This is a genomic window from Bradyrhizobium sp. B120 (assembly GCF_049075665.1).
Classification (GTDB): Bacteria; Pseudomonadota; Alphaproteobacteria; order Rhizobiales; family Xanthobacteraceae; genus Bradyrhizobium.
The window spans coordinates 4482844-4539422 of record NZ_CP185242.1; the positions used below are offsets into that span (position 1 = coordinate 4482844).

Sequence of the window (56579 nt, forward strand, 5' to 3'; positions counted from 1 at the left end):
GCTCGAGAGACAAACTGAAACTATCCATGCAAGGGGCGTCGCTTCAGCGGTGAGCAATATGATTCAGCGTCAGCTAGAAATCAAGTCTCGCTCTGACGATGCCCGTCAACAAAGCGGAATCGTCGAAAATGACTATGCGCGTCGAAAGCATCACCACCATCAAGGCCGCTGCGAAACGCAGCGAGTTTTTCGTCCGAAAACTGAAATGGCACGACGCGCTTAGCGATCGGTTTGCCCGAGACCGTATCGCCCTGGCTGTTGCGATGACGATCGGCAAGTACTTGAACAGCGGGACCGGCAAAGCGTTTCCGAGCCGGGAGACGATCGCTAATCGTTGCGATGTGTGCGTCCGCAGCGTCGAGCGGGCGGTCAATCGCCTTGAGCGGCGCGGTTTCCTCATCGTGCAACGAGCGCGTGGGCGCGGCCATTCCAATGTCTACAGCATGGCGTTTCCGAAGGAAGGTGGCGACATCGAGCTGACCGGCCGCGAGAGGACTAGGGCAGGGGCGGCGTCACTATCTCAGAAGGGCGACATCGAAACCGGCCCGATCGCGATAGAGCACAACATCCCGGTCGCCTATAATCGCCCAAAAGGCGACACCTCTGTCGCTCCAGAGCCGCAAAAAGGCGACACAGGTGTCGCTCTAACCTTAATAGATGAAGATTCTAACCTTGATGGATTCTCTCTCGCGCGCTCTGCGCTTGCGAGTGCGAGACCAACCGATCACGAGATAGATCAAGTTTTCGAGGAGCTATTCTGGCGAGCCTATCCCAAGCGGGTTGGCGCACACGGCAAACCGGAGGCTCTGAAGAAATTTCGGACCATCGTCCGGTCAGGTGAAGATGCCGGAAAAATCATCAAAGTTGCGGAACGACTGCGGGAGCATTGGCAGCGCAGGCTCAGGAGGAAGCCGGAGGATGGCAGATTTATTCCGATGGCGTCGACTTGGCTGACCAAACGCCGCTGGAACGATGAGCTGGGAGAAGCAGCAGAGGAACTGACGATGTTCGATCTCGCCCTAAGCCTGAGCCAACATGTGAGAGCGTGTGAACTGAGCGGAGGGTACGCGCTGTGAAACCGAAGGCCGAGCGGGGAGGGCAAGGTGCTGCACCAAAAACAGTTTGTCGGATCTCTTCTCCGCCCCATCCGAAACCCACGTGTATGACATCAATCGTGAATCTCTTCGGTCAGGCGAGTGTGCCCTAACGGCTGTCCTATCATCACCGCTCAGCCTCGGCCGCTACCCTCCACAAATCGAACCGACGGCGCACTGGTCTTTGTGGGCTCATGTCCGAGCTACTTGTCAGGCTGGCCCGCATCGTCAATCGGGAAGGCCAGAAAGTCATTCCGAAACGAGCCCAATTTTTCGAGCATCTCGCTTACGCTCGAAGTTCGCTTTGCTCTATCGATCAACGCTGGGATATCATTTGCAGATAGCTTCACCGTTGGATTCAATCGATCGTAGACCCGCATAACTTTGCCGGCCATCTCTTCGATTTCGGATTTGTCAAATCGCGCGCATTCGTGAAGGAAAAAGGCGGCCGCTCGGCACCACAAAATAGGGTTCTTCAGTTTCAGCGCGAGTTCGATCGCTTGCCCGTAAAGATGAGAACCTTCATGGACCGCGCCTGCTCTCATCTGAATGAGTCCACGCGTCGCTAGGTTTACGGCCTCTTCGGCGGCACCATGCCGAAACTTCACCGTTTCCAATTCGGCAGATGCTTCCGCCAGCTTTCCTTGTATCGCGAGCGAAACGGCAAGATTATTATGAAGCATGGCGTCGCCTTTGTTCGCGATCAGGCCTCTTTTCGCGAACTCTTCTCCAGCTTTTCCATCGCCGCGGTGCGCTACTGCGACGAAAGACCCCATAACCGCCGGCCTCACACTGAAAGGCTCGATATCGAGCCATTTCGTGACGGCATCCAACGTGCCCGACCAGTTGCCCGCGAGTTGTTGCTCGAAAGCAAGCGCCTCAAACGTGTTCGGCGTCACATCGGCATGAACGTCTATCGAGGAGTCGCGACGACTGGCCCAATGAGCTTGCGCTACGGCGTTCTCAGTTGGCTCTGCCATGCTGCTCCGAAACATCTAGCGAGCGAGCCTATGGCTCCCAGCTTCGAGATGCAGCGTACCAGCTGCGGCCCGCAGTTCCGCTAATTCAAAGTCAGAAAATCTTTCTTCCGCCAGCAGGCGTTTGGTCTGGCGCCAAGCTCTTGTGGTCCTCCCGGCTACGCCTTCTGCAGCGACGAAGGCAGCCAGCAACCAAGGATCAGCCTGCCATGCATCTGACTTGGATAAGAAATCAAGGGCCATTTCCGGCCTCTTTGCATGAACGAGAAACCGAGTCAGAGATCTCAATACGTATCGGTTGTTCGGCGCCACGCCGAACGCTGATCTCAGTAGCTGACTGGCTCGTCCAGTCATGCCGAGGTTTGTGTACAATAGAGCCGTTTCAGTGAGCAGCAGTGCGTCGCGTGGGTAAAGCTCCAACAAGCGCTTGCGCCGCGCGAGTTCAATCCGAATCCTGGCGGTCTCAGATGCCAGCGGCACCTCGCCATCGTTTTGAGGGCCGGCAGTCGTTATTAGGCTAGCAAGCTCCTTGGAGCCCGACAGAACCTCACGGTCCGCTAGAATAAGTTCAGCAGCAGTCGTGACATCAGGATGGGACGTCTGGCCCGATACGATTGCAATCGCTATGAGCTCTTCTGCAGCACTAACGTCCCGCGCTTCTCGCCATTCCTCAACACGCGAACCAAATTCCTCAGCTATGCGCACCGACACCGATCGATCCGCATCGCTTTCCAGTTGGAGGCGCGCGCTTCCGAACTCGCCGGCACCCTTCGTTGCCCTGATCGTCCGCCACCGGGGAATGACTTGACGTTTGATGTCATCTGACGGAATCACGCAGTGGCTCTCCGAGCGGATATCGCAGCCTTCGTCGACAGTAGATCGAACAAGGAGATGTAGCGAGATAGATCAAACTGGCTCGTTCTGCGGGTCAGCGGATGACCGCGAAGCGCGGGATCCGGCTCGCATAGTTCGCGCACGCTCTTAACCACGTCAGGCCTGAATTCACTGGGCACCAGTGCTGCTAGCTCGTCCAAAATATCAGCAAAAGCCCTTCGTACGATCGGGAGAACATCCATATATGTGCCCGACCAGCTACCGCCACGAGAACGCGGCAAATAGGCCAGCTCAATTTTGCTAATGAGGAGAGGGGTGACCCCTTGCCCCAGAAAGAAAAATACAATCAGGCTGCCGAACATAAAGAGGTCGCAGCCGTACCGCCGCGTGCGCCAGTCGGGATCGAGATGGCCGTAGAGCAGTTCGGGCGGCGCGTATGTTGGGTCGCCAGCGATCCCGAAGCGGTCGTGCGCGACCGCGACGCCCTCCTGTACGGCTCGGCCCACGTCACCAACCTTGAACGCCTTCTGCGCCTCGAATTGAAGGACGTTTGACGGCTTGAAGTCTTGGTGAGCCACCTTTGCCGCATGCAGCTGACGCAAGCCAACGGCAGAGTTCTGTATCGCCCTGAATACCCATTGGAGCCGCGCTTTCGAGTCGACGAGCCGAACTCGCCTGCGAACGTCCCCGTCGGCCAGCTCGAAGATGATGTAAGGCACCCGGTCTTGCAAGTTCGGGCCGGTGACGAAATCGCCGGAAGCTAGCGCAAGAACGACCCGGTCCATGCGCTTTTCGGTACGCATCCGGTCAGCACCCCGGGCAGGCGCGCCGGTCAGCCGTGGCGCTCAGGCGGCAGCCGCTCTGGACTGTTGGGTCGCCTTCCAATTCCACGGGAGCAGGTCGGCGACTTTGTTGACGGGGTGATCTGGAAGCCTGGCCAACACATCCGCGAGCCAGGCTTGCGGATCAACGTCGTTCATCTTGCAGGTTTCGATCAGGGTATAGACGGCGGCGGCGCGATGGCCGCCGGCATCTGAACCGGCGAAGGTCCAATTTCGTCTTCCGACAGCCACACCGCGTAACGCTCGTTCGGCAGCGTTGTTCGAGAGGCAGACGCGACCATCGTCCAGGAAGCGGGTGAACGCCGCCCAACGGTTGAGCAGGTAGTTGATCGCCTTTGCAGTATCGTTGCCTGATGAGAGCAAGGTCCGCTGCTGGCGCATCCAGATCTCGAGATCAGCAACGATTGGTGCTGACTTCTCTCGACGTACCGCAAGCCGCTGTTCTGGCGTTTTGCCGTTGATGGTGCGCTCGATCTCGAACAGGATATCGATGCGTCGCACGGCCTCGCTGGCAATCGGCGCCTCTCCAGATTTCGCCAGGTCGAAGAACTTTCTGCGGCCGTGGCTCCAACAGGCCGCTTCAAGGATCGGAGCCGGCTTCCTTTGGGCTTTGTAGAGCTGGTTATATCCATCGAAGGCATCGGCCTGCATCAGGCCCACATAGCCGGCGAGATGGCTTTGCGGATGCTCTCCAGCCCGGTTGCGTGAGTAGTAGAACAGGGCCGCCGGCGGATCCGTGCCGCCAAACGGCCGGTCATCGCGAACATAATGAGATGGACGGTCCCCGCCCTGATAAGCTGCGAAAGAGCACCCCAAGGAGGACAAGTTATGGCTATGACGACAATCGGGCTTGATATCTCGAAGAGCTGGTTTCAAATCCACTGGATTACGGCGGATGGAGAAATTATCCGCAAGAAGCTCGCCCGCGGCAAGGTTCTGGATTTCTTTTCACGGCTTCCAAGTTGTCTCGTTGGTCTTGAGGCTTGCGGCAGTGCTCATCATTGGGCTCGTGAACTAATAAAGCTTGGACACAAAGCGCGTCTTATGCCGGCCCGCTACGTACGAGCCTACGTGAAGACAAACAAGCATGATGCTGCTGATGCGGAGGCGTGCTGGGAAGCCGTCCAACGGCCTGGCATGCGCTTTGTCCCTGTAAAAACTGTCGAACAGCAGGGAATTCTAATGCTCCATCGCGCGCGCGATTTGCTCATCCGACAGCGCACAGGCGCGATAAATGCTCTGCGTGGTCATTTGGGCGAGTTGGGGATCGTGACCGGGAAGGGAAAAGCAAGCGCGAGAGAGCTCATGGCACTCGTGGACGTTGACGAGCGTATTCCACAGAGCGCGCGTAGCGCCCTTTCAATCCTTGTCGATCAGATCGAAGACCTTGAGCTACACATTGAAAGCTACGAGAAGATGATCCTTGCAACTGCCAAAGACAATGAAGTGTGTCGGCGTCTCATGAAGGTGGCGGGCGTCGGCCCATTTGCCGCCACCGCCCTGGCGGCGTCTGTCGACCATCCACAACAGTTCGCATCGGCAAGGCATTTCGCTGCCTGGCTTGGATTAGTACCGAAGCAGCATTCGACCGGGGGTAAGGAGCGTTTGGGTGGTATCAGTAAGCGCGGCGACGGCTACATTCGTAAGTTGCTGATACATGGCGCCCGAGCGGCCGTTCATCGCGTCCGTATCCATCAGGTCACCAACACCTGGATAACAGAGCTGCTCGGCAGGCGTCCCTTCAATGTCGTGACGGTGGCGCTTGCTCACAAAACCGCACGGATCGCTTGGGCGATCATGGCCACTGGTGAAGAGTACCGCGCGCAAGTATAGATCGAGCGTGGTTCCGTTTGCGAGGGCAAAAGCAGAGTGATGGCAACCGGTCGGACCGGGGTCGGCTAAGCCCGTTGGACCTATCGAGCTTCAGAGCTCGCCAACATAATTGGGCGCCGATCCGCGGATCTCATCAAGGCTCGTGGCATTGCCATAAAGCCGGATAGATAGCTGCAAACGATCGTTAGCCGGAACAAAGCGAATGGCCTTGCAAAGCGGGGACCGTCCATAGATAGGTCCAGATCCGGCCGGTAACCGTCTTGAGCTTGGCCAGCACCGGCACCGTCGTATCGTCGGCGTGGATGCGTTCCGCGCTCATGACGTGGATCCGGATTGCCTCAATGATGGGATCGAGTGCCACCACGCAGGCGCCGATCCGATCCGCCAGGGTCGAGACGTCGATCTCGATCCCTTCGCGGGCATAGGTCTTGCTCTGTCGGTTCAACGGCTGGTGCAGCAGGAACTTGTTGACCAGCACCATCGCCAGCAGGCTCGGCCCGGCATAGCCTCGCGGGATCGGATGGGAGGGCGCCGGCGCCTCGGTGATTGCCTCACAATCCCGGCAGGAGAACTTTTCGCGGACATGCTCGATAATCTTCCAGCGCCGCGGCTCACATTCCAGGGTCTTCGATACCACCTCGCCGAGCTTGTGCAGTCGCTCGCTGCCGCACTTGCCACATACGCAAGGAGCGGGTTCGACGATGCGTTCGATCGGCAGATTGTCCGGCAACGGACGTCGCGGCGGCCGTGGATTTTGCACGCGCTGCTGTTTGGCGGCTTCCGGCGCTGCGAGCTCGGCCTTGGTTTCCTGCTCAGCCTGGGTCTCTTCAAGATCCTCGATGGCGAGTTCGAGCTGCTCGACCAGCAGCTTGCCGCGCTCAGAAGATTGCCCGAACTGTTCTCGCCGTGCCTTGGCCAGCATCAGCTTCAGCCGCTCGATCTCCAGTCGGCCGACGGTCACCTCGCTCTTCGCCAGCGTCAGCTGCTCGCGCTGCGCAATGATCATCGCGTGTGCTGCGGCAAGGTCGGTGGGAAGCGGATCGGCGGGCGTCGTCACGAGGACGAATCAACCATATTCGTCGCAAAAAATCCCGCTCGATTTAACCGGAAGCCTGTGGACGCCAGGTTGCCTGCGGCATCCGCCAATCAATTCCGGAGAGGAGATAGGATAGCTGCGCAACGCTGATCGTCACAACGCCGTCCGCCATTGATGGCCACAAAAAGCGGCCTCGCTCCAGCCGCTTCGTGAACAGACACGCGCCTTGGCCATCATGCCAGATGATCTTGATCAGGTCGCCGCGGCGGCCTCTAAAAACATAGAGATCACCGGCATGCGGATCACGCTTCAAACTCTCCTGGACCAGACGCGCGAGGCTCGGGAAGCCGCGGCGCATATCGGTGTGGCCGGTCGCAAGCCACACCCGCACATTACCCGGTATGGCAATCATCGGCGCTCAAGTACCTCGAGGACCCGCGCCAGCGCTTCTGGATCGACGTGCGAATCCACTCGGATCCGTCGCCGGTTACCGAGGTCGATCTCGATCAATCCAATACGCGCGGCCACTACAGACCGCCCTCGGCTATCACCCGCAGGTAAGAGCTTCGGAGTTTCCTCCGCCTCCGTGGCGGCGATCTGCACCGGCGCAAAAGACGGTGCGACCTGCTCGGATGTCCGCGCTTGACGACGCCAGGTGAACACCAGGCTGGCCGCTACTCCGTTGCGACGTGCAACCGCTGTCACCTTTGCGCCCGGCGCCAACGTCTCCTCGACAATCCGTGCCTTGTCATCCTGCGACCAACGCCGCCGACGCTCCAGCCCGCCCAAAACCTCGACCCGCATCGCCTGATGACCTTAAAGCTAGCAGACCGTGTGAAAAGTCCATGGTATTTCCGACCCGTATTGGCTTGCGCTCGCTCCAGCAAATATTTGATGATCTGACCGACGAACGTTGTCCTTAGCCGTTCAGGAGGACTATGAAGTCGCATTTTTCGTGCTGTCGCCCGAATTTCACGCAGGCACGGCTGCCAGAAGTGCTTTCGTGCCAAGGATGTTGAGCGCTCTTCGGAGATTGTAGACGAGCGCCGTTAAGCTGAACTCGGCGCGCACGTTTTCGAGCCCGCGCATAAGGAAGGCGCCCTGGTTCATCCACTGCTTGATCGTGCCGAAAGGATGTTCGACGATTTCGCGGCGCCGGTTAAGGATTTCTGGGTTCTCCGACACACGCTCCGCCATGCGGTCGAGTACGCCTTCATTGTCAAGACGCGAGATGTGGCGAATATCTTTCGTACAGCGTGAGCGCAGGGGACACGCACGGCACGCCTTTGGATTTCCGTATTCGATCTTCTTCAGTTCGCGCAGTCGGCTTTCACGTATCCGTTTCAGCGACTGCCCGACCGGACAGACGTAGGCGTCGCTCACACTATCGTAGCGGAACTCGTCCTTGCGAAAGAAGCCATTCTTCACTGCCGCCCCTCGCTGCGGCCGTGGCATGTAGGGTATCAGAGCTGTCTGCTCGCACGCCTCAATGTCCTCTATCTTGTAATAGCCTTTGTCGGCAACGATGTTGATTTTTTCGACATCAAGTATAGCTCGCGCGGGCTCGGCGGTTCGTTGCAAAAGACCCATGTCCAGGACATCGTTTGATACCGCCTGTTCGACGATCATCTTGTTCTTTGCATCCACCGCGATCTGAACATTGTAACCGACGCCCACTTTGGTATGCCCGGCCATGGCGCGGCTGTCAGGATCGGTCATCGATACTTGATCATCGCCGCTCCTCTCCAGGATCTTCAAATAAGCTGCATATTCCGCGCGCTTTCTCTTGAGAGCCTCGATCTTCTCAGCAAGATTCCTAGTGCGCGCCCCCGGCATCGCGTGCTCGATCTCATCGCCCGTGTCGAGCCGTGCTAGATAGTCATCAAGCTTCTTGTCGGCGGCGGCGATGAATTTATCCAGTGATGCCTTCGTAAAGTTCCTATCCTTGTTGTTGACGGCCTTGATGCGCGTGCCATCAATCGCTAGGAGCTCTCGCCCGAAGAGATCGAGACGTCGGCATAAGACCGTGAACTCGCGAAAAACCGATTTGAACGCCGCACGGTTGTCGCTCCTGAAATCAGCTATGGTCTTAAAATCCGGCTTGAGAGTTCGTAGCAACCAAATTACTTCCATGTTCCGATGGCATTCGGCTTCCAGCCGTCGGCTCGAACGAACATGATTGAGATAGCCGTAAATATAAAGCTTTAGCAGGTCCCCCGGATCGTAACCCGGTCGCCCTATGACCTTCGCCTCCACCCGCGCGAAGCCTGAACTCTTGAGATCAAGCCCATCGACAAAGGCATCAATAAAGCGGACCGGATTCTCGACGTCGACGTAATCGTCGATCGCCTCGGGCAAAAGCAGCAGCTGCGAGCGATCCGAGCCAGAAATGTGTGCCATGCGCGATTCTAACGCAACGGCCCTGTCATTGGAATCCGCCTCGGGGACTTTTCACACGGTCTGCTAGACTTAAGGTCACACGCTTGGCGAATTACAGCGTGTCAGACAAGACGGCGCCCGCCGGATGCGTACGCTTTTCGCCGCACATCGCACAGAGCGACTTTTCGAATGTTGCCGTGTCGACGATTATCTTCAGGGCGGCGATCACGTCGCTTGCGCGCATAGCTGGGCTAAGATCGATCGCCTTTAGAAAGGCCTTCCGACCATCCTTCTGCACTCGATACCCGGCCGAGAAATTTCCCCCCGAGCCGGGGTCACCGGCTCGAACGGGGCGCCCTGTAGAATCGAGCTTCCATCCGACCGGCTCGATGATCTTCCAGCCATCATCTGTTTCTTTGCCAAGAAGGCTGAACACGGGAGGTGTCGACAAAATTCGGTCTCCAGTCATCAATTCGGCGACGGGCGCTAGCCGCTGGGGCCGGTGCTAGGGCATAGACTCGCCGGCATCAAAAAAGTTGTGTAGAATCAGTATTATAGGTCGGAGTCTTGGCGGAAGGGGTGTCCTGTCAACCGCGCTGAATTAGCTGAGTTTTCCGAGGGCATTGCGCAAATAGCTACGGTTCAAGCCACGGGCTATGTTTGATCTACTTCCCAATGCTAATCACGTCCGATGGACTGGGCTCCGAGCCTGATTAAGGCCAGCGGTAACGGTCGCATTTTGGCGACCGTCCGGTACATCCTCGGTGCCACTGGCATGCTGGTGCCGAGCATCTGTCCGCCGCCTCCCGCGAGCGGTCGAAATCCGTCGCGCAGTTGATCATCGCGGCCGAGATTGGACACTCACAGCCAGCATGTCGACGACAACGTGCTGCTTCAGATCGGTGCGCACACGTGCTCAATGCCGACGTTCCCGTATAGCTTCAGACGTAAGCCAACTTTCGATCTAAGCCCGGAATGCAGCCGACGAATGGATATTAATTCATAGAAATCAGAACAATGACGCACTGCCGGCAACCTTGGGTCTAGCCAAAATTCTTGTGCTCGTTTCAAGTGGAATATATGTTTCCCCATCCCATCCGACATATGACTATCGCGGCAAAAATCTTAAAATCTACTAATATCGACAAAGGGTTAGGGAATAATGATTGCCTGACGGAGGGAATCATCGGCCCGATTTGACTCTTGCTGTCGGCAAAAGCGCTAGGAAATCGCAAGAAAATGCTGCTGCTGCACATATCCGATATCCACTTTAAGGCCCCCCAATGTCTGAATCCGGACATGGACCCCGACCGCGGCGTCCGGACGCGCCTGGAGCGGCATTTGGCGACCCAAGTTGCGCGGCTAGGTAATGTGGACGCCATCCTCGTCGGTGGCGACGTGGCCTTCAAAGGCGATCCCTTGGAGTATGGTGTAGCGAAGACTTGGCTGCTCAAGCTCGCAAAGGACAGCGGGTGTCATGCTGAGCGGATATTGGTCATCCCCGGGAATCACGACATCGATCGCACTGCGATCTCGAAAGCGATGAGTACGCGTAACGCGCAGCGTGCTATTGCCGAGGAGAAAGACTGGCGCGAAAGCGCTTTGACATCTCAACTGGCCGACCTCCAAACCGGTGAGGCGCTCCTGCGCGGGCATGCGGCTTATAACGACTTCGCCGCGCCCATGCACTGCCAGATTTGGCCAAGCCGCATTTATTGGAAGCAGGACCTAGATCTGTCCCCGACCGTCAAGCTCCGAATACATGGCTTGACGTCGACGATATTGTCCGGTCGAGACGGCAAGGATGATGTCAGGCCCTCGCTCTACGTCAGTCCTCTGCAGACCGCGCTGGATCCCGTCCCCAACGTTGTGAACATGGTGATGTGTCACCACCCTTTCGATTGGCTGATCGATGGGGACGAGGTCGAAGACGCATTGAATCGACGGGCCACGTTTCAGATATTTGGTCACAAGCACCGCCAGCGCGTGCATCATGACACCGACTTCGTGCGATGGGGCGCCGGCGCGGTCAATCCGTCCAGGAATGAAAGGCAATATGAACCAGGGTATAATCTGGTCAAAATCGAAGTCTTTGGGGCAGGTAAGGACAGAAGGTTGTCGATCGAGACGCACCAGTTCACATATCAGTCGAACCCAGAAGCCTTTCGTCCCATCAAGACGTCGAGCGACGAAGACGTTTTTCGGCACACCATTGCATTTCCGGAAGACACCGTCCCAGCGTTCGGTGTTCCGATCGCTTCCAACGGAGACGTCGGCAATTCGCCGGCACCAGCGATTTCCAGCGCCACGGATGCGGAGGCTGCCATGGGAAGCGAAGCAAGTCGCAACATCGTGAGCCGCTTTTGGGATTTGGCGTCCAGCGACAGGCGGCGAATTGCATTGGACCTGGGGTTGATCAGCACGGAAGAGGTTTCGCTGCCGGAGCCTGAGAGATACGGAAAAGCGCTCATAAGAGCCAAGGAACGCGACCTGTTGGACAGATTGGCCGAACTGGTCGCGGAAAGGGAGGGTAGGTGATGGCCGAACGCAGGGTCGCTCTGATGCATCCAGATTTCGCGCGCTGGTATAGCGAGGTATCTCTTGAGGAAGGGCTGGAGCAGGCGCGATGGGGCGGTATCGATCAGATCGTGGCGACGCGAAATCGTGCGACGGTCGAAGTCCTCGTGAGATTGGCATTCGATACCAGGGCGCCGGCCGCGGGTCACAAGAATCCCGAACTAGCTGAAAAGCTGGAGCAATTCCACGCCGCCTTTGCGACCACAGGCAACTACGATCCTGCGGCTACGAGGGAAAACCAAATCCTCGCTGCATGCACTCTCGTACAGCTCTCCAAATCCTACTCGTTGGCGCCGCTCGCGATCACCGCTGCTGGGTTCGGCGGCGCGCGCAAACCGCAGCTTCCTATGGATTTGATTGGATTGGCGGAGCAGGCGATCAAGGAATTGGGCGCGGACCGCCGCAAACGGCCGGACCTGGCGAGCCTTAAGATCGGCCTCTCCGAAATCGGTTGGGAGCCGGATCTATCGCAAGCGCAACCGAACGCGCCGCAGACCTTCGAGACGGTGTTCACCGGGCTTCGGGATGCGGTCGACGTCGCTCTCAAAGAGTCCGTGACAAGGATCAATTCGTCTATCGATAAGATGGGCGCCTATATGCGCGTGGCCGACGAGGAGCTCCAGATGCTTTGGTGGCTTCTCGGCGAACGCAGCCTCGATTTGAATCTCCCGTTCGACAAGGTCGATCAAGCGATGCAGCCGCTCGTCTTTGCGCGAGAGCTCGTCGATCGCACGGCGTCGAGCCCTGGTCCTTTGGCGCTCTCCGCATTGCTGTCGCGGGCCGGTCTCAAGTCTCGCGGAAAATTGACCGTCGTCGCGGCGGTAAACGCTGTCTCGGAACAATGGGCTGCCAAAACGGTCGAAACCGTGTCCGCTTCGCCGATCACCACACCAATACATTTCGCCCTGGATAAGCGGGTGGAGACCGGCAATCCTGAGGCTTGGGCAAAGAGTTGGGCGGCAATGACCGGATTGGGCGAGGACGAAGCGGTATCGCCCCTCGAGCTCGGCGAATTGTTCTATCGCGAGCGCCTGTTTCTGACGTGCAGGTGAGGCGCGACGAACGATGAGCGCGGTGGAATTGACGTGTTCGAATCCTGACTGTCGCGTCGCGGTCGACCGGAAGTGCGTCGAAGGCTTACCGTTCGACAGTTGTCAGTTCTACGGCAAACCGCCGACGATTTCTGCGCCGATCAGCGCTGAGGCGCAAGAGGCCGAGCCGCCCAAAGCGGGTGTCGATCTCGAAACGGGGACGACGTTGAACGCGGTCAAAGCCGGCCCCCTGCTGCGCCTGACGCCATCAAGAGTCATCGCTATCATCGGCACCCATGATTGCGGCAAGACCAGCCTGCTGGCAGGAATGTACGATTCATTTCAAGAGGGGGTGGTCAAAGGTATCTCGTTCGCCGGCTCGTCGACATTGCATGGCTTCGAGGAGATCTGCCATGACTCGCGAGTTGCCTCGAAACGAGGCATCGCTCATTCGCAACGGACGAAGCGAGGCGAGGTCGCGTTCTATCACCTCGATCTGAATGTGCCTGGTGAAGAAGGTCCGGTCGCGCTACTGCTCGCGGACCGATCGGGCGAAGAGTACGAGGAGGTCGCGGATGAGATCTCCAACGCCGGGCCGATGTTCGAGTTACGGCGGGCGGACACCGTGACGCTTCTCGTTGACGGCGTTCGACTTTCCGACCCGATGACCAGGCACGACGTAATGGGCGCCATTTCGCCGATCGTGAGAGGGTTACAGGAGGCGCGTACGTTCGGGCGCCGGCCGCAGATGGCAATTGTCCTGACGAAAAACGATGCCGTGCATGGTTCCGGTAGGGCGGCCGGCACAGCGGCCGATTTCGAGCGTCTCGTCTCTTCACTAAAGCAGAAGTTTGAGGACGATTTCAGCGAAATTCGTCATTTCGTCACGACTGCCTCGCCGAAGAACATGACTGTCAAGCGAGGGGATGGCTTGGGTGAATTGCTCGACTTCTGGCTGCAGCCGTCCAGACCGGAACCTTTCTCGCAGCGTATCGTCTCCGACGATCGCGTATTCTCGAAGCTCGTGCCGAGGGAGGAATGATGAACACCGTGGCGTTTGGCTCCGGCGTCTCGATCGTCGGCTTGCCGGGATCAGGCAAGACGACGTTTCTTGCGGCTCTGTGGCATCTAGTACAGACAGGCGAGATCGAGACGAAGTTGCGGTACGGCTCGATGAGCAATCAGGACTACGCCTACCTCAACAAGATCGTGAAGCTCTGGCGCAAGGCCAAGGAGCAGGGGCGAACTCAGATCGCCGGAATGAAATCGGTGAGCATGAATCTCCTGGACGGTGAGGAACGGAGTGTCAGCGTTACCTTCCCCGACGTTCCAGGCGAGAAATATCGTAGGATGTGGGAGGAGCGGAAGCTCGACGAGGACTTGGTCAAAAATCTCAGTTCCAGCAACATCATGTTGTTATTGAACGGGGACAGGATACGCGCACCCGCTTGGATCACCGAGCGGGAAGCTCTTAAGGCAAGCGTCGAGGGCGGCAAGAAGGTGGAGGAAGAACCGGAAGAGTGGTTGCCCGCTCACGCGCCGACGCAGGTCCAACTGATCGATTTGCTCCAACATTTCAGGCGGGCACCTCTCGACCGCGGCCCACGTCGTGTAGCGGTCATGATCGGGGCATGGGACAAGGCGGAGGGCGAGGGAAAAACCCCAGCCGAATTCCAGTCCGCAAAGCTACCGATGCTCGATCAGTATCTTAAGAGCGGACGTGACGGCTGGACATTCCGAACCTACGGTTTGAGTGCTCAAGGCGGAGAGTACGACGAGAACGACGAGAATAATCCGAAGGCGAAGACTCGCAAGGAAGCCGAACATTTGCGGGATTTCGATCTGGCGTCGAAGCGGATAAGGTTGCTTCGCGACGGGTCCGAAACACACGATCTGACAGAGCCGCTCGAATGGCTGATGAACTAGCGTCCGCCTTCAGGTGTCAGCAGACGTTGCACGGCTACGGCGAGGGACATCGGCTTCTTGTGGGGTCAGCGTCGCTGTCGGCCCGCGACGCCAGGACTATGTTGGTCCTCAGCGACGCCGCCGGTGGCGGGATGTTGCCGGCCGACGGATATTTGACGGGATATCCATTAATCGAAGCGGCCAAATACGTGGTCGCGAGGACGTGGTCCGCGCCGGAGATGCCTCGTCCCGGTTGCGTGTGGACGCATTCCATCCTCGTCGATTTCTCGGACCTCGCAGCGATGCGTTCGGCGTCGCCCATTTTGACACTGCTCAGACGACCGATATCGAATGCTCGAGACTCCTACAGTCGGGATCTGCTGGTCGCGAGTTCGACATCGTCAGATCCGAGCATTTCGAACGCGCAAGCCGCAGGCGAATTGGCGGGCGCCGTGTATGGGCATCCGACGAGTAAGGTCGTCGCGGGCCTCGATGCGGGATATGACGAGGATCTAGTTGTTCAGTTCTGGATGCAGCAGTGGCCAAAACTTCGCAGAAGTTTCAGATTTTGCACGTTCGCCTCGAACGATCGCTCCACCTCCTCGGAAGCCTTCGACGTTCAGCTGGTGTCGGCCACGGCACGTATTCCGCGAATGCGAATACTCAACGCCATCGTGCCATCGCGGGAATCTCTCGATCCTGATCTCGCTCCCATCGTCGAGGACCTGCTCGAGCCGGATGCCCAAGGTCTTCGGCGCTTTCTGCGGGTTAGTGGCGGTGAAATTTCCGGTGGGAGAGGGGCGATGCGTCCCTTGGCCCGGATATTTGCCTTCGTCTACGGGCGATCGCCACTATCGCAGGTCTCCGGCGCGATAGCGGCGCTGGAGGAGATCGGATCTTCGCAGGCCGTGACGGCCCGAAAATCGATCGTGGAAAGATTGGCGCAGGACATAGAGAGCATCGACGAGCAAAGTTTTCAGCTCGTGTTGAGCCAGGCTCGCTCGCATGAGGACTTCGACAAGTCGATCGCCGAGAAGGCAAGCGGCGAGCTTTGGCGAAGGCAGCCATCTGCGTTCGCAAATGCGCTTTCGACAAAAGACCCTTTGACGGATGCGATTGAAATGAAGCTTGCGTCGATGGATGAAGATGCGCTTTTGGCTGGCATTGAGCAAGAGCCTGCCGTCGCACCAGAGATTGTGAGGTGGCGGCAGGATCTTCTTCGTTCTCCTAGGTTCTGGTCCATCCGTGGACTGGACACCGAGAGAGTCTTGGCCTCGTCGACGGGGGCGCGACCTGCCGATATCGTCATCAGCATGATCGTCGGCGGGATCGGTCACGCCGACTTGGCCGTGAGGAAATTCGGCGCAAATCCCTTGATCGAAGCAATCGAGAAGGTCGGGTCCGAGTTGGAGCCGACAAAGCTCGACACTTGGCTCCGGGCGCTTACCAATCGAAGCGACGAACTCAATCAAGCGCTTTCGGCGGGGATGCTGACTTTCATGCCGCTTCTGCTCATTCTCGCGCGTGCCACTTATCCGGACGCCGCGCGAAGCGGCGGCGGAATCGATCCATGGCTCGAGGCGTTCAAACGGGCTCGAGGCACGGTCGGCCGAGAACACGAAGACTACTTGAAAGCGTTTCTGCTAACGCGTGCGCTTGGCTGGCAATCCGGCGCTCCCTCCGCGTTGATGAAGAGTTCCGTTGAAGCTGTGCATCGCGCTTTAGCCGAGGGGAGAATGCCTGCCGCAGGATGGGCTCTTCTCTATCAGAGATTGCCATGGGTCGCTCCATGGCACGAATGGGATCGCTGTTGGCGACTTCGACAGGTCGTGGTCGAAAGGTTCGTCGAGCGCGACCTTGATCCGGTGGATTTCGCGAACCTGGTGGATGACCCCATACTCTGGCGCGAATTGGCAGTTTCCGTGGCTAGGTCCTCGCGTGGAGAGAGATACTTGAGGCGTGTGCGAGAGCGATTAGAGGGTACCTCCTCTGAAACCGAGATGCACCGGATGGCCGAGATCGACCGTCTCTTGTCGTAGTACGCAGACGTCGTTTTTAGTTCGTGCTACGCTAGGCAAGGCCGATGCTGGCAGGCACATTCGCGCTACATTTCGGTCTGTTCAACGCCTGACGGAGTGTGCCGTGTTCGGCATCGCCAACCCGGTCCAGTTTTACGCGAAGCTTGTCCAGGAGTTCGACGACTTCTGCGAGAACCCAAGCTCTGCGCGGCACGCGATGAATTTTGTCATCACAGCCTATCACCTGCATGAGTGGATCTGGAAAGACTTCCTCAAAAACGATGCAGCCAAGCGCAAGGAACTTGGCATCGCTAAGGATATTAGGGCCTTTAGGGATTGGTTAGACAGCAGGAGCATCTGGTACGCGCAGATGCAGCCGCTAGCGAATGGCTCGAAGCATTTCCAACCCGCCAACGGTCCGCAAATCAGAATGCACCAGGTAGGCTCGCTGAACACCTTCGCCTTCAACGAAGTGGCCTATAACGAAGGATACTCCCATTTCGTGGTCGACATGGGCTTGCAAGAGGGCCTTCCAAACATCGCGCCTGCTGCGATGCTCTTTGAAGCGGTCCTCCGGTTCTGGCGAGATTTCTTCCGAGCGCATAGCCCGTACAACGAGCTGCCAAAAGGCAGGACGATACTTTCCGATGAATGGCCTACTATTCAGCCTTAACCATCGCGACATTGACCATTGCCCGTCCGATGGCTTCCAACCTTCAGTGGAGCCGCGAGTAGTCCGATAAAAGTATTCGCGGCATGGCAGGGCGACCTGCCTGGCAAGATCTCCCCTTGATGAAATGCAACGGTGACGCGCTCACGACGGGAGCAATGCGGACAATGAACGCGACCATTTCTTTGTCTCCTCGTTGGCTTATGGCCCCAATACCGTGGATCTAGACCGTAGCTTTCCAGGTTATCGCCTTAGAGCGTAACGATATCAACGTTGTGTAGAGGAGGGGATGTCTGTCACGGTCCACATGCATAACAAACGGCAGCGAGGAGACCGTCTGATCTCTGAAATACGGCTGACAGCCGACGTGAGGACGGCCGGAGCGTTGGTCGCCCTGGACCAAAAGTCTACCAGAATACAGAGCCCGCACCGGCTACCGGGTGCGTCCACCAGAAGCAAAAGTATGCCCCGTTTTACAGTGGCCGACTTCCGAATCCTTTCGGCTGACGCTCTTTTGGGCGTACCCGTCCTTCAGTTCGATAACTTCCGAGAGCAGGTCAGCCGTGATCCGGAGGCTGTTGCATATTTCGGCGAGTTTTTGATTGGAGAGGACCGCAGGTCGATGCGATAGTTTCAAGACAAACTCGAAAACGCGATCCGAATTGCGCATGAGCTGCAGCAGGTGCTCACCGCTCGGCCCGTTTGAACCCGAAAGCCAATTCTTGGCTGTCCTTTCATTGGCTCCCGTCCAACGCATCAAGGTCTTATGCGCTTGATGACTGCTTCCAAGCTCAGACTTGAGGATATCCGCGATCAAGGTCGCGTAGGTCGAAAATGTAACGCCTTCATCTCCCGGAAATTTCTTGCCCGTTTTTGGAAACATGTTTCCCCCCGAGCTACGTTATAGTTTGGCTCACCGCATCATGCATTCATGACGTTAGTGGGGCAGCAATGTTGCCGGTCGCCTCCGATAAAAAATTTGAGATACCGTCAAATCACGGCCTGACGTCCGCCGCAGAATATGTGCGGATGTCGACGGATCATCAACAATACTCAACAGCGAACCAGTCCCAAGCAATCCGCGAATATGCGGCGCGTCATGGGTTCCGGATCGACAAGACTTATGAAGACAGCGGCAAAAGTGGTCTCAATTTGGATAATCGCGACGCGCTCAAACAGCTCATCGAAGACGTGCAAACTGCCGCAGCGACGTTTTCGACCATTCTAGTCTACGACGTCAGCCGGTGGGGTCGGTTTCAAGATGCCGATGAGAGCGCCTATTACGAATATATCTGCAAGCGGGCGGGCATATCGGTTCGTTACTGCGCTGAACAATTCGAAAATGACGGCAGCCCAGTCTCGACTATCGTCAAAGGCGTCAAGCGTGCGATGGCGGGCGAATATAGTCGCGAACTGTCGGTCAAGGTCTTCGCGGGGCAGCGCCGCCTGATCGAACTAGGCTACCGGCAAGGCGGGCCCGCCGGCTATGGATTGCGACGGCGACTAATCGATCAAAATGGCTTCGTGAAGGCCGAACTTGTGCGAGGCGAATACAAGAGCATCCAAACCGATCGGATTGTGTTGATCCCGGGTCCGGAGGAAGAGATCGAAACTATCCGTTTCGTCTACGATGCCTTCGTTAGGCAAGGTAAGATCGAAAAGGAGATCGCCGAAAACCTCAATTGCAAGGGCATCACCACGGATCTTAATCGCTCATGGACACGGGCGACCGTCCACCAGATTCTGATCAACGAGAAATACATCGGCAACAATGTCTGGAATAGATGCTCATGCAAGCTCAAAGGACGTCGAATCTACAATCCTCCCGAACGTTGGATAAGGCATGATCAGGCATTTGAACCAATTATTGGAGAAGAGACCTTCAGGGAAGCCCAAGCCATCATCTCCGAGCGTTGCAAGCGATACTCCGATGAAGAGCTACTGGACGTCTTGCGTGGCCTGTTGGAGCAGCACGGTTTCCTTTCGGGAATGATCATCGATGAGTTAGAATTCGGCCCCTCGAGCAGCGCTTACCGTACTCGTTTCGGCAGTCTGATCCGCGCCTACGAGCTGATCGGCTTCACGCCCGATCGGGACTATCGTTACATCGAGATCAATCGCGCGCTGCGCCGAATGTACCCGGACCTGATCACGACAACGATCCGCGGTATCGAGGAAATCGGCGGCTTGGTTTGTCAAGATACGGAGACCGATCTCCTAACTGTAAACGATGAATTCACAACGTCGCTCTGCGTGGTTCGGTCGCAGGAGACGATGGCCGGTTCTCATCGTTGGAAGGTCCGTTTCGACGCAGGCTTGCGTCCCGATATTACGGTCGCAATCCGCATGAACCAGATGAACAGCGCCATCCTAGACTATTATTTGCTTCCGCGCTTTGAGATGACGGCCGACCGCGTTGCTCTTGCCGAATACAATGGGGTTGCGCTCGATGCCTACCGTTTCGACACGCTCGATATGCTGTTTGAGCTTGCCGCACGCTCCCAATTGATGGAGGTCAGCCATGGGCTCGGGTCAATCCATTGAGATTATTCCGATTGGCGCCATCGATGTAGCTAACCCGCGGGCGCGAAACCGCCGCATCTTCAAAGAGATTGTCACCAGCGTCGCCGAGCTCGGACTGAAACGGCCGATCACGGTGAAGCACAAGTTGGGTAACGGCGAGCCGCGCTATGAGCTTGTCTGCGGTCAGGGACGACTTGAGGCTTACCAGGCGCTCGGGCAGCGCGAGATACCTGCTGTGATCGTCGACGCTACCAACGAAGACAGCGCGATCATGAGCCTGGTCGAGAATTGTGCTCGCCGCCAACATCGCTCGATCGACCTTTTGCATGATATCGAAGGTCTGCGCCAGCGGGGTTATGAGTTCGACGACATCGCCCGCAAGACCGGCCTCACGGTCGAATACGTCAAGGGTGTGAGCGGCCTGCTCGAAGGCGGCGAGCACCGGCTCTTGCGCGCAGTCGAGGCAGGGCAAATGCCGGTTAGCGTCGCCGTCGTAATAGCGCAGGCGCAAGACAGTGACGTCCAGGACGTATTGCAACAAGCTTATGAAGAGAAGTTACTGCGCGGTCAGCGCCTATTGGCCGCCAAGAAGTTGATCGAACAGCGGCGCCGCCGCGGCAAGGGATACAGAGCCGGTCCACGCCGTTCCGACGGCACCCCGCTCAGCTCCAATGCGCTGCTACGCACCTATCGGCAGGACGTCGATCGCAAGCGAATCCTGATCCGGAAGTCAAACAGCACCAAAGCGCGGCTGGTTTTCATCTTGGAAGCCTTACGAAAACTCCTGACTGAACCGGACTTTCTGGAGCTCCTGCAGACCGAGAAGCTCGATACTTTGCCGAAGAATCTCGCGCTTCGTCTGGACGACCAAGGGTAGCCTATGGCACGCCGGCCGCACATCTCGGTTCGCATGGGTTTCGAAGAACGGACCCTTTTAGTCCGGCTCGCCGACATTCAGCCGTTAAAGCTCGTAACAGAAGAAGTGAAGCGCTCGGCGAAATACTGCCAGATCGCGGCCTCCATCTCGGAGATCGGGCTTGTCGAGCCTCCGGCGGTGGCGCGCAGCCGCGAGAATAACGGCAAATTCCTGCTGCTCGACGGCCATCTGCGCCTTGAGGTGTTACGGGATCGCGGGTTTTCAGAGATTGAATGCCTGGTGTCGACCGAGGACGAAGCCTTCACCTACAACAAGCGCGTCAACCGGATCGCGATCATCCAGGAGCACCGGATGATCCTGAAAGCGATCGAAAACGGCGTTTCCGAGGCGCGTATCGCTAAAGCGCTCAATGTCGACGTCGCCAGCATCCGCCGGCGCCGCAAACTCTTGGATGGCATCTGCACTGAGGCGGTCGAGCTTCTGAAGGAGAAGCACCTGACGCTCCATTCGTTTTCAGAGCTGCGCAAGCTCGCTCCGATCCGCCAGATCGAGGCGGCCGAATTGATGATCGCGATGAACAATTTTTCCAACAGCTATGTGCGCTCACTGGTGGCCGCGACGCCCCGGAACCAGTTGGCGGCCGGCTACACGCCGCGCCAGCCTAAGGGCTTGTCGGACGAGCAGCTCGCACTGATGGAGCGGGAATCTGCATCGCTGGCCCGCGAATTTAAGGTTGCGGAGCAGACCTATGGCGCCGACCATCTGGATCTTGTGCTGGCCGTCGGCTACGTCTCCAAGCTTTTGCGCAACGGGCGCGTGGTTGGCTACCTCGCAAAGCACTTCCAGGAGCTGCTGTTTGAATTCCAACGGATCACCGAATCCGAAGCAGACGCAGCCTAACCAAGGCTTCCTCGCGTTTCGGTCGGTACGATGCTTAGCCGCTGGCGGCAAAACGGGGAGTGGGCCATGACACGTGAGCGCAACCGTGGATTCTCACCGTGGCTTTCTGGCTAATCACCATAGAACGTAACGAAATCAACATAATGCGGAGGATGGACGTTCCGTTACCCATCATCGCTCGACGTGATATCGTTCATCTTGCGGCTCATTGGTGACCGTGAGCCTTTCGAAACGGCTCTGATCTGCGACGGCTTGGCGCGGCTGGAGGCTGGTCATGGCCACGCCTCAGTGATCAGCGGCGCACCAGGCGGAACGAAGCCGAAGGCGGAGTTCGGACGGTGTGGAACGAATGGCTAGCGGGATGCGCGCGAGGGGCGAAACGGTTCGCCACCTCTATAGAGGTCTGTTTCACTGTTTCGGGCCGCTGTTCAGGTGCTGTTTTCAACTGTTGCAACGCTGTTTTCGTAGTGTTTTGCGCTGTTCCAACACCGACTATTTTCGGACTGTTTCGCACAGCCTCCGAAACAGTCGAAAACGCGAGCTTTCTCCGTGATCCAAAGGGCCATCAGAGTAGCCACTGCAAGTCCTCTTCGCATGCGATGCGATTGGCACCGACGAGCTCGCGGCGAAACGTGTTCATCAAGGTGCGTGCGCTCCTCGCCTTGCCCTTCAGGTCGATAAGACCACGGGCGTTGCACTCAGCGGCCCAGTCGTCACGATGCGCGCCCCGCCGGTTGCCCGAGAGCATGGAGGCCCTTTCGCTCGCCAGGACGTTCTTAAGGGCCTCCAGCGCCTTGTGGGCACGCGGGGAGAGATTGCCTTGCCGGCGGGCATCAGTGAGCTCGTGCTCCCATCGATCGTTCACCAGCGCGATCTTGACGTCCTGGAAATCAAACCTGGTGGTTGGCGTGCGCTCGCGCGCCTTCCTGAACCGAAGCGCGAACGACACGTCGGTGTCATTACGCTTCGCGGTCTCGAGATGCATCACCGTGTCCATCTGCCATTCGCGGGCCTTGTCGCCGTAGCCGCGGGTCTCGTCGTGGCCGGTGTGGTGGATCCAGATTTGGCCGATACCTCGCTGGGTCAATGAGAGGGCCCAAGGCAAGGTCTGTTGCCAGGGCAAGGTTTCCTTCTGATCGCCGGCGATCAGACACATGATGTTGTCGAAAATGATAAGGTCGACGCTTCCGATCTCGGCTACCAGCTGCTCAATCGCGTCCTGTCCCCGCGTCGTGTTCAGTGGAGCAAATCCTGGAATGTCAGAATGGCTCAGCGCATAGAAATACTCGGGGTCGTCGTCTTGGCGCGCCGCCTCGTCGATCAGGCGTGAGCGCAACAAGCGTGCGCTCATTTCGCCGTCGATGTAGAGAACACTCGCAGGGCGTCGGCCGGTCCAATGCAGGAAACCTGCACCCGAGGAAACCGCCTGTCCCAGAGCTATCGCGAAATTAGTCTTGCCTAGCCCGGTTGCTGCAGTGACCAGTACCCGACTCGTTGTCGTTAGCCAGCTGCCACATAGGAAATCCGGCTCGTCGATCTTTCGAGCGCGCCATTCCTTAACAGTCAAGGGCAGGTTGGGCGGTAGCCCGAGCGGGGCGCGTACAACGTGTTCGGGGCAGATCTGGCCATATTCATTCGGGCTCTGGACGGGTGGGGGCTCACCGGTGTGCTTCCACGAATCTCGAGGATCCAGCAATTCCATTTGGCGAACGCTATTGTGAACGCGACGTAGGAAATCGTCGTCACATTCGGCATCCATGATAGTCATGTGCCAACCTGCACTTCTGGCGCGGGCAGGTCGAGTTCTCGTCCCCTTGCCAGAGCCTCGTTGACCGCTTTGGCCTCCGGGAATGCCGGAACGTCGAGTCGGAAGTTGGGGCGACCAGCGCTTAGTAAGGCCCGTCCCAGCCGGCTGTCCGTAAAGAAGCTAACGATCAAACGGTAATGTGAACCGCCAACTCCGAATGCGACAGTTTTGGCGGAGGATCGGTTGGGAAGGCGTGGGCGAGCGAGCATACGAGTGTCTCAGCGAACGCGATTACGATGCTTCGCGGCTTCAGCGTTATGAGCGCGGCGCTCCCCTTCCTCTTTGAGCCGGCGTTCGATGTAAAATTCAATACTTCGCCAGGTAATCTTGCGAGATGAGCCTTCCAGATAGCTTTCAAGCATGCCCGAGTTCAGGAGCTCGTAGGTCTTGGCGCGACCGATTTTGAGCGCTGCCATCGTCTCATTGACGCTAGCAACAATGCTGTTCTGGCCCAGCTCGAAGCGAAGCGCAGGATCTGCGGATTGATTGAACGGCATTTTTTGTTCCTGGCTGTTCGTGAGGACGCAAGTGAACAGCAGGACTACATCGAGTTTTCTAGATTGTAGGCCGGGAAGGCCGGAAATGGGCCGGAAATGTCAGGTTGGCTTAGCCTCATAAGCCTCGATCCCACGAGCAGCCAGCTTTTGCAGCACGCTTTTTGACGGGCTTTTCCTTAGTCTATCGTAGAAAAACTGCGCGATCCGCTCTTCCAAATCGGCGCGCGTCCTCCATCCCTTTTTCTTATCCGGGCCAAAGCGGCCAAGAGTTTTGAAGAGGCGTTGAACCTCGTCGTTGACGAGGTCCTGATCATACACGGGCTTTCTTCCTGACGAGGCTTTGACGAGAGATTGTCGTAAAACGTGCAGGCTCCACGCGCGGCGCTGTTCGGGACCGATTCCTGATCCGGCTAGCCAATCAGTGACGCGGTAAAGGCGCCAATGGTCGTAGGGAATTTCCTCAAAACCTGACCGGAGATCGTCGAGCCGCGCAAACAGCCTATAATTACCTTTAGCGACCGAGGCCGCGAATTGCTCGATCATGGAGTGCCAGATTGCCGAGACCGATTTAAAGACGAGTGCCGCCACGAGGGCGTTCTCGGGTAGGTTCTCTGCCTTTAGCAACTCCCAAGGTGGAAGCTGGATGGCTCCGCCATTGCGGAAGCTGACCTTAAATGTTCGAGAGGCGCAGTCTACGTCGACTGAAACAGGTGCATTCGTCCATCTATAGTTAAGCGAAAAACGCCTTTGATTCGGGGACAGCTCGCCGAACTCTAAGAAAACGGCGTCGGCCACAGATCGCCATTTTGGGTCTGGCCGGGCGCCCAAAGCTTCTTTGGTAGTTTTGATCATAGGCTGGTTGTCAGCAATTCGTCCGGATGTGCCACACCGTAACCATCCCGGCGATACAGACTCGGCGTTCACACGGGGCGGCGTCCCCTGATGTACGAAATTTCTGCTTAAAGTAGTACTCAAGCAGTGCTCAAGCAGCTTATGTCCGTATCGATTAACCGCGAAAGGGCGGATGCGGCGTGGCTGTGGACCTCATCCGTGTCGCCAGAAAGCCGCGCGTGCCGTGGCACAGTTGGCAAATTTCGATCGCTGCTAGGCCAATAATGCGCGCATTTCTGCAGCGACCGCCATAACCACTGTGCCAGCTTGACAGGCGTGTCGCAAAAATCAACATGGCACACCGACTGCGGACTAGAATTTAGCCCTGCCGATGCGATGTATTGGAAGATTTCCGTCACGGTGCAGGTCAAGGCTGACAGTGTGAGCCGCGCCAAGCTGAAATTCGATCGCACGTCCCGCTTCTATGATGTCAGTGGTACCGCCGAATAAGTTGGGCTCTCCGCACCACAGTTCTCCGCTCGCTGCCTTCAGCTTGAAGGTCCCTGGAGGAACAGTCGTCACGAGTCGATCACCGCTGCGAATGAACCATGAGATGACCGGAGCATCCGTCCGAGCATCAGTCAGCTTGACGAAGTACTGCGAGCCGCTCGGGGCCTCAACAAAGAACGGTACGGTTCGCTCTATGCTGGAGTAGCGTGCAAAGATCCCCGTGCCTGGGGCGGGCTGGGGCGCGCAAGAGATCGTCATAGACGCGGCGTCAACTAGGCTTTCCTTGTTTGCCCACGCAATCGCGAGCGCGATGGCCGTAACAATGAAGGTCCGAGGGAAGCGATAGAGCGGACGGAGAGTTCTTATCCAGATTGGTTCGGGCAGAGGTTTGCCGCACCTTCCACACCAAGGCAGCCCTCTAACCGAGAACTGCGAGACGCGGTTCCGGGTTTCGCAGTGCCGACAAACAACTTCGTTGCTCATTTCTTCTATTTCTCGCGAGAGCGAACTCCCGAAGCCGCTAAAGGGCGCCAGACAAGGGGTTGATTAGTCTGCGTTCTGTGTCAGCACGGCTGAAGGTTGTGGCACACGTGTCCCGGTCGGGTAATTGATAGCGTGCGGTGCCACAGACACACTGGCACAGTTAGTTAGTCGTTTGGCACAGACAGAATGATACGGGACGCTGGCACAGACACTTGCGACCCATGGCGCGCAAGTGGTCAGCGGCAAGTCGTGGTCGACATGCCGCCTCCCAACCGAGTGGTGAAGCAATTCAGCGGAGGAGACGGATCTGGAATGGCCGACTCATGGGCCGCTTGGGGAGGCTGCACGATAATTGGTTCCTGGGGCGAGGGCGCCGCTCGCGCCGCAGCCAAATTCTCCTCATAATCCCGCTGAGCCCGTCGTTGCGAGTCGGTGAGAACCGCTTGGTCAGCCGCGAGCTTCTTGCTGACGTCAATGCCACAATGAAGTTGCTCGAGCATCAACAGCCCAATGCGGCTCATTGCTCGATCATCGGGGAGCGCGCCTGAAATAACGGTTGTCTCTACCCGCTGAATCTCGGCGCAAACATGAGGAGGCCAACGCCTTGCGAGGGGGCCTGGCGACGCGGCCGGACGCATGGGTCTGATCGTTTCGACAGGCACGCCAAATGACGAGAAATCTGGGGCGGACGGGCTCTGCTGGGCGTGAGCGGGGAGGGACATCGCGATAGCGATGAGACACCCCTTAGCGAAGGTAGCATCCATAATCATCAAATCCTGAACGCCTGGGCCCGGCCGTCACTTCTGTTAACCCGTCTGCCCAAACCGAATGTAACTTAAAAGCGGTAGTCTTAAAAGCGGCAAACGCCCGAAATCCCGATGTGAAAAAGACTCACAAGGGGCCGCTTCGGGACGTTTTGGCGAGAAACATGCGCCGGCTCCGGGCTGCGCAGGGCCTTAGTCAGGAAATGCTGGCACACGAGTGCGGTATCAACCGCACTTACCTGAGCGGGGTTGAGCGTTCTGAGCGAAATGTCTCGATCGACAATATTGCCCGAATTGCACGTGGTCTTAAGGTCAAAGCCCACGCGCTGCTTGACGACGACGCCTAGCGCGCCGCTGAAAGCGAGGACGACCTGCCGGGACACCTTTTGCGCCAGCCAGACCGTCGTGCGCGGATATCTCATCCTCCGAATGGCATTGATTGCATTGCGCTTTGCTGCGACCGGCTGAAAAACCACGGTCGAAACCCACGGAAGAATGGTTTTTCGCGCGCGCGATGCATCCGCTCGTTGGTTGGAACGTCTGCCTACATCATCGATGGTCTGGCCGTACAGTTCTTCGGAGAAGAACCGCTGCATTATCAATCCCATGCCGATTTGGTACAGCGGGCGCCGGTCCGGACCGAACGCAGATTCGATCAATAGAACTATGGACTTTGCGCCCTCGGAAGTTGTAACAGTGCATGTTCATTGAGCAAACTAAGAAATTGGGGGCTATATGACTGAGAAGTCGAAAGTTGTGCTGTCGCTTGGCGCTGCGCTCGCATCGCTCACCGGAATGTCGGTTCAGGGCGCCGAAGCCAAGGCAGTAGTTGCCAGTGATCCAACCGCGGCAGCGGCCGAAAACACCATCTCCAACCTTCAGCCAAACGCCCACTATCAGGTGGGTGAAGACCTTCTTGGGTTCGTCATGACGAAGCAGGCCGACGGCACCATCGTCGCCCAGCATGCTTCCCACGCGTCGCATGCTTCACATGCGTCTCATGCCTCCAGCCGCTAAGTTTCCTGCGGCGTCTCCGATTGAGGTAGCTGTCGATTTCGATTCAAACATCCAAAGCCTCAGTGCTTTGGATGCCGCCGCCTATCGCCTTATCGGAACTGCGACCTGCCAGGTTGACCGGGCGGGCGACCGCTATCTTTGCCGCTTGGTTTCTTCCGCTAACCCGCAAAAGGGAGCCGTGCTTAGTTCGGACGAGCTGAAGGAGCGGTTTCTGAATCTTGTCGCCGACGAAAACTTGCGGATTCGCGTCGCTGAAAAAACCGAAGGTGTTCGGAACGTCATCCTTGCACTTGCCTTCGGGGCCCTGGCCGCTAACCAAAATGATGCCGGATAAAGTCCTGGCGGAGGACCATGGCGCGATTTTCACCTCCTGAGACCTTCAGCGCGGCGACCGAAGATCTCTCGTTGTTGCCGTTCAATTTTGAGCGCACCGGCGCCAATCAGTATCTCGTCGCAAACCTGGTCGGCGATTTCATCCGCCTGACCGAAGATGAACTGAACAGGCTGGTCGACCTTCGGGTTCGCCCCGGCGACGGCCTCTACGAAAGAGCCTACGCCGCTCATCTGGTCACCGGAACGAACCAGAAGGCACAACGCCAGCTCTTGGCGGCTCGGCTGAGAAGTCGGATGTCGTTCCTGCAGCAGACGACCCCGCTCCATATTTTCGTCGTAACGCTGCGGTGCGAACACTCTTGCCCTTACTGCCAGGTCTCGCGTCAAAGTACCGACCGCTCACGTTTCGACATGAGCGAACAAACCGCGATGCGTGCACTCGACATCGCGTTCGCCAGCCCAACGGCACGGATCAAGATTGAGTTTCAGGGTGGGGAGCCACTTCTCAATTTTCCGCTGATCTCGAAGATTGTTGCCGCTGCGAAGCAACGATCCGGCAAGAAGCTCGACTTCGTCATCGCCTCAAACTTGGCCTTGTTGGATGACACCGTTCTCGAGTTCTGCAAAGAGAACAACGTCCTGCTCTCAACTTCCCTCGACGGTCCAGCCGACCTACACAACAAGAACCGTCCCCGACCCGGTGCAAACAGTCATGAACTAGCTGTTGCTGGAATCCGGCGAGCCAGGGAGATTCTAGGTCCCGACAGAGTGGGGGCCTTGATGACTACCACGGAGGCAAGCCTCGACCGCGTCGATGAGATCATCGACGAATATCTCCGACTGGGGCTAGATGGCATCTTCCTGCGCCCGCTTTCTCCGTTTGGATTTGCGATCAAAACGAAGCAGTTCGCCAAATACGACGCGCAGAAGTGGCTTGCGTTCTACGAGCGAGGATTGCGCCGGGTTCTGGAGATCAACCGACAGGGCACCCCGTTCCGGGAGTTCTACGCGGCGCTGCTTCTCACACGGATGCTCTCGGACCGACCCATCGGCTACGTTGATTTGCGCAGCCCCGCCGGCGCCGGCCTTGGCGCGCTGGTCTACAACTATGACGGCAGTGTTTTCGCGTCGGATGAAGGCAGGATGCTGGCCGAGACCGGTGACGACGCGTTCCGGCTCGGTCACGTCGAACACGACAGTTACAATTCTCTCATCCTGTCGGACAAGTTGATCGGCGCGATTTCATCGTCCCTGACGCAGTGCGCGCCCGAATGCTCGACTTGTGTGTATGAGAGCCACTGCGGGGCAGACCCTGTATATCATCACGCCACGCAGGGAGACGCCCTGGGAATCAAGCCTCTGTCGGCATTTTGCGCTCGGCAAAAAGGCATCATTGGCCTGCTGTTGGACATTCTGGAGAACTCTCCGGAGGATGCTGCCACCTTGCGACGATGGGCCGCCCCATGACCCTTCCTCTCTATGGCACAGCCTCGCAGAGCGCTGGATTTGCCTCGGACAAGGCCCGATCGGTCCTCAGGCTCCGGTCGGTCGACAGTGCCGCCGAACGTCACGTGGCTGATTTCCTGTTCGCCAGAACGTCGGACGAAGTCTGGCGCGCTATAGAAGCCGATTGGCCGTCCATCCTCGTCGTCTCCGACGGCGCGATCGATCTACCCGCTACGTTCACAGGACGGCTCGTCGCGGTCCCCCCGAAATATGACTATCTCGCGGACGGCGATGTCATCGGCTTCGATCATGCGTCGAGGAAGTTCCGCACGCTGTATCGCCGGAATTCGGCGCATAATTCGTTTCTGGTCACCGAACGGTGCAACAATTACTGCCTGATGTGCTCGCAACCACCGAAAGATATCGATGACCGGTGGATCCTCAGCGAAATCATGGAAAGCCTGCCTCTCATTGACCCAGCAACCCATGCGCTGACGTTCACGGGTGGAGAGACCTTGTCGGATTGGGAAGATTTCATCGCCGTCCTGAAGGAGTGCCGCGACCGGCTGCCGGCGACCGCCATCCAGGTGCTGACCAACGGCCGAGCGTTCGCCGACTCGCGGATTGTCGACGCATGGAAAGATATCCGACACCCCAATCTGATGGCTGCCATTCCGGTCTATGCCTCCATCGATCATGTCCATGATCATGTCGTGCAGGCCAAGGGTGCGTTCGACGAAACGATCCTAGGTATCCTGAAGCTCAAGGACCGCGGACAACGCGTCGAAATCCGCGTCGTCCTGCATGCATTGACCGCGCCGATCATCGAGGACACGGGCCGGTGGCTTGCCCGCAATCTGCCGTTCGTCGACCACGTCGCATTGATGGGGCTCGAAAACACCGGCTTTGCCATAGCAAACGATGCCATGCTGTGGATGGATCCGGTGGATTATGGCGACAAGCTTGCGAGGGCCGTCGATCACTTGAGCGCCGCTGGCGTCAACGTATCGGTCTACAACCTTCCCAAATGCGTTCTTCCAAAGTCTGTTTGGCCGCATGCGCTCCAGTCGATCTCGGACTGGAAAAACGGCTTCGTGGAAGAATGCGATCGCTGCGACGCAAAGACCGCCTGCAGCGGCTTTTTTACTACCGGACGGCCGCGGTTCAGTCGCGGCGTACGTGCGATCACTTCCGAACAGGAATTGAGCCAGTTGGCGGATTAGCAGGCCACAGAACCAGGGGAACGAATATGAAAATCAATAATGGTCTCCTTATCGCTGCTGCAGTTGTATGCAGCATCTCGGCAGCTCCGGCCCTCGCGAAGACTGCGAAGGAATGCACGGCGGAGTGGCGCGCCGACAAGGTCGGCATGCAAGCCCGGGGCATAACCGAAAAAGCGTACGTCGAACAATGCAGGAGTGGGCCGGAGCCAACCGTTGCCGCGCCGGCGGCGAAACCGGAAGAGACGACGCCGCCACCGGTGCCCAGGCAAGCGACAGCCACCGGATCTAAAACCGCAAAAGAGTGCATCGCGGAGTGGCGCTCTGATAAGGCCGGCATGCAAGCCCGCGGTGTGACCGAAAAAGCGTACGTCGAACAATGCAAGGTAGGTGCAGCGCCAGCGGCTTCTGCCCCCGCGCCGAAGCCGATCGTTGCAGCGCCTCCGCCTGCTGCATCGCCTTCACCGTCAACCAGCACCCCATCTTCCCAGAAGACCGCCAAAGAGTGCATCGCCGAATGGCGAGCCGACAAGGCGGGCATGCAAGCCCGTGGCGTCACCGAAAAGTCCTATGTGGAGCAGTGCAGGGCCGGCGGAACCATGCCGAGTGCGACCGTTTCCGAACCAAAGCCAACCCCTGCTGCGCCCCCGCCGAGTCGGCCCGCACCAACCGCAACGCAAGCTGCGCCAGCCCCGACGCCGCAAAGGCCGGCACCGACCACAACTGCGGCACCTGTGCCCGCCCCAGTACAGCAACCTTCCGTTCCCCGAGACAACGCAACGCTGGAGGCCGGACAGTTTGCTGACGAGGCTTCCGCAAAATCCCGTTGCCCGTCCGATACAGTCGTTTGGGTCAACCTCCCGTCGAAGGTCTACCACTTCGCAGGGACGAGAAGCTACGGCACCACGAAGCGTGGCGCCTACATGTGCGAGAAGGAAGCGCTCGCCGCTGAAGATCGTGCTTCGAAAACCGAAAAACATCCCTAACGCTGGCCCTACACCGGACAATCCCTAGGTTAAATTCAGGGCAGCCATTTGTGCGGCGGACGGCGCTCGCTGCGCAGATGAACGTACGCCGTGGGCAGCGTGGCTTGCACGGGCAGTTGGAGAACGGTTGATCCCACGCGGATGAATCCGGCCCTTGAACGTAGGGCAGCAGTTCTCCGTCGGTACGGAATCGATGGCACCAGAGAACGAGAGCGGGCGTCAAATGGGCGGGCCGGATGCTTGCGCCCATCCTTCCGACTAATCGATTGGAATGCGTTGCAATAACCGACGGAGGCGGCCACGTTCGGAGCCTACTAGGCCGAAAGTCGTGGCAAACGGCCCTTGAAAGGCCCCCGGGTGTCTGGAATTCTAACTCAACCTGGGATGGAGCTTCTCCATTTGAGGAGGTCAATTTGCAGTGATCATTTTTCAGATCGAGTTTTTTAGATGCAAGAAATTGCTCAACAGGTCCCCAGAACAATTCCTTTCCTTGGCGCACGGGCGTTTGCTCGAAAGCTCCTCCTAGAAACGGATCACCTTCGATCAGAGGGCGAAAATCTGAAGCGCGAGCGCGACGAAGCTCAGTCGAAGATCAAAGAGTTAGATGCGACCGTTGAGCGATTGACGTTCGAACTCGAGGCGGTTCGCGCTCAACACGATATTGCGCAGCAGCACCTTACCACTATCGGCGCAGCCTCCATGATGGAAGTGGAAGCCAAGCGTTGCGAACTGCAGGCCAAAGTTGATGCGCTAAACGCTCAGTTCATCCGGACGACGGCCGAAATCGCTAGGGAGCGCGACGCGCTACGAAAGGAGGTCGAGGGGGCCCAACAGACAATCGTCGAGACCCGAGAAACGGCACTTCTGCAGGAGGTTGGAATCTACGAATACCGGCATCCGCTGACCGACGTTGTAGCTTACGAGAATGCGTTAGACCGCCTGCAAGATGCAATGAAGGCTGCTGCAAAGAGGGATGGCGGCGCAGTACTCGCAGCAACAAACTGGACCGTTAACGGCTCCGAGGCTGAGGGCCGCAAGATGACCCGCGAGGTTTCTAAGCTTATGCTGCGAGCATTCAATGCCGAAGCGGACAACCTCGTTCGCGGCCTAAAGCCGTACAAGCTTCAAAGCGCAGTCGAGCGCCTGAGGAAGGTTGAGGAGACCATTCGAAGGCTGGGCATTACAATGCAAGTCAGCGTCTCACCAGCGTATGTTCAGCTTCGGGTCGATGAACTGGAACTAACGGCCGATTTCTTGCAGAAGCAGGCTGAAGAGAAGGAGGCTGAACGCCAGGAACGGGAGCGAATGCGGGAGGAGCGGAAAGCTCAGCAAGAGATGGAACGAGAGCGCGCAAAGCTTGCCAAGGAAAGACAACACTACGAAAACGCATTGCAGGCAGTGACGTCAAATGGAGACGCGGACGGGATGCTGCGTCTACAAGAGCAGATTGCCGAAGTCGACAAGGCCATCGTGAGTGTGGACGCGCGTGCGGCTAATACACGTGCAGGGTATGTCTACGTAATCTCGAATATTGGCTCCTTTGGCGAGAAGATGGTCAAGGTTGGTATGACGAGACGCCTCGATCCGATGGAGCGGATCCGCGAGTTGAGCGACGCGTCGGTGCCATTTAATTTCGACGTCCATGCGCTCTTCTTTTCCAATGACGCAGTGGGCATTGAAACGTCTATGCATGACCGGCTCGCTGATTGTCGCGTTAACGCTATAAACAGAAGGCGAGAATTCTTCCGCGCGACGCCACTTGAGGTGAAGTTGCAACTGGTCAACTTGACCGGCGAGCTTTTGGAGTTTCGGGAAATCGCTGAGGCGATCGAGTACAGACAAACAATTCGACTGCAGCTCACAACCGAGGTCTAGAGGACGCGCCCAGCGCCTTCGGCTTCAAATAATCTCTTGGCTTTCTTCTATTTTCGATGATCCAATCAAGAAATGCCCACAACGGGTTGGCGCCGTAACCGAACCACAGCCATAGGAGCCGCGCAACCACGGGTCAGTACGGACTACAGACAGCTAGCTACTGCGGACCAGCTGCATGACCTTCGGAGGCATGCGAATAAAGTAGGCCCAGTCGTCCATGAGGGCTCGTCGCTTCTCTAGCTTTGCCCCACGCTGGTACGCGGCCGTCGTCTCGCTTTTGTATTTGTGCGCCAGAGCTGCCTCGCGCACTCCGTCCGGGAAGTCTGTGCATTCCTCGGCCCAGGTCGCGAACGTCGCGCGGAAGCCGTGCACAGTAACGTGTCCGTAACCCATTCGATCGAGGACCGCGAGCATCGCGTTCTCTGAAAATTGTAGGCCCTCCGGATTAGTGAAGATAAATTCGCTCTGTTGGCCTTTGCCAAGCTCGTCGAGCACGTCAAGCGCCGGTTGATTAAGCGGGACACAATGGTCCTGGTCCATTTTCATACGCTCGCCGGGGATCCGCCACACTGGGCCGGTTGGAAAGGCCCGATCGATCTCAGTCCATTTGGCGCCGACGATTTCGTTTGTGCGGCACACAGTAAAGATGAGAAAGCGCAGCGCCATTGCGGCGCGTCCTTCGGTCGCGCGGAGATCGATCAAAAACTGCGCCGCATCGGAATACGGCAGAGCCGGGTGGTGACGAATGACCCGCTTGGGCCGCTTCGGAAGTTTTTCTTGGAGCTGCTTTGTCAGTTCGGCCGGATTGCGGAAATCTGGGTCGTCGATGTTTGCGTTCTTGGCGATGATCGTCTCGATTCGGCCGCGTACGCGGTTGGCGGTTTCGCGCTTGGTCAGCCAAATCGGCTCGAGCAATTGGTGGATGTGGCTCGGCTTGATCTCCGCGATCGTAAGCTTCCCGATCGCCGGATAGGCATATCGCTTAAGCGAGGAGGGCCACTGGTCGCGGTGCTTTTCGCTCCAAGTTGACCATTGCGCGCGGATGTAGACCTCGGCGCACTCCTCGAAGGTCGGCGCCGCGTTTTGCGATTCTACCGCCTTCGCCTCTTGGCGAGCGTTACGGCGCTCCTGCACGATGTCTATGCCGGCCGTGTTGCGATCCCCCTTCACACGTAGGCGAGCTGCGTCACGTGCGAGACGAGCGCTCTTGAGGGATACTTCCTTGAAGGAGCCGAGGCCATGCCACCGCTCTTTGCCGTCCTTCCAGTAGCGATAGGACCAACTCTTCGCCGAGAGGCCCGTGACGATCAGGTAGAGGCCGCCGCCGTCAGCATACTTGCCAGGCTGCGTTGCGCGTTCGACGTCGAGCGGCTTAAGTTTTCCAACCACGTGTTCCTCCGATCAAAACCATCCTCCGAACCTACGGTCCCAAGCTACGGTTTGCGCTTCGATTGTGAGGAACGACGACGAACTAAGGAATACAGTCTGCCGACGAAAGCGCTGATTTTACTGGGGATTCCGAACAGTGGAGAACAACGGAGAACAGTGTACTGGCGGAAGGGGTGGGATTCGAACCCACGGTACCCTTGCGGGCACGCCGGTTTTCAAGACCGGTGCCTTAAACCACTCGGCCACCCTTCCGGATCATTCGGATCAGGCCCTTAGCGTAGGGCGACGCCGAACGCAACGCGAACTTGGCGAGAACATCGGGGCGAAATCGGCCGCTTGCTCGGTCCACCGGCAGCGAACCGGCTGAATTTGAGCGCGCGGACAACCCGGCCTTGAGCCGACGCTACGGCGCCGATGCCGCAGCAATCGGCCGCGGGTCATCGTTCGCATGCACGTACCACGGTTGACCGCGACCACCGCCGTTGGCCATCATGATGCCCATGAAGCGCGTTCTCTTCCTTTGCACCGGCAACTACTATCGCAGTCGATACGCAGAGGAGCTGTTCAATCATCTTGCGCGCGGCGAAAACCTGCCGTGGCGCGCCTCCTCGCGAGGCGCCGCCGAACGGGGCTCGCCCGACAATGTTGGCGCCATGTCGGTGTTTGCCGATGACCGGCTTCGCGGCAACGGCATCGTTCCGGAGGGCGCTGCGCGCTATCCGCAGCCATGTTCATTGGCTGACTTCGACGGCGTGGACCTGGTGATCGCGCTCAAGGAGGCCGAGCATCGTCCGCTGATCGAGCGGCGGTTCCCCGAGGTCGCCGACAAGGTGACCTACTGGCATGTGCACGATATCGACGTTGCCCATCCCGCGGATGCGCTGCCGATGATCGATGAGCTCGTCCGCGCGCTGGTTTCATCGCTCAGGTAATCGGTTCGCGCTTCAGGAAGATCGCCAGCGCATATTCTGCCGGGCGTGCGAGCCTGCCGCTGATGTGTTCGAGATCATCGATAGCGACGATCTCGAGGCGGCCTTCAGTGACGCTCAACCGGTCGATCGGCACGTCCCGCGCAAGGAACACCTCGCCGTGAAGGGTACCGCCTGGCGTCGAATGATCCGGCCCAAAATAGCGGCCGATCAGCTCAAAACGCTCGGGCGGCAGGTAATAGCCGATCTCCTCGTGGATTTCGCGCACCACGCATTCCAGGAAGGTCTCGCTGCCTTCCCTCCGCCCGCCAAACAGGCTGATCTTGCCGGGATCGGAAACGTGAGGAAGGTCGTCGCGCAGCTGCATCAGCAACCGGCCATCCGTGCTGACCAGCAGCGCCGACGTTCCCTCTCTTACTGCGCCGGTCATTCGCGAATTCTCTCGCGGGAAAGGTGGAGGGAGCGTCAGGACTTGGGCTGGGAGAAGGCGGCGGATCTGCTGCGCGGGTCATCTCAGCTGGGTAGGCGCCTGGCTGGCATCGCCAGCACTCCAACGCTGAAGCTGGGGGCGAGCGGCGAGGGTCGCCGCGGTCTTTCGCATGGGCGCGGACGGCGCCCAAGACATCACATGTTCAGCCGAAAGCGAAGGCCAGCAGGCTGGAGCACAGCAGCACGAGGCTTGCTGCGGTCAGGGTTAGAAATCCGTCGGAGACCAAATCGTGATTACGCATGACACACCTGCTTTCTACCGATGCTCATCCGAATTGATTAAAGCTTTCCGAACTTCTCTCCTGGAAAGAGGTGACGCGTCTTTCCGCCTTCAACGGACTGTCAGGCCCGGTACCGATAGCCTTCCACGGCGTGCGCCAAGAAGATCGCCGCACTCACCAGGCCCATCACCGCTGTAACCGTCTCGATCATCGCAAACTTCCTTTGCGCCCCACGTCCGAGAGAAAACGATTGCAGCCTTGCACAGTCAAAAAGATTCAATTGTTGGAATTGCAGATGCCCCCCGACTGATGATTTGCTGCAACAGTGTGTCTGATAGCGGGACAGGCGAGGGCGTTCTGCGCGGGCGGAGGTCAGTAGAAGGACGGAGGAGGCGCAACAGACCATTCACCAAGACGCCACCGCCAGATGGCTCTCCCCATTTCCGCCGTGTTCCGGTTGCGATATCTTCACCATCTGCTGCGGAGGTGGGCCGCACAGTGACAGAATCGACCCCGACGCCTCGAAGTAGGCGCGGGTCCGGCAGAATGGTACTTGGGGCAGATGGGGATTAGACGGCCAGATTCGATGATCCGGACGGCGCGCGGCGCCGTTGCGGTGGCCTCGTGCCTCGTCCTCGCCAATTGTGCCTCCTCGAACCAGTTCGCCAGCCGGGTCGATCCCAAATACGGTGTGTCCTCGAGCCCGCGTGTGGTGGCGCTCGGTGATCCCGTGCCGAAGGGCGGCGGCACCTACCGCATTGGCAAGCCCTATGTCGTCGCCGGCCGCACCTATGTGCCGGAAGAGAACGAGAACTACCGCGCCGAGGGCATGGCGTCCTGGTACGGCGATGATTTCCATGGCCGCCTGACCGCCAATGGTGAGGTGTTCGACATGGGCTCGCTCACGGCCGCCCATCCGACCTTGCCGATGCCGAGCTACGCACGCGTCACCAATCTGAGCAACGGCAAATCGCTCGTCGTTCGCGTCAACGACCGCGGCCCGTACCATGGCAATCGCCTCATCGACGTCTCGAACAAAGCCGCCGAACTGCTTGATTTCAAAGGCAATGGCGTCGCGCGCGTCCGCGTCGAATATGTCGGGCGGGCGCCGCTCGAAGGCTCCGACGACCGCCAGCTGATGGCGACCCTGCGCACCGGTACGCCGGCGCCGTCCCCGTCGATGGTCCGGGTCGCCTCGGCCCGGCCGTTTGTGCCGGAGATGTCGTCCTCCTCGGGCCGGGTCCGCGGCGACGTTCCGCTGCCGGAGGGGCGGCCCTACAGCCTCGGCAACACCCAGGCCGACTACGCTTCGGTCAACGCCACCTCGGAAATGTCGGCCTCGAGCCGGTCGCACCGCCGCGTGCCGAACAATCCGCGCGAGGTCTCCTACGAGGGTGACGCGCGCTACGCCGCCACCCCGAGCCCGGCGGCGGCCTATGTGCCGATCGACGCGCGTGGACCCGCCGAGGTGCTAAGCGGGCGCGGGCTCTACTGAAGCAAGCCACTCACTCAATCAAGTCGTGGCGAATCAAGCCTTTGGCCTGATCATTTCAGAAATGCGATCAGCGCTGCGTTGACCTCGTCCGGGCGCTCCTGCTGGATCCAGTGGCCGGCGCCCTCGATGATCAGCTTCTGCTGCAGGTTCGGCAGCACGCGCTCCATGTCCGCAACCCGCTTGGCACCGATCAGCCCGGTGATCACCGAATCGTTCGAGCCGGCGATGAACAGCGACGGCTGATGGATCTGCGCATCCTGCCAGGGCGCGGTCAGCTCCCAATTGCGGTCGAGATTGCGGTACCAGTTCAGGCCGCCGCGGAAACCGGAGTGCCGGTAGCCTTCGGCGAATTCGGCAATATCCGCCTCGGTCAGCCAAGCCGGCAGCGGCATTCCGCTCGGCAGCTTGCCGAGGAAGCCCTTGGCTTCGTCGACGAACATCGAGCTCGGATCGGAGACACCGCGACCGAGCACCAGCCGCATGGTGTGGGCGATGTCGCGTTCGAACTCGGCCTCGGCCACGCCCGGCGGCTGGAAGTACTGCCAATAGAAATTGGTGATGCCGCCCTCGCGCAGGGTCTCCAGCGGACGGCCGCGGCCACGGAACGGCGGCGGAACGCTGAGGCCGGCGACCTTGGTGAAGATATCAGGACGGAACAGGGCCGCGTGCCAGGCGACCGGCGCTCCCCAATCGTGACCGACGATCATCGCCTTGCGCTCGCCGAGCGCGGCCACCAGCGCGACCATGTCGCCCACCGTATCGAAGATCGTGTAGGCGCCGACATCGGCCGGCGCGGCGGTCCGGCCGAAGCCGCGCATATCAGGCGCGACGACCCGGAAGCCTGCTGCGGCCAGCGCTGCGATCTGGTGCCGCCATGAGTAGGACAGCTCCGGCCAGCCATGGCAGAGCACGACCAGCGGACCTTGCCCGGCCTCGCGCACGAACATGTCGATGCCATTGGCGGAAATGGTGCGGGAGGATGACATTCGCGTTTCCGCCTTGTTTGCCGGTTCTGCTGTCGTTAGCTGGTTCCAAAGATTACTAACAAGGATACGGACGTTCAGCGCAGCCGGCAATCCAGCCGGCCGTGTACAAGCGGCGAAACCTCAGTTGTTTGCGATACTTCCAGCTGTTAGAACGCAGTCTTTCAGGACATCGCCGATGGCAGCCCAGACCGCAATTCCCCGCACGTTGTTCGCTCGCGCCGGGCGTTCTTGGCGTGGCCTGGTTGCGGCCGCGGTCGTGCTGGCGATCGGCTGCGGCGGGATGGTCTATGCCGCCAATAACAGCGTCCAGGGTGCCAAGAAGGAAGATGGCGGGTTCGACGGCGATGCGCCGACCGCGATCCTGGTCGAGGCCTCCTCGGGCAGCGTGCTGTTCGAGAAGAATGCCGACGAGCTGCGCGCGCCCTCCAGCATGATGAAGCTGATGACGGCCGAGGTGGTGTTCGACGCCATCAAGAAGGGCGACATCAAGCTGACCGACGAGTACCGGATCAGCGAGAACGCCTGGCGGCGGGGCGGGGCGCCGTCCGGGACTTCCACGATGTTCGCGGCGATCAACAGCAAGGTCTCGGTCGACGACCTCCTGCATGGCGCGATCATCCCGAGCGGCAACGACGCCTGCATCGCGCTGGCCGAAGGCATTGCCGGCAACGAGCATACGTTTGCGACCGACTTCATGACCAAGCGCGCCCGCGAACTCGGCATGACGAAGTCGACCTTCGGCAATTCCAACGGGTTGCCGGACCCGACCAACAAGATGACGGTACGGGAACTCGCGATCCTGGCACGCCACCTCATCCTGACTTATCCGGACCGGTACAAGCTGTTCGGCGAAAAGGAATTCACCTGGAACAAGATCCGTCAGCAGAACCGCAACCCGCTGCTGAATGCCTTGCCCGGCGCCGACGGCCTGAAGACCGGCTACACCAAGGAAGGCGGCTACGGCATGGTCGGCTCGGCCGTGCAGAACGACACGCGGCTGATCGTTGTGGTCAATGGCCTCGAGGATTCGGAAGACCGCGCGACCGAAGCCAAGAAGATGCTGGAATGGGGGTTCCGCAGCTTTGAGACCCGGGTCCTGATCGCGGCCAACCAGCCGGTCGGCTATGCCCGGGTGTTCGGCGGCGAGAGCCGCTCGGTCAAGCTGGTCAGCCCCGATCCGATCAAGGTGATGGTGTCGAAGAACGGCAACGACAAGCTGCTCGCGCGCGTCATCTATAGCGGCCCGGTCAAGGCGCCGATCACCGCCGGCCAGCAGATCGGCGTCGTCCGGGTCTGGCGCGGCGGCAATGTCGCGATGGAGACGCCGGTGTTCGCGGCCGATGCCGTCGGCACGGGATCGACGATGCGCCGCGCGCTCGACGGCGCCCAGGAGCTTGTGATCGGAATGTTCCGCGCAGGGGTCGAGAAACTCTGACATGGCGGAAGCAGCAGTCCAACGGCCGAGCTTGCGCGGTCGCTTCATCACCTTTGAAGGCGGCGAGGGATCGGGGAAATCGACCCAGATCCGCAAGCTCGCCGAACGGCTCGATGTCGCCAAGCTGCGCGCGATCGTGACCCGTGAGCCCGGTGGCTCGCCCGGGGCCGAGATCATCCGTCACCTCGTGCTGTCGGGGATGGGCAAGCTGCTCGGGCCGGAAGCCGAGACGCTGCTGTTTGCCGCGGCGCGCGACGACCACGTCCGCACCGTGATCCTGCCGGCGCTCAACCAGGGCATCTGGGTGCTGTGCGATCGCTTCTTCGATTCCACGCGCGCCTATCAAGGCCAGCTCGGGCAGGTGTCGCCCGGCCTCGTCAATGCCATGCAGCGCGTCACCATCGGCGATCTCAAGCCCGATCTGACTTTCATCCTCGATGTGCCGGTCGAAGTCGGACTGCAACGCGCCGCCCTGCGCCGCGGCAATGCCACGGCGGATCGTTTCGAAGCCGAGGGCATCAAGTTCCATCAGGATTTGCGCGACGCCTACCGCCGGATCGCGGCGGACGATCCACAGCGCTGCGTGCTGATCGACGCGACGGCCGATCCGGACACGGTCGCGGCACGGATCTGGGCCGCACTGCGCGAGCATCTGCGCGCAACGCTCACCGCAGACAATCCCGCATGAGCGCACGCAAGGTCGAACAGGAGAGCCCCGCTCGCCACCCGCGCGAAACCCCCGATCTGTTCGGGCATCGCGAGGCGGAGACTGCCTTGCTCGATGCCTATCGCAGCGGTCGGATTCCGCATGCCTGGCTGATCGGCGGCGCGCAGGGCATCGGCAAGGCGACGCTGGCCTATCGCATGGCGCGGTTCGTGCTGGCGTTCCGCAATCCGAAGTCGTCCCAGGTGCAGGCGGCGCCGACGCTGCGGGTCGATCCGACCGATCCGGTGGCACGGCAGATCACGGCGGGCGCGCATGGCGGCCTGCTGGTGCTGGAGCGCGGTCTCAACGACCGTGGCGTGATGCGCACCGTGATCACGGTCGACGAGACGCGCGAGACGATCTCGTTCTTCGGCTCGACCGCCGCGGTCGACGGCTGGCGTGTCTGCATTGTCGACACCGTCGATGAGCTCAATCCCAATGCCGCCAACGCGCTGCTGAAGATCCTCGAGGAGCCGCCGCAGCAGTCGCTGTTCCTGCTGGTCAGCCACGCACCGTCACGGGTGCTGCCGACCATCCTGTCCCGCTGCCGCAAATTGCTGCTGCGGCCGCTGGGGACGGGCGATGTGGTGCGCGCGGCCACGGCCGCAACTGACATTGCGGCCGACGATCCGGCGCTGGCGGAAGCCGCAGCAGCGTCCGAGGGCAGTGTCGGGCGGGCGCTATCGCTGCTCGGCGGCGATGCGCTCAAACTGCAGCAACGCACCGCCGAGCTGCTGGCGACGCTTCCGAGCGTCGATCCGCGCGAGCTGCACGCGCTGGGCGATGCGCTCGGCACCAGCGACCGCGTCGCGCTTGCCGCGTTCATCGACGGCATCGATCGCTGGATGAGCGAGCGCATGCGAACCGGTGACGCCAATGCCAATCTGCCGCGCCTTGCACGGCTGGCGGAGGTATGGGAAAAGATCGTCCGCGCCGCGCGCGATACCGAAGCCTACAATCTGGAGCGCAAGCCGCTGGTTTTCTCGGTGTTTTCGATGCTCGCGGACGCGACCCGATAGACGCCAAATCTGAAAACAATCAGTCTGACAACGCACCCGTCCGAAGACACACTCGTCCGAAAACACATCCGTCCGACAACACTCCCGACAATCTCGTTTCGATCTGCAAAGGATTCCGTGGTGGCGAGCGCTAAGAAGAAATCGTCGAAGAAGGCCAAGAAGACGAAGAAGGCATCGCCCGCTCGCGCGACCAGGAAAGCCACGGCGAAGTCGCGCGCTGCCAAGACCAAGAAGGGTGGGCGCATCACCAAAAAGGCGAAAGCCACCAAGGCCAAGACAGGTGCCAAGAAGTCGGCGGCAAAGAAGGTCGCCAAAAAGGCCGTCAAGAAGGCTGCGAAGAAGACCGCCAAGAAGGCCGCCACGAAGTCCACCAAGGCTCCGCCGAAGAAGGCAGCCGCGGCGGCCGTGGCTCCGGCTGCAAGGAAGCCCGCTGTGCCGAAAGCTCCGGCTGCCGAGAAGGCGCCGAAGGCGGCAACAGTCCGCGTGCCCAAGCAACGCCCCCCCCCAGCGACGGCTGCTGCGCGCGCGTCTGTCTCGACACCTGCCGCGGACCGCGGCAACGCCTACTACATCACCACCGCGATCGCGTATCCGAACGGTCAGCCGCATATCGGCCACGCCTATGAGGCGATCGCGACCGATGCGCTGGCGCGCTTCCAGCGGCTCGACGGCAAGGACGTGTTCTTCCTGACCGGCACCGACGAGCACGGACAGAAGATGATCCAGACCGCGCAGGGCGAGGGTATGACGCCGTACGATCTGGCGACCCGCAACGCCGCACGGTTCAAGGAGATGGACGAACGGCTCAACGTCTCGTTCAACCGATTCATCCGCACTTCGGAAGAGCAGCACCACCGCTCAAGCCAGGAAATCTGGCGTCGCATGCAGGACAATGGCGACATCTATATCGACGCCTATGCCGGCTGGTATTCGGTGCGCGACGAGGCCTATTACGCCGAGGATGAGACCACAGTCGGCGAGGACAATGTCCGCCGCGGCCCGCAGGGCACGCCAGTCGAATGGGTTCAGGAGAAGAGCTATTTCTTCAAGCTCTCGGCCTACCAGGACAGGCTCTTGCATCTCTACGAGAGCCAACCCGATTTCATCGGGCCGGATTCGCGCCGCAACGAGGTGATGAGCTTCGTGCGGGGCGGGCTGAAAGACCTCTCGATCTCGCGCACCACCTTCGACTGGGGCGTCAAGGTCCCCAACGATCCCGAGCACGTGATGTATGTCTGGGTCGATGCGCTGACCAACTACATCACCGGCGTCGGCTATCCCGACGAGAGCGACAAGCACTGGCGCTACTGGCCGGCCGACGTGCACATCATCGGCAAGGACATCATCCGCTTCCACGCCGTGTACTGGCCGGCGTTCCTGATGTCGGCCGGCATCCCGTTGCAACGGCGCGTCTATGCGCACGGCTTCCTGTTCAACAGGGGCGAGAAGATGTCGAAGTCGGTCGGCAACGTGGTCGATCCCTTCAATCTGGCCAACCAGTACGGCGTCGACCAGGTGCGCTACTTCTTCCTGCGCGAGGTGCCGTTCGGCCAGGACGGCAACTACAACCACGAAGCCATCGTCGCGCGCATCAATGCCGACCTGGCCAACGATTTCGGCAATCTCGCCCAGCGTTCGCTGTCGATGATCGCCAAGCAACTCGACGGCGTGCTGCCGGAGCCCGGCGAGTTCAGCGAGAACGACAGGGCGATCCTGGCGCAGGCCGACGCCATGCTGGAGACGTCGCGGACCGCGATGGCGACGCAGCAGATCCATCAATGGCTCAACACGGTCTGGGCCGTGGTCGCCGAAGCCAACCGCTACTTTGCCGGTGAGGCGCCGTGGGCGTTGGCGAAGACCGATCCGGCGCGCCAGAAGACGGTGCTGTATGTCACCGCCGAAGTCGTGCGCCAGATCGCAATCATGGCACAGGCGGTGATGCCGGAATCCTGCGGCAAGATGCTCGATAGCCTCGGCATATCAGCGGATGCGCGCAGCTTTGCCACGATCGCCGAGCGGATCAGGCCGGGCACGGTTCTGCCGGCGCCTGTCGGCGTATTCCCGCGTTACGTGGAACCGAAGACCGAGTGAGTGGTTCGAAATTCATGCTGGTCGACAGTCACTGCCATCTGGACTTTCCTGATTTCGCCGACGATCTCGACGGGATCGTCGGGCGCGCGGAAGCGGCCGGCATCGGCCGCATTGTCACGATCTCGACCCGGGTGAGGCGGCTAGGCGGCCTGCTTGCGATCACGGAGCGCTTTCCCGACGTCTACTGCTCAGTCGGCACCCATCCGCATCATGCCGACGAAGAGGACGGCATCCCGGCCAGCGAACTGATCGAGCTGACCAAGCATCCGAAAGTCGTGGCGCTCGGCGAGGCGGGGCTCGACTATTTCTATGAGCATGGTTCGCGCGAGGCCCAGGAACGCGGCTTTCGCGCGCATATCGCCGCGGCCCGCGCAACCGGGCTGCCGCTCGTCATTCACACCAGGGAGGCCGACGAGGACTGCGGGCGCATCCTGGAGGATGAAATCGCGAAGGGGACGTTCAAGGCCGTGCTGCACTGCTACACCGGCGGCCGCGAGCTCGCGATGAAAGCGATTGGGCTTGGGCTATCGATCTCGTTCACGGGCATCCTGACCTTCAAGAAGTCGGACACCCTGCGCGCGCTGGCCGCCGAGCTGCCGGCCGACCGCATCATGGTCGAGACCGACGCGCCGTATCTTGCGCCCGGAAAATTCCGCGGCAAGCGCAACGAGCCGTCCTACGTCGTCGAGGTCGCCAAGGTGCTCGCCGAGACGCGCGGCGTCTCGCTCGAGGAGATCTCGCGGCAGACCACCGAAAACTTCTTCCGGCTGTTCTCCAAGGTGCCGGCGCCGAAGGTTGCTGCATGACGCTGACACTGACCATTCTGGGCTGCGGCTCATCCGCCGGCGTGCCGCGTCCGGCGCTTGGCTGGGGCGCCTGCGATCCCAACAATCCCAGGAATCGCCGCCGCCGCTGCTCGATCATGGCCGAGCGCACCATGGAGCACGGCACCACGCGGGTCGTCATCGATACCTCGCCCGACCTGCGTGAGCAGCTGATCGACGGCAATGTCGAGCACATCGACGCGGTGTTCCTGACGCATGAGCATGCCGACCAGACCCACGGCATCGACGATCTGCGCTCGGTGGTGCTGCATCAGCGCCGCCGCATCCCGGTCTACTTCAACCAGTCGACCGCCAAGGACATCATGGCGCGGTTCTCCTACTGCTTCATCTCACCGGAAGGCAGCGACTATCCGCCGATCCTGACCCGGCATTCGATCGAGGCGGGCGAGAGCCACACGGTCCAGGGGAAGGGCGGTCCGCTGAAGCTCGAGGCCTTCCTGGTGCAGCATGGCCAGATTCCCGCGCTCGGCTACCGCATCGGCGATGCCGCCTACACGCCCGATCTGCACGACATTCCCGAGGCGAGTTGGCCGGCGCTGGAAGGTCTCGATCTCTGGATCGTCGACGGCCTGCGCTATGCGCCGCATCCCAGCCATTTCAGCGTTGCCGACGCGCTGTCGTGGATCGAGCGCTTCAAGCCGAAGCGCGCGGTCATCACCAACATGCATTCCGACCTCGACTACGAGGTGCTGCGGCAGAGCCTGCCGGCCGGCGTGATCCCGGCCTATGACGGCATGCGCCTGACGCTCGATCGGGCAGGCTGAAGCAAGCCGTCGCGCCGCGCGGCAAATAAATCCGACAGGTCACACGCGGCGGACCGCATTTGAGCTTGCGCTCTGCGTGAGCTTGCACTCTGCTGCAGCTCGCGAATAATCCATTTTTGAGGGAACTATATGCTCATCGATCCCACTGCGCGGATTGAGGATGGGGCGGTAATCGGCGCCGGCACGTCGATTGGTCCTTATTGCGTTGTTGGTTCCCGCGTCATCATCGGCGCAAACTGCAAGCTGATCGCGCACGTCCACATGACCGCGGAGACCACGATCGGTGGCGGCTGCACGATCTATCCGTTCGTCTCGCTCGGCACGCCCCCGCAAGCCCTGAGCTATCGCGGCGAACTGACCAAACTTCAGATCGGCCAGGATTGCACGATCCGCGAGCACGTCACCATGAATGCCGGAACCGTCGCGGGGGGCGGTGTTACCCGCGTCGGCGATCGCGGCTATTTCATGAATTGCAGCCATGTCGGTCATGACTGCGTGGTCGGGAACGACGTCATCTTCGCCACGTCAGCGACGCTGGGCGGCCATTGCGAGATCGGAAATTTCGTCTTCATGGGAGGCCTGTCATCCGCCCATCAATTCGTTCGAATCGGGGCGCAGGCGATGATCGGGGCCACAAGTTGCGTACGTGGCGACGTAATCCCGTTTGGCCTTGCAAGCGGCCAATACGCGGGTCTCGCCGGGCTCAACTTCGTTGGCATGCGACGCCGCGAATTTAGCCGCGAACGCCTCGCGGTGATCCGCGCGTTCTATCAGAAACTCTTTCGCGGCCCTGGTATGTTTGCCGCGCGTCTGCACGAGGTCAGGCAACTGGCGGCCGCGGATCCCGCGATTGCCGAAATTCTAACCTTCATCGACGCGGTGAGGCATCGCTCGCTGTGTCTGCCGGCGAACGACGATCATATGATTGCCGCACGCCGAAGCCCTTTCGCTGAACCGGGCCGATAGCACCGCAGAAACTTCCGGATATTTCTGCCGATGTCTTCGGGATCGCGCGGGCTCCGTGACCCGCGCGCCTTTCCTCTGTTCGATAACGGCGCAGAGGACTTCCCCCATTTCGGACTGAGCTTACCGCGACCACCGCTATGAACCCGCCGCCCGGCGGGCAGCGGCGGTTGCGCAAAATCGCCAACGGTCCTGCCTTGACCTTTCACGCAAAAGGCATATCGTTATGATCATAACGATAGCCCGGGAGGAGCAGATGACTGAAGTTGTGGCAGCGCGCGATTACACTGACCGCACGCGATATGACGCGCTGATGGACGTCGTGAAGAACCGGCTGACGACCCGGGCGTTCGACTCCAGTTACGTGATGCCGGCAGAGCATTACGACATGATCCTGGAGGCCGCGCGGCACGCGCCGTCGGGCGCGAATGCCCAGCCCTGGCACTTCATTGCGGTCACCGATCAGGACCTGAAGAACAGCATCACGGAGTATTTCCGCGAGGAGCAGGTCGCACGCGCCCGGCTCAAGATGAAGTTTCCGACGCCCGACTATCGCGGCCTCGCGTCGGCCCCCGGCTTCATCGTCGTCGCCAGCGACTTCCGCTGGGTCAAGGCGTTTCCCGTGCTCAACGACGGCTCCGAGCTCGACAAGATGTACAAGGAGAATGCCGAGCGCATCCTGCTGCAGAGCGTGGCGGCGGCGACGATGTCGGCGCATCTGGCGGCAGCCGCGCTCGGCTATAACGTCTGGTGGGTGACCGCGATCGGGCAGGAGAAGGCCCAGCAGGCGATGAAGCCGCTGCTCGGCATCCCCGACGAACTATCCGTGCTCGACATCATGTGCTTCGGTCCGCCGGCCAAACCGCCGTACAAGCGCTGGAAGAAGAGCCTGGCTGACATCAGCAACTGGAACAGGTTCGATGATCAGCACTTCATGACCGAAGCCCAGATCGACGAATGGGTTTCGACCACGCGCCACAAGGTGATGTACCGCGATGCCGAGAACGTCGACTAAAGCAGCGGCGCCGGTCAGGCGCGTTGCGTCGGACTACCGGCTGGAGGACCAGGTCGGTTTCCTGCTGCGCCGGGCGTATCAGCGCGCCTCGTCCAACCTGGTCGAGCGGATCGGGTCCTACGACCTGACAGCCCCGCAATATGCGACTTTGGCTCGGCTCTATGAGCGAGGGGCGCTGTCGCAGAACCTGCTCGGCCGGCTGGTTGCGATGGAGCCGGCCAATATCCGCGACGTCGTGCTGCGGCTGAAGAAGCGGCGGCTGGTTGCGACCCGGCGCGATGCGACCGACAAGCGGCTGATCCTGATCGATCTGACCACAGCCGGCGTGGCGCTGGTCGAGCAGCTGATCCCGATCGAGATCGAATGCACCGCGACGACGCTCGCGCCGCTCAAGGCCGACCAGAAACGGGTGCTGTACGAGCTGCTCGGCCGTCTGGCCGATGGCTGAGCCAGCGCCACACACACGCTGTCGTCCCGGGCTTGACCCGGGACCCATAACCACGAATGCCAGTTGGGCTGCAACGCTGGAGCGACAACTTACTTCAACAACGATCCCCTGTGGTTATGGGTCCCTGCTTTCGCAGGGACGACAGAGGGTATGTGGGGCTGTCAGGCGGAAATCGCCTTGGCCGATCCGACCTGGTTGCGCAGCAGGAATTTCTGGATCTTGCCCGTAGAGGTCTTCGGGATCACGCCGAACACCACTGACTTCGGCGTCTTGAAGCCCGGCATGTGCTCGCGGCAATAGGCGATGATCTCAGCCTCGGTCGCCTTGGCACCGTCCTTCAGCTCGAGGAAGGCGCAGGGCACTTCGCCCCATTTCGGATCGGGTTTTGCAACCACCGCTGCGAACAGCACCGCCGGATGCTTGTAGAGAATGTCTTCGACCTCGACGGACGACACGTTTTCGCCGCCGGAGATGATGATGTCCTTGGAGCGGTCCTTGATGATGACGTAGCCGTGCTCGTCGAGCACGCCGAGATCGCCGGTGTGAAGCCAGCCGCCGGCAAAGGCTTCCTGCGTCGCCTTCTCGTTCTTCAGGTAGCCCTTCATCACGATGTTGCCGCGGAACATGACTTCGCCGATGGTCTCGCCGTCGCGCGGCACTTCGCGCATGGTCTCGGGATCGAGCACGGTAACGTCTTCCTGCAGCGGGTAGGCCACGCCCTGACGCCGCTTCAGCTGCGCGCGAGCATCGGCGGACAACTCGTCCCAGCCCGGCTGCTCGGCGCAGACCGAGGCGGGGCCGTAGACTTCGGTCAGCCCATAGACATGGGTCAGCTTGATGCCGATACGCTCGGCGCCTTCGAGCACCGCAACCGGCGGCGCCGCACCTGCGATCAGGCCGACGACGGGCTTCGTCTTGCCGGCCTTCGGCGCATCGGGCGCATTGATCAACGTGTTGTAGACAATCGGCGCGCCGCACATGTGGGTGACGCCGTGTTTCGGGATCAGCTCGAAGATCTTTGCGGGATCGACCTTGCGCAGGCAGACATTGACGCCGGCGGTCGCTGCGATCGTCCAGGGGAAGCACCAGCCGTTGCAGTGAAACATCGGCAGCGTCCAGAGATAGACCGGATGCTGGCCGAGATTGCCGGCGAGGATGTTGCTGACGGCGTTGAGATAGGCGCCGCGGTGATGGGTCACCACGCCCTTCGGATTGCCTGTCGTGCCCGACGTATAGCTCAGCGCGATCGCATCCCATTCGTCGGCCGGCGGCCGCTCGGCGAATGCGGGATCGCCGGAGGCGACCGCCGCCTCATACTCGATTTCGCCGATCCGCTTGCCCCCACTGAAGGCGGCATCATCGACGTCGATCACGAACGGCTTTGCGCCCTTCATCAGGGTCAGGGCTTCCGCGATCACGCCGGAGAATTCGGGATCGACGAGGACGATCTTCGCGCCGCCATGATCGAGCTGGAACGCGATCGATTCCGCATCGAGGCGGATGTTGAGCGCATTCAGCACCGCGCCGGTCATCGGCACCGCGAAGTGCAGCTCGTTCATCGCGGGGATGTTCGGCAGCATCGCCGCGACCGTGTCGCCATGGCCGATGCCGCGGCCTGCAAGATAGGACGCAAAGCGCTTGCAGCGCTCAAAGGTCTGTTTCCAGGTGAAGCTGCGGCCCTCATAGACCGCGCTGACATGGTCGGGATAGACCGCGGCCGAGCGCGCCAGGAAGCTCAGCGGCGTCAGCGGCACGTAGTTGGCGGGCGTCTTGTCGAGCCCGATCGAGTACTGGTTTTGAGCTGCACTCATGGCTCTATCCCATCCGCAAGCTGCCTTAAAGGAAACCGATCGATATCCAGGGGAAGATGGCGACAATGATCAGGCCGATCAACAACGCCAGCATGTAGCCCCAGATCGGCCGGATACCCTCGGCCGGATCGACGCGCCCAATGGCGCAGGCGGCATAATAGCCGACGCCGAACGGCGGCGCGAACAATCCGATGCCCATCGCCAGGATGATGATCATGGCGTAGTGCACCTCGTGGACGCCGACCTGGCGCGCGATCGGAAACAGCAGCGGCCCGAACAGCACGATCGCCGGAATGCCCTCGAGCACGCTGCCGAGGATCACGAAGGCCAAGATCGAGACCGCGATGAAGGTCGCCGAACCGCCCGGCAGCCCGGTCATCGACGCCGCCAGCGCCCGCGAGAAGCCGGACTGGGTCAGGCCCCAGGCCATGCCGGTCGCGGTGCCGATGATGAAGAGGATCGCACCCGACAGGCACGCCGTATCGATCAGCATCGGCATCAGCCGCCGCCAGTTGAACTTGCGGTAGATCAACAGGCCGATGACGAAGGCGTAGACGATGCCGATCGTCGAGACCTCAGTGGCCGTGGCGATACCCTCGACCACGGCGTAGCGGATCACGAAGGGCAGGGCCAATGCGGGCAGGGCGAACACCAGCGCCTTGCCGATCTCGCTTCCGGTGGCGCGCTGCACGTGGCTCAAATTCTCGCCGCGGTAGCGCCACCACACCAGTCCCGACAGCGTGATTGCCAGCACGACGCCCGGCAACAGGCCGCCGGTGAACAGCGCCGAGATCGAGACGCCGGTGACCGAGCCGATCGTGATCAGCACGAGGCTCGGCGGAATGGTTTCGGTCTGCGCGCCGGTGGCGGCGAGCAGGGCGACCAGATCGCCCGGCTTGGCGCCGCGCTCCTTCATTTCCGGGAACAGCACGGGTGCGACGGCGGCCATGTCGGCGGCCTTCGATCCGGAGATGCCCGACACCAGGTACATGGCGCCGACCAGCACGTAATGCAGGCCACCGCGGACATGCCCGAGCAGGCTCGCCAGGAACGCGACCATCGCGCGGGCCATGCCGGTCATCTCGATCAACAGGCCGAGGAACACGAACAGCGGCACCGAGAGCAGGATCAAATGGCTCATGCCCTCGTCCATCCGGCCGACCAGCACCATCAGCGGCGTCCGCGTGGTCAGCGCGAGATAGCCGAAGATCGCCATGCCGAAGGCAAAGCCGATCGGCACGCCGGCGAACACGCAGAAGCCGACCACGCCGACGAAGAAGATGATCAGGTTGAGGTTGCCGAGCGGCCGCAGCATCGGCTGCGCCAGCCAGAACACGCCGATCAGCGCGACCACCGTCAGCGCCGCCAGCAGGAAGGTCTTGAAATCGCCGACCCGCGCCAGCCGCAGCAGCGCAAATAGCCCCATCAGGCAGATACCGACCGGCAGCGCCGCCGCGCGCCAGGTGTTGGAGATCTGCAGCGCCGGCGTCGTGATGAAGCTCTCTTCGTAGGCGTATTCATAGGCCGGCCGCACGATCAGGATCAGGAACGCCAGCGCCGCGCAGGTCGCGACCACGTCCAGATAACCCCACAGCCTCGGCCCGGCGCTCGCGACCAGCGCCGTCATCCGCATGTGCTCGCCGCGGCGGAACGCCACCGCCGAACCCAGCATCGCAAGCCACAGGAACAGGATCGACGCCAGCTCGTCGGACCAGATCAGCGGCGCATGCAGCACGTAACGCGACACCACGCCGGCGAACAGGATCACGACCTCGGCGACGACAAGGATCGCCGCCGGGATTTCAACCAGCCATCCGAGCGCAGCGTCGATGGAACCGAGAACAGAGCGGCGGCGAGGGGGCTGTGACGCCGCCTCGCCGGCCACGGCCGGCGTCATCTCGACATGAGCCATGGCATTCCTCCTGGCAAGCCTCCCGCGTGATCGATCAGGACAGTTTGCCGACGGACTTCTCGAGCAGATCCCAGGCCTTCTCGCCGTACTTGCCCTTCCACTCGGCGTAGAAGCCGGCGGCGCGGAGCTTGTCGCGGAACGGTCCGACCTCAGGCTGGTTGAACACGAGGCCCTTGCCGGTGAGCTCCTGCTTCACGGTGGCGTTAAGCTTCTCGGTGTCCTCGCGCTCCTTGACGGCCGCCGCGTTGACGTTCTTGGCGACGATGGTCTTGATATCGTCCGGCAGCGCCGCCCAGGCCCGGCGGTTCATCAGGAACCAGAAGCCGTCCCACATGTGGTTGGTCATCGAGCAGTACTTCTGCACCTCGTACAGCTTCGCGGCCGAGATCAGCGCCAGCGGGTTTTCCTGGCCTTCGACGATCTTGGTCTGCAGCGCCGAATAAACCTCGCTGAAATTGATCGAGGCGGGCGATGCATCGAACGCCTTGAACATCGAGGTCCACAGCGGCGACACCGGCACGCGGATCTTGAAGCCCTTGAGATCGTCCGGACCGTTGATCGGCTTGGTCGACGACGTGGTCTGGCGGAAGCCGTTGTCCCAGATCTTGTCCATGACCTCGAGGCCGGCCTTGTTGATCTCGCCGCGCACATAGGCGCCCAGATCGCCATCCATGGCCTTCCAGACCGTGGGATAGTCCGGGAATGCGAAGCCGATGCCGTTGATCGAGGCTGCGGGCACCAGGGTCGCCAGGATCAGGCCGGACAGCGTGAAGAACTCGACGCCGCCGGAGCGCACCTGGCTCAGCATGTCCGTATCGGAGCCAAGCTGGCTGTTCGGGAACACCTGGAGGTCAAACCGGCCGTTGGTCTCGGTCTTGATCGCCGCGGCCATCTCCCGGGCGCGCGCCACGAACGGATGCGACTCCGGCAGGTTGTTGGCGAACTTGTAGGAGAACTCGGCCGACTGGGCGCGCGCGACATACGGCGCGCCAATTCCGCCCAGGACGGCGGAAGCGGCGGAAACCTTCAGCAGCGTGCGTCGTGAAAAGCTCATTGGGTTTGCTCCCTCGAGAGGCTTGTTGTTGTTCTGAGATGCCATCCTATACGGACCTGATGCCGTGGGGTCACCAGCGATCTCTGCACAGCTGGCGCTTATTGCAGCGTCCGTACGCCGCGGCAATATCGGCTTTCTGAGGAGACGCGAGGGCGTGGATCGCTGTGGTGTCTGGACGAGCCGGAGCAACGACCGGGACAAGCCTCGACAGACGCCAAGCTGCGGATTGGTGCGAAGATTTCCCACTAAATATCTGATCTAATTGTAGATATAAATATTCCATAATATACCTTATGCGAATTACGGATATGGAAGCCGATCCGGTTTGGCGGCCCAGCTGTGGCTTCCCCTATACGGTTCGCATTTCATCCCATAGGGCCGTCGCAACGCATCCCATAAGACCGTCGCGTTCGGGCGCAGCGATCATCGGCTCTGCGATCCCTAAGGTCGCTCGTGGTATGTCCGGCTGACTACGGAGTTGGGCGATATCCTTGCGACGTCTGCGACACGCCGGTGTCGGTCATAGCCGCAGGTGAAGACGCTGCCGAAGATGGCGAAAGCGGCGTAATCGAAAGACCCGCGGAAGGCCTTCACCAGGCATCTGCGCGAACAGCCGCCTGCTCCGATGCGAGCGCATCCTCGGCCTGCCGTTGCCTAGGCCGGGAGCACGATCACCTTCGTTTTGAGCGGCGTTCGCGAATAGAGGTCGATCATGTCCTGACTGAGGAGGCCGGTACAGCCGCTCGTAATGCCGTTCCCGATGGTTTCGGGGTCGCTGGTGCTATAGATCGTGTAAAGCGTGTACGTCCCGTTTTGATAGAGGTAGAGCACGCGGGCGCCGAGTGGATTGTCGAGACCTCCCGGCATGCCGCGAGCATATTTGCCCGCCTCCGGCTGGCGCGCGATCATCTCCTTGGGTGGCGTCCAGGTAGGCCATTCGGCTTTGCGCCCGACATAAGCCTCTCCGCTCCAGCGGAATCCATCGCGGCCGACATTGGCGCCATAGCGGGTCGCGTTGCCCTCACCTTCGATGCGGTAAACATAGTACTTGCTGGGATCGATGATGATCGTGCCGGGCGCCTCGTCGCTGTCGTAGCGCACTGTCTTGCGAAAATATTGCGGTTTGACCTTGCTAACATCGACCCCAGGGATCGGGAATTTCTCGTCGGGCACGGGCCCGTAGACTTTCTCAGCCTCGGCCAGGCTCATGTAGTCGGATGCGCAACCGGCCAGGCCCAGTGCGGCAAGACCCGCAGCGGAGCCGAATAGAAACGCCCGGCGGTTGAGACGCGACGAACGAGGCCCAGACAGAGCGCCCTTGCCCATCGCGCCGGCAATTCCACGGTCCGTGATCATGATTTCGGGCTTTCCGAGCTTTTCCAGACGGCGCGACAAATCTTATGTCGGGGAACCACCCCGCTGCGACACTCCTATGGAGGATTTCGCGCTTTTTTATGAAGGGAAACTTTCAAGAAAAGGCTAAGGAATTCCGTTCTGTGGGTCGGTCTTATGCGGGGATTCAACAACCCCCGAAGGCTTTGCCTGATAGTCTGCCCCCGACTCGACGACACCAGTTCGAGGCTTGGAGACCGATGGCCCGACGTACCGGCAGCGCTGATCTTCCGCTCCATGGTGGCCGCGTGCCGCCGTGGCTGGCGGAGCGCATGGCGACGCTGGGCGCGATCATCACGCAGGCCGTGGTCCATCATTACGGTCGTGACGCGTTCCTGCAGCGGCTCTCGCACCCGTTCTGGTTCCAGTCGTTCGGCGCCGTGATGGGCATGGACTGGCATTCGTCGGGCATCACCACCAGTGTGATCGGCGCGCTCAAGCGCGGGCTTGGCCCGATGCAGGACGAGCTCGGCATTTATGTCTGCGGCGGCCGCGGCAAGCATTCGCGGCGCACACCGGACGAATTGTCGGCGCTGGGCGAGCGGACCGGCGTCGACGGCGTCGCCCTCACCCGCGCCAGCCGTCTGGTCGCCAAGGTCGACAGCGCCGCGGTCCAGGACGGTTTCGAGCTCTATCTGCACGGCTTCTTCGTCACCACGGACGGCAAATGGACCGTGGTCCAGCAAGGCATGAACGATCACAAGCGGCAGGCGCGACGCTACCACTGGCATTCCGAGGGACTGCGCAGCTTCGTCGACGAGCCGCACAGCGCGATCGACGGTCCAGCGCAGGGCGAGATCGTCAATCTCACCGATCACCGCGCCGACGCCTCGCGCCAGGCCCAGCTCGATCTGCTCGCCGCGCTCGGTCCCGATGGCATCGCGCATGAATATGCCGAGCTGACCGAGAAGGTGGCGGCGCAGGGCGATCTCTTGCACCTGATCATGCCCGCGCATCACGATGTGCGCTCGAGCGATGTCTTCATCCGCCGCCTGCACGGCACCCTCGCCGCAGCCGCGGAGCGCGGGCCGCTGGACTTCCCCGAGCTGCTGCTGACGCCCGGCGTCGGCGCCCGCACCGTGGAGTCGCTCGCCATGGTCGCGGAGGTCGTCCACGGCACGCCGTACCGCTTCCGCGATCCGGCGCGCTTCTCGCTCGCGCATGGCGGCAAGGACCGCCATCCGTTTCCGGTGCCGATCAAGGTCTATGACGAGACCATCGGCGTGCTGAAATCGGCGGTACGGCAGGCCAAGCTCGGCCGCGACGAGGAGCTGCAGGCGCTGAAGCGGCTGGACGACCAGGCCCGCAGGCTCGAGCTGACCGCAACCGGCCCGTCCTTCGATGCTTACGTCGCCAACGAGCGCGCGCGTTCGCCTGACCTCGACGGCCGCTCGGTGTTCGGCTGGGAGGCCGACCTCGCCGCCCGCGACCGCATCACCAAACGCTAGGCGCGCCTGTCAGCGTCCCCTGAAGCGCGGCTTGCGCCGTCCGAGGAAGGCTGCGACGCCTTCCTTGTGATCGTCGGTCAGGCTCGCCAGTGCGAACTGGTCGAGATCCATGTGGCTGGCGAGATCGTCGAGCGCATGCGCCAGGCGGTTGACCGTCAGTTTGGTCATCGCCACCGAAATCGGCGGCTGGGCGGCGACCTTGGCGGCGAGCGCCATCGCAGCGTCATACGATTTACCGGGATCAGTGACCTGCTCCACCAGACCCCATTCGTAGGCCTCATCGGCCGAGATCCGGTCGTCGGCCAGGATCACGGCCTGCTTGGTGCGCGCCGGGCCCATCAGGTGCAGCATGCGCGGCACGCTCTGCCAGCTCATGTTCATGCCGAGCGCGATCTCCGGCACGCGCAGATGCGCATCGCGCGCCATCACCCGGAAATCCAACGCGACCGCGAGCGCCACGCCGCCGCCGACGCAAAAGCCCTCGATCGCGCCGATCGTGACCTGCTCCATCTCCTGCCAGGCGCGCGTCAGCCGCGGCCCGAGCTTCAGGTGACGGCGCAGCGTGCCCATATCCATGGTCTGGCGCGAGCGCCCTTCGGCATCCTTGAGGTCGAAGCCGGCGCTGAACGATTTGGCGCCGCCGGTCAGCACCACCACCGAGGTCTCGCCATCGTCCTCGAAGCTGCGCGCCGCATCGGTCAATTGCCGCAGTGCCTCCGGCGACAGCGCGTTGATACCGTCACCGCGGTCGAACCGCACCACGGCGATGCGGCCCTCCGGCCCGAGGCCTTTCTCGATCGTCACATCGTCAGCCACGCATACCTCCCAGCTCGCATTGTTGTGTACGGCTTGCCTCGACATAGCACGGCGATTTCGCCTATTCTGTAGGCATGAGCGAACAT

Annotated in this window: 50 protein-coding genes, 1 tRNA gene and 2 pseudogenes (1 of these 53 running past the window's edge); 31 read left to right on the top strand and 22 right to left on the bottom strand. The window is 60.3% G+C overall.

Annotated features, from left to right (window positions below; genetic code table 11):
• Window positions 1-128: 128 nt before the first annotated feature.
• Complete coding sequence (locus ACOIX3_RS20485) at window positions 129-1076, top strand: helix-turn-helix domain-containing protein (protein ID WP_420971606.1); 948 nt, start codon at window positions 129-131, stop codon at window positions 1074-1076.
• Between the two features lie 221 nt (window positions 1077-1297).
• Here ACOIX3_RS20485 and ACOIX3_RS20490 read toward each other — a convergent pair whose 3' ends face one another.
• From ACOIX3_RS20490 to tnpC (ACOIX3_RS20505), 4 genes and pseudogenes are all read right to left on the bottom strand, one after another.
• Window positions 1298-2074 (bottom strand): hypothetical protein, encoded by a 777-nt coding sequence (locus ACOIX3_RS20490; protein WP_420971607.1) that lies wholly within the window; start codon window positions 2072-2074, stop codon window positions 1298-1300.
• Between the two features lie 15 nt (window positions 2075-2089).
• Window positions 2090-2905, bottom strand: a complete 816-nt coding sequence (locus tag ACOIX3_RS20495) for a hypothetical protein (RefSeq protein ID WP_420971608.1) — start codon at window positions 2903-2905, stop codon at window positions 2090-2092.
• Window positions 2902-3708 (bottom strand): protein kinase domain-containing protein, encoded by an 807-nt coding sequence (locus ACOIX3_RS20500; RefSeq protein WP_420971609.1) that lies wholly within the window; start codon window positions 3706-3708, stop codon window positions 2902-2904. Before ACOIX3_RS20500 ends, ACOIX3_RS20495 begins: the two co-directional genes overlap by 4 nt.
• A 42-nt stretch (window positions 3709-3750) precedes the next feature.
• Window positions 3751-4515: pseudogene (tnpC, locus tag ACOIX3_RS20505) on the bottom strand (IS66 family transposase); the annotation flags it as partial.
• Between the two features lie 60 nt (window positions 4516-4575).
• Here tnpC (ACOIX3_RS20505) and ACOIX3_RS20510 point away from each other — a divergent pair.
• On the top strand, window positions 4576-5580 hold the full coding sequence (locus ACOIX3_RS20510) for an IS110 family transposase (protein ID WP_420969452.1): 1005 nt from the start codon (window positions 4576-4578) through the stop codon (window positions 5578-5580).
• A 229-nt stretch (window positions 5581-5809) separates the two neighbouring features.
• Here the strand turns inward: ACOIX3_RS20510 and tnpC (ACOIX3_RS20515) are convergent.
• From tnpC (ACOIX3_RS20515) to ACOIX3_RS20535, 5 genes and pseudogenes are all read right to left on the bottom strand, one after another.
• Window positions 5810-6637 (bottom strand): annotated as a pseudogene (gene tnpC / locus ACOIX3_RS20515) (IS66 family transposase); the annotation flags it as partial.
• A gap of 43 nt (window positions 6638-6680) precedes the next feature.
• Complete coding sequence (gene tnpB, locus ACOIX3_RS20520) at window positions 6681-7028, bottom strand: IS66 family insertion sequence element accessory protein TnpB (protein ID WP_050382259.1); 348 nt, start codon at window positions 7026-7028, stop codon at window positions 6681-6683.
• On the bottom strand, window positions 7025-7420 hold the full coding sequence (tnpA, locus tag ACOIX3_RS20525; RefSeq protein ID WP_173637247.1) for an IS66-like element accessory protein TnpA: 396 nt from the start codon (window positions 7418-7420) through the stop codon (window positions 7025-7027). Before tnpA ends, tnpB begins: the two co-directional genes overlap by 4 nt.
• A gap of 168 nt (window positions 7421-7588) precedes the next feature.
• The gene (locus ACOIX3_RS20530; RefSeq protein ID WP_420969453.1) at window positions 7589-9016 is read right to left on the bottom strand and encodes an IS1182 family transposase; all 1428 of its coding nucleotides are present in this window, start codon (window positions 9014-9016) and stop codon (window positions 7589-7591) included.
• Between the two features lie 91 nt (window positions 9017-9107).
• Window positions 9108-9431 (bottom strand): hypothetical protein, encoded by a 324-nt coding sequence (locus ACOIX3_RS20535; RefSeq protein WP_420971610.1) that lies wholly within the window; start codon window positions 9429-9431, stop codon window positions 9108-9110.
• Window positions 9432-10198: 767 nt separating this feature from the next.
• Here ACOIX3_RS20535 and ACOIX3_RS20540 point away from each other — a divergent pair.
• The 6 genes from ACOIX3_RS20540 to ACOIX3_RS20565 all read left to right on the top strand — a co-directional run bounded on the left by ACOIX3_RS20540 (window position 10199) and on the right by ACOIX3_RS20565 (window position 17199).
• Window positions 10199-11533: a metallophosphoesterase gene (locus tag ACOIX3_RS20540; RefSeq protein ID WP_420971611.1), complete on the top strand. Its 1335-nt coding sequence runs from the start codon at window positions 10199-10201 to the stop codon at window positions 11531-11533.
• Window positions 11533-12624 carry a GTPase-associated system all-helical protein GASH gene (locus ACOIX3_RS20545; protein ID WP_420971612.1) on the top strand — a complete coding sequence of 364 codons (1092 nt, stop codon included), beginning with the start codon at window positions 11533-11535 and terminating at the stop codon, window positions 12622-12624. The genes ACOIX3_RS20540 and ACOIX3_RS20545 overlap by 1 nt, the downstream gene beginning before the upstream one ends.
• 13 nt (window positions 12625-12637) lie before the next feature.
• Window positions 12638-13645 (top strand): TRAFAC clade GTPase domain-containing protein, encoded by a 1008-nt coding sequence (locus ACOIX3_RS20550; RefSeq protein ID WP_420971613.1) that lies wholly within the window; start codon window positions 12638-12640, stop codon window positions 13643-13645.
• Window positions 13642-14529, top strand: a complete 888-nt coding sequence (locus ACOIX3_RS20555; protein WP_420971614.1) for a TRAFAC clade GTPase domain-containing protein — start codon at window positions 13642-13644, stop codon at window positions 14527-14529. Before ACOIX3_RS20550 ends, ACOIX3_RS20555 begins: the two co-directional genes overlap by 4 nt.
• Entirely contained in the window at window positions 14514-16547 is a 2034-nt protein-coding gene (locus tag ACOIX3_RS20560; RefSeq protein WP_420971615.1) for a hypothetical protein, read from the top strand. Before ACOIX3_RS20555 ends, ACOIX3_RS20560 begins: the two co-directional genes overlap by 16 nt.
• Window positions 16548-16650: 103 nt before the next feature.
• Window positions 16651-17199: a hypothetical protein gene (locus ACOIX3_RS20565; protein WP_420971616.1), complete on the top strand. Its 549-nt coding sequence runs from the start codon at window positions 16651-16653 to the stop codon at window positions 17197-17199.
• Window positions 17200-17629: 430 nt separating this feature from the next.
• Here the strand turns inward: ACOIX3_RS20565 and ACOIX3_RS20570 are convergent, their stop codons facing one another.
• Complete coding sequence (locus ACOIX3_RS20570) at window positions 17630-18079, bottom strand: hypothetical protein (RefSeq protein WP_420971617.1); 450 nt, start codon at window positions 18077-18079, stop codon at window positions 17630-17632.
• A gap of 68 nt (window positions 18080-18147) precedes the next feature.
• Here ACOIX3_RS20570 and ACOIX3_RS20575 point away from each other — a divergent pair, with 68 nt between their 5' ends.
• The 3 genes from ACOIX3_RS20575 to ACOIX3_RS20585 are packed head-to-tail and all read left to right on the top strand — an operon-like array spanning window position 18148 to window position 21496.
• Window positions 18148-19740: a recombinase family protein gene (locus tag ACOIX3_RS20575; protein WP_420971618.1), complete on the top strand. Its 1593-nt coding sequence runs from the start codon at window positions 18148-18150 to the stop codon at window positions 19738-19740.
• On the top strand, window positions 19718-20596 hold the full coding sequence (locus ACOIX3_RS20580) for a ParB/RepB/Spo0J family partition protein (protein ID WP_420971619.1): 879 nt from the start codon (window positions 19718-19720) through the stop codon (window positions 20594-20596). The genes ACOIX3_RS20575 and ACOIX3_RS20580 overlap by 23 nt, the downstream gene beginning before the upstream one ends.
• A 3-nt stretch (window positions 20597-20599) precedes the next feature.
• Entirely contained in the window at window positions 20600-21496 is an 897-nt protein-coding gene (locus ACOIX3_RS20585; protein WP_420971620.1) for a plasmid partitioning protein RepB C-terminal domain-containing protein, read from the top strand.
• A 565-nt stretch (window positions 21497-22061) separates the two neighbouring features.
• Here the strand turns inward: ACOIX3_RS20585 and ACOIX3_RS20590 are convergent.
• The 3 genes from ACOIX3_RS20590 to ACOIX3_RS20600 form a co-directional block, all read right to left on the bottom strand.
• Entirely contained in the window at window positions 22062-23264 is a 1203-nt protein-coding gene (locus ACOIX3_RS20590; RefSeq protein ID WP_420971621.1) for an AAA family ATPase, read from the bottom strand.
• A 257-nt stretch (window positions 23265-23521) separates the two neighbouring features.
• Entirely contained in the window at window positions 23522-23800 is a 279-nt protein-coding gene (locus ACOIX3_RS20595; RefSeq protein ID WP_420971622.1) for a DNA-binding protein, read from the bottom strand.
• A 99-nt stretch (window positions 23801-23899) separates the two neighbouring features.
• Window positions 23900-24652 (bottom strand): hypothetical protein, encoded by a 753-nt coding sequence (locus ACOIX3_RS20600; RefSeq protein ID WP_420971623.1) that lies wholly within the window; start codon window positions 24650-24652, stop codon window positions 23900-23902.
• 1939 nt (window positions 24653-26591) lie between these two features.
• On the opposite strand from ACOIX3_RS20600, the gene ACOIX3_RS20605 reads away from it, so the two are divergent.
• The 7 genes from ACOIX3_RS20605 (at window position 26592) to ACOIX3_RS20635 (ending at window position 33265) form a co-directional block, all read left to right on the top strand.
• Window positions 26592-26735 (top strand): helix-turn-helix domain-containing protein, encoded by a 144-nt coding sequence (locus tag ACOIX3_RS20605; RefSeq protein ID WP_420971764.1) that lies wholly within the window; start codon window positions 26592-26594, stop codon window positions 26733-26735.
• Between the two features lie 388 nt (window positions 26736-27123).
• Window positions 27124-27405, top strand: coding sequence for a His-Xaa-Ser repeat protein HxsA2 (hxsA2, locus tag ACOIX3_RS20610; protein WP_420971624.1), 282 nt, complete (start codon window positions 27124-27126; stop codon window positions 27403-27405).
• Window positions 27380-27739 carry a hypothetical protein gene (locus ACOIX3_RS20615; protein WP_420971625.1) on the top strand — a complete coding sequence of 120 codons (360 nt, stop codon included), beginning with the start codon at window positions 27380-27382 and terminating at the stop codon, window positions 27737-27739. Before hxsA2 ends, ACOIX3_RS20615 begins: the two co-directional genes overlap by 26 nt.
• Window positions 27740-27756: 17 nt before the next feature.
• A complete protein-coding gene (hxsB, locus tag ACOIX3_RS20620) occupies window positions 27757-29205 on the top strand; it encodes a His-Xaa-Ser system radical SAM maturase HxsB (RefSeq protein WP_420971626.1) in 1449 nt (482 codons plus the stop codon).
• The gene (hxsC, locus tag ACOIX3_RS20625; protein WP_420971627.1) at window positions 29202-30407 is read left to right on the top strand and encodes a His-Xaa-Ser system radical SAM maturase HxsC; all 1206 of its coding nucleotides are present in this window, start codon (window positions 29202-29204) and stop codon (window positions 30405-30407) included. The genes hxsB and hxsC overlap by 4 nt, the downstream gene beginning before the upstream one ends.
• Before the next feature lie 26 nt (window positions 30408-30433).
• Complete coding sequence (locus ACOIX3_RS20630; protein ID WP_420971628.1) at window positions 30434-31390, top strand: hypothetical protein; 957 nt, start codon at window positions 30434-30436, stop codon at window positions 31388-31390.
• A gap of 447 nt (window positions 31391-31837) precedes the next feature.
• Window positions 31838-33265: a DUF4041 domain-containing protein gene (locus ACOIX3_RS20635; protein WP_420971629.1), complete on the top strand. Its 1428-nt coding sequence runs from the start codon at window positions 31838-31840 to the stop codon at window positions 33263-33265.
• A gap of 153 nt (window positions 33266-33418) precedes the next feature.
• On the opposite strand, the gene ACOIX3_RS20640 is transcribed toward ACOIX3_RS20635, so the two are convergent.
• Both ACOIX3_RS20640 and ACOIX3_RS20645 read right to left on the bottom strand, forming a co-directional pair.
• On the bottom strand, window positions 33419-34654 hold the full coding sequence (locus tag ACOIX3_RS20640; protein WP_420971630.1) for a tyrosine-type recombinase/integrase: 1236 nt from the start codon (window positions 34652-34654) through the stop codon (window positions 33419-33421).
• Between the two features lie 162 nt (window positions 34655-34816).
• Window positions 34817-34906 (bottom strand) — tRNA-Ser (locus tag ACOIX3_RS20645).
• A gap of 248 nt (window positions 34907-35154) precedes the next feature.
• Between ACOIX3_RS20645 and ACOIX3_RS20650 the strand changes: the two genes are divergently transcribed.
• Window positions 35155-35586, top strand: coding sequence for a low molecular weight phosphatase family protein (locus ACOIX3_RS20650; RefSeq protein ID WP_420971631.1), 432 nt, complete (start codon window positions 35155-35157; stop codon window positions 35584-35586).
• On the opposite strand, the gene ACOIX3_RS20655 is transcribed toward ACOIX3_RS20650, so the two are convergent.
• Window positions 35579-35950: an NUDIX domain-containing protein gene (locus ACOIX3_RS20655; protein ID WP_420971632.1), complete on the bottom strand. Its 372-nt coding sequence runs from the start codon at window positions 35948-35950 to the stop codon at window positions 35579-35581. The two genes, ACOIX3_RS20650 and ACOIX3_RS20655, sit on opposite strands and share 8 nt — an antisense overlap.
• A 905-nt stretch (window positions 35951-36855) precedes the next feature.
• Between ACOIX3_RS20655 and ACOIX3_RS20660 the strand changes: the two genes are divergently transcribed.
• Entirely contained in the window at window positions 36856-37788 is a 933-nt protein-coding gene (locus tag ACOIX3_RS20660) for a septal ring lytic transglycosylase RlpA family protein (protein ID WP_420971633.1), read from the top strand.
• A 50-nt stretch (window positions 37789-37838) separates the two neighbouring features.
• On the opposite strand, the gene ACOIX3_RS20665 is transcribed toward ACOIX3_RS20660, so the two are convergent.
• Window positions 37839-38774 carry an alpha/beta fold hydrolase gene (locus tag ACOIX3_RS20665; protein ID WP_420971634.1) on the bottom strand — a complete coding sequence of 312 codons (936 nt, stop codon included), beginning with the start codon at window positions 38772-38774 and terminating at the stop codon, window positions 37839-37841.
• Window positions 38775-39054: 280 nt separating this feature from the next.
• Between ACOIX3_RS20665 and ACOIX3_RS20670 the strand changes: the two genes are divergently transcribed.
• The 9 genes from ACOIX3_RS20670 to ACOIX3_RS20710 all read left to right on the top strand — a co-directional run bounded on the left by ACOIX3_RS20670 (window position 39055) and on the right by ACOIX3_RS20710 (window position 48060).
• The gene (locus ACOIX3_RS20670) at window positions 39055-40209 is read left to right on the top strand and encodes a D-alanyl-D-alanine carboxypeptidase family protein (protein WP_420971765.1); all 1155 of its coding nucleotides are present in this window, start codon (window positions 39055-39057) and stop codon (window positions 40207-40209) included.
• A 1-nt stretch (window position 40210) separates the two neighbouring features.
• Entirely contained in the window at window positions 40211-40897 is a 687-nt protein-coding gene (tmk, locus tag ACOIX3_RS20675) for a dTMP kinase (protein ID WP_420971635.1), read from the top strand.
• Window positions 40894-41934, top strand: coding sequence for a DNA polymerase III subunit delta' (locus tag ACOIX3_RS20680; protein WP_420971636.1), 1041 nt, complete (start codon window positions 40894-40896; stop codon window positions 41932-41934). Before tmk ends, ACOIX3_RS20680 begins: the two co-directional genes overlap by 4 nt.
• A gap of 120 nt (window positions 41935-42054) precedes the next feature.
• Window positions 42055-44025, top strand: a complete 1971-nt coding sequence (metG, locus tag ACOIX3_RS20685) for a methionine--tRNA ligase (RefSeq protein WP_420971637.1) — start codon at window positions 42055-42057, stop codon at window positions 44023-44025.
• A 14-nt stretch (window positions 44026-44039) separates the two neighbouring features.
• Window positions 44040-44831 carry a TatD family hydrolase gene (locus ACOIX3_RS20690; RefSeq protein ID WP_420971766.1) on the top strand — a complete coding sequence of 264 codons (792 nt, stop codon included), beginning with the start codon at window positions 44040-44042 and terminating at the stop codon, window positions 44829-44831.
• Entirely contained in the window at window positions 44828-45634 is an 807-nt protein-coding gene (locus tag ACOIX3_RS20695; RefSeq protein ID WP_420971638.1) for an MBL fold metallo-hydrolase, read from the top strand. Before ACOIX3_RS20690 ends, ACOIX3_RS20695 begins: the two co-directional genes overlap by 4 nt.
• Before the next feature lie 129 nt (window positions 45635-45763).
• Window positions 45764-46600 (top strand): acyl-ACP--UDP-N-acetylglucosamine O-acyltransferase, encoded by an 837-nt coding sequence (lpxA, locus tag ACOIX3_RS20700; RefSeq protein ID WP_420971639.1) that lies wholly within the window; start codon window positions 45764-45766, stop codon window positions 46598-46600.
• 253 nt (window positions 46601-46853) lie between these two features.
• On the top strand, window positions 46854-47612 hold the full coding sequence (locus ACOIX3_RS20705) for a nitroreductase family protein (protein WP_420971640.1): 759 nt from the start codon (window positions 46854-46856) through the stop codon (window positions 47610-47612).
• Window positions 47593-48060, top strand: a complete 468-nt coding sequence (locus ACOIX3_RS20710; protein WP_420971641.1) for a MarR family winged helix-turn-helix transcriptional regulator — start codon at window positions 47593-47595, stop codon at window positions 48058-48060. Before ACOIX3_RS20705 ends, ACOIX3_RS20710 begins: the two co-directional genes overlap by 20 nt.
• A 161-nt stretch (window positions 48061-48221) precedes the next feature.
• On the opposite strand, the gene ACOIX3_RS20715 is transcribed toward ACOIX3_RS20710, so the two are convergent.
• From ACOIX3_RS20715 to ACOIX3_RS20730, 4 genes are all read right to left on the bottom strand, one after another.
• A complete protein-coding gene (locus ACOIX3_RS20715) occupies window positions 48222-49871 on the bottom strand; it encodes an acyl-CoA synthetase (protein ID WP_420971642.1) in 1650 nt (549 codons plus the stop codon).
• A gap of 25 nt (window positions 49872-49896) precedes the next feature.
• Complete coding sequence (locus tag ACOIX3_RS20720; RefSeq protein WP_420971643.1) at window positions 49897-51783, bottom strand: TRAP transporter large permease subunit; 1887 nt, start codon at window positions 51781-51783, stop codon at window positions 49897-49899.
• A gap of 34 nt (window positions 51784-51817) precedes the next feature.
• On the bottom strand, window positions 51818-52837 hold the full coding sequence (locus tag ACOIX3_RS20725) for a TRAP transporter substrate-binding protein (protein ID WP_420971644.1): 1020 nt from the start codon (window positions 52835-52837) through the stop codon (window positions 51818-51820).
• Window positions 52838-53491: 654 nt separating this feature from the next.
• Complete coding sequence (locus ACOIX3_RS20730) at window positions 53492-54193, bottom strand: L,D-transpeptidase (RefSeq protein ID WP_420971767.1); 702 nt, start codon at window positions 54191-54193, stop codon at window positions 53492-53494.
• Between the two features lie 236 nt (window positions 54194-54429).
• On the opposite strand from ACOIX3_RS20730, the gene ACOIX3_RS20735 reads away from it, so the two are divergent.
• Window positions 54430-55677 carry a DUF763 domain-containing protein gene (locus ACOIX3_RS20735; RefSeq protein ID WP_420971645.1) on the top strand — a complete coding sequence of 416 codons (1248 nt, stop codon included), beginning with the start codon at window positions 54430-54432 and terminating at the stop codon, window positions 55675-55677.
• A 9-nt stretch (window positions 55678-55686) separates the two neighbouring features.
• Here the strand turns inward: ACOIX3_RS20735 and ACOIX3_RS20740 are convergent, their stop codons facing one another.
• Window positions 55687-56493, bottom strand: coding sequence for an enoyl-CoA hydratase/isomerase family protein (locus tag ACOIX3_RS20740; RefSeq protein WP_420971646.1), 807 nt, complete (start codon window positions 56491-56493; stop codon window positions 55687-55689).
• 74 nt (window positions 56494-56567) lie between these two features.
• On the opposite strand from ACOIX3_RS20740, the gene nthA reads away from it, so the two are divergent.
• A protein-coding gene (gene nthA / locus ACOIX3_RS20745) for a nitrile hydratase subunit alpha (RefSeq protein WP_420971647.1) crosses the window boundary here: on the top strand, window positions 56568-56579 show its 5' portion. The gene runs 618 nt beyond the window's last position; the window shows 12 of its 630 coding nt (coding positions 1-12); the start codon lies at window positions 56568-56570; its stop codon lies off the right edge, out of view.

What these genes read in the sequence shown, in the direction of transcription:
- ACOIX3_RS20485 (WP_420971606.1), top strand. Translation starts at nt 129, where the DNA reads ATGACTATGCGCGTCGAAAGCATCACCACCATCAAGGCCGCTGCGAAA.
- ACOIX3_RS20490 (WP_420971607.1), bottom strand. Translation starts at nt 2,074, where the DNA reads ATGGCAGAGCCAACTGAGAACGCCGTAGCGCAAGCTCATTGGGCCAGT.
- ACOIX3_RS20500 (WP_420971609.1), bottom strand. Translation starts at nt 3,708, where the DNA reads ATGCGTACCGAAAAGCGCATGGACCGGGTCGTTCTTGCGCTAGCTTCC.
- ACOIX3_RS20510 (WP_420969452.1), top strand. Translation starts at nt 4,576, where the DNA reads ATGGCTATGACGACAATCGGGCTTGATATCTCGAAGAGCTGGTTTCAA.
- tnpB (WP_050382259.1), bottom strand. Translation starts at nt 7,028, where the DNA reads ATGATTGCCATACCGGGTAATGTGCGGGTGTGGCTTGCGACCGGCCAC.
- tnpA (WP_173637247.1), bottom strand. Translation starts at nt 7,420, where the DNA reads ATGCGGGTCGAGGTTTTGGGCGGGCTGGAGCGTCGGCGGCGTTGGTCG.
- ACOIX3_RS20530 (WP_420969453.1), bottom strand. Translation starts at nt 9,016, where the DNA reads ATGGCACACATTTCTGGCTCGGATCGCTCGCAGCTGCTGCTTTTGCCC.
- ACOIX3_RS20545 (WP_420971612.1), top strand. Translation starts at nt 11,533, where the DNA reads ATGGCCGAACGCAGGGTCGCTCTGATGCATCCAGATTTCGCGCGCTGG.
- ACOIX3_RS20550 (WP_420971613.1), top strand. Translation starts at nt 12,638, where the DNA reads ATGAGCGCGGTGGAATTGACGTGTTCGAATCCTGACTGTCGCGTCGCG.
- ACOIX3_RS20555 (WP_420971614.1), top strand. Translation starts at nt 13,642, where the DNA reads ATGATGAACACCGTGGCGTTTGGCTCCGGCGTCTCGATCGTCGGCTTG.
- ACOIX3_RS20560 (WP_420971615.1), top strand. Translation starts at nt 14,514, where the DNA reads ATGGCTGATGAACTAGCGTCCGCCTTCAGGTGTCAGCAGACGTTGCAC.
- ACOIX3_RS20570 (WP_420971617.1), bottom strand. Translation starts at nt 18,079, where the DNA reads ATGTTTCCAAAAACGGGCAAGAAATTTCCGGGAGATGAAGGCGTTACA.
- ACOIX3_RS20575 (WP_420971618.1), top strand. Translation starts at nt 18,148, where the DNA reads ATGTTGCCGGTCGCCTCCGATAAAAAATTTGAGATACCGTCAAATCAC.
- ACOIX3_RS20580 (WP_420971619.1), top strand. Translation starts at nt 19,718, where the DNA reads ATGGGCTCGGGTCAATCCATTGAGATTATTCCGATTGGCGCCATCGAT.
- ACOIX3_RS20585 (WP_420971620.1), top strand. Translation starts at nt 20,600, where the DNA reads ATGGCACGCCGGCCGCACATCTCGGTTCGCATGGGTTTCGAAGAACGG.
- ACOIX3_RS20590 (WP_420971621.1), bottom strand. Translation starts at nt 23,264, where the DNA reads ATGACTATCATGGATGCCGAATGTGACGACGATTTCCTACGTCGCGTT.
- ACOIX3_RS20595 (WP_420971622.1), bottom strand. Translation starts at nt 23,800, where the DNA reads ATGCCGTTCAATCAATCCGCAGATCCTGCGCTTCGCTTCGAGCTGGGC.
- ACOIX3_RS20600 (WP_420971623.1), bottom strand. Translation starts at nt 24,652, where the DNA reads ATGATCAAAACTACCAAAGAAGCTTTGGGCGCCCGGCCAGACCCAAAA.
- ACOIX3_RS20605 (WP_420971764.1), top strand. Translation starts at nt 26,592, where the DNA reads ATGCTGGCACACGAGTGCGGTATCAACCGCACTTACCTGAGCGGGGTT.
- hxsA2 (WP_420971624.1), top strand. Translation starts at nt 27,124, where the DNA reads ATGACTGAGAAGTCGAAAGTTGTGCTGTCGCTTGGCGCTGCGCTCGCA.
- ACOIX3_RS20615 (WP_420971625.1), top strand. Translation starts at nt 27,380, where the DNA reads ATGCGTCTCATGCCTCCAGCCGCTAAGTTTCCTGCGGCGTCTCCGATT.
- hxsB (WP_420971626.1), top strand. Translation starts at nt 27,757, where the DNA reads ATGGCGCGATTTTCACCTCCTGAGACCTTCAGCGCGGCGACCGAAGAT.
- hxsC (WP_420971627.1), top strand. Translation starts at nt 29,202, where the DNA reads ATGACCCTTCCTCTCTATGGCACAGCCTCGCAGAGCGCTGGATTTGCC.
- ACOIX3_RS20630 (WP_420971628.1), top strand. Translation starts at nt 30,434, where the DNA reads ATGAAAATCAATAATGGTCTCCTTATCGCTGCTGCAGTTGTATGCAGC.
- ACOIX3_RS20635 (WP_420971629.1), top strand. Translation starts at nt 31,838, where the DNA reads ATGCAAGAAATTGCTCAACAGGTCCCCAGAACAATTCCTTTCCTTGGC.
- ACOIX3_RS20650 (WP_420971631.1), top strand. Translation starts at nt 35,155, where the DNA reads ATGAAGCGCGTTCTCTTCCTTTGCACCGGCAACTACTATCGCAGTCGA.
- ACOIX3_RS20655 (WP_420971632.1), bottom strand. Translation starts at nt 35,950, where the DNA reads ATGCAGCTGCGCGACGACCTTCCTCACGTTTCCGATCCCGGCAAGATC.
- ACOIX3_RS20660 (WP_420971633.1), top strand. Translation starts at nt 36,856, where the DNA reads ATGGGGATTAGACGGCCAGATTCGATGATCCGGACGGCGCGCGGCGCC.
- ACOIX3_RS20665 (WP_420971634.1), bottom strand. Translation starts at nt 38,774, where the DNA reads ATGTCATCCTCCCGCACCATTTCCGCCAATGGCATCGACATGTTCGTG.
- ACOIX3_RS20670 (WP_420971765.1), top strand. Translation starts at nt 39,055, where the DNA reads ATGGTCTATGCCGCCAATAACAGCGTCCAGGGTGCCAAGAAGGAAGAT.
- tmk (WP_420971635.1), top strand. Translation starts at nt 40,211, where the DNA reads ATGGCGGAAGCAGCAGTCCAACGGCCGAGCTTGCGCGGTCGCTTCATC.
- ACOIX3_RS20680 (WP_420971636.1), top strand. Translation starts at nt 40,894, where the DNA reads ATGAGCGCACGCAAGGTCGAACAGGAGAGCCCCGCTCGCCACCCGCGC.
- ACOIX3_RS20690 (WP_420971766.1), top strand. Translation starts at nt 44,040, where the DNA reads ATGCTGGTCGACAGTCACTGCCATCTGGACTTTCCTGATTTCGCCGAC.
- ACOIX3_RS20695 (WP_420971638.1), top strand. Translation starts at nt 44,828, where the DNA reads ATGACGCTGACACTGACCATTCTGGGCTGCGGCTCATCCGCCGGCGTG.
- lpxA (WP_420971639.1), top strand. Translation starts at nt 45,764, where the DNA reads ATGCTCATCGATCCCACTGCGCGGATTGAGGATGGGGCGGTAATCGGC.
- ACOIX3_RS20705 (WP_420971640.1), top strand. Translation starts at nt 46,854, where the DNA reads ATGACTGAAGTTGTGGCAGCGCGCGATTACACTGACCGCACGCGATAT.
- ACOIX3_RS20710 (WP_420971641.1), top strand. Translation starts at nt 47,593, where the DNA reads ATGCCGAGAACGTCGACTAAAGCAGCGGCGCCGGTCAGGCGCGTTGCG.
- ACOIX3_RS20715 (WP_420971642.1), bottom strand. Translation starts at nt 49,871, where the DNA reads ATGAGTGCAGCTCAAAACCAGTACTCGATCGGGCTCGACAAGACGCCC.
- ACOIX3_RS20720 (WP_420971643.1), bottom strand. Translation starts at nt 51,783, where the DNA reads ATGGCTCATGTCGAGATGACGCCGGCCGTGGCCGGCGAGGCGGCGTCA.
- ACOIX3_RS20725 (WP_420971644.1), bottom strand. Translation starts at nt 52,837, where the DNA reads ATGAGCTTTTCACGACGCACGCTGCTGAAGGTTTCCGCCGCTTCCGCC.
- ACOIX3_RS20730 (WP_420971767.1), bottom strand. Translation starts at nt 54,193, where the DNA reads ATGATCACGGACCGTGGAATTGCCGGCGCGATGGGCAAGGGCGCTCTG.
- ACOIX3_RS20735 (WP_420971645.1), top strand. Translation starts at nt 54,430, where the DNA reads ATGGCCCGACGTACCGGCAGCGCTGATCTTCCGCTCCATGGTGGCCGC.